Consider the following 51,642-nt stretch of genomic DNA (forward strand, 5'->3'; position numbering starts at 1 on the left):
CGGTGCGCGGGTGGCCGAAAGCCGCGGTGCCGCCCACCTGATCCCCTTTGCGCATCCCGTACTGATCCGAATGCTCGCGCAGGCGACGCGGATCGGCGCGTGACGCGCCGTCGCGCGGCGATGAATACTGTCGACGAAACGCCGGGCGGAGTGCGCGTGCCGCGGGCGCACACGCGAACCGCTTGTCGGCGCCGCGGTTAAGGCGTATTTCGTCGACCCTTCATGCTCGCGCGCGTCCCGCTTCCCGCCCCTCTCGGCCTCGCTCCTCATGCGCCGCCGGTTTGTCCTCCTCCTGAAGGTTCTCGCCGGTATTGCCATCCTCGCGTTCGGCGCACTGGTGATCGCGATCTACATCGCCCGCGCGCAGCTGCCGAGCTTCGAAAGCCTCAAATCCTCGCCCAATGGCCAGATGATCCGGGTGCATGCCGCCGATGGCAGCGTGATCGTGTCGATGGGGCCGAGTTTCGGCGAATGGCTTTCCTATGGCCAGATCCCCGCGGTGATGCGCGACGCGACGGTCGCGGTCGAGGATCGGCGCTTTCGCTCACATCTCGGCGTCGATCCGGTCGGGATCGCACGCTCGGTCAAGGTCCGGTTCGATCGCGGGCGCTGGACGCAGGGCGGGTCGACGATCACGCAGCAGCTCGCACGCAACGTCTTCCTCAACAACCAGAAGAAGTTCGGGCGCAAGTTCCGCGAATGGATCCTGGCGTTCGCGCTCGAGCGCAAGTTCAGCAAGGACCAGATTCTCGAACTCTACCTCAACAAGGTCTATTATGGCGGCGGCGCTACGGGATCGACGCCGCGTCGCGCAAGTTCTTCGGGCACGGGGCGGACCGCCTGTCGCTGGCCGAAGCGGCGGTGATCGCAGGGCTCGTCAAGGCACCGTCCAACTATTCGCCGACCGCCGATGCCGAGGCGGCGATGGGCCGCGCGGGCGTCGTGCTGAAGACGATGGCGGAAACCGGCGTCATCAGCGCGAGCGAGGCGGCCGATGCGGATGTGCAGGGGCTCAAACTGGCACCCGAGCCGAAGCAGAACAGCGTCCGCTACTTCACCGACTGGGCCTTGCCGCAGCTCGACACGCTGATCGACGAGACCGAGGCGCCGCTCGAGGTGTGGACGACGCTCGACCTGTCGATGCAGCGCGATGCCGATGCCGCGATCCGGGCGAATGCCCCCCCGGGTGCGCAAGGTGCACTGGTATCGCTCGACCGCGATGGCGCGGTCAAGGCGATGGTCGGCGGCAAGGACTATGTGTCGTCGATCTACAACCGCGCGACGCAGGCGGTCCGCCAGCCGGGTTCGGCGTTCAAGCTGTTCGTGTATCTCGCCGCGCTCGAGGCCGGGCACAAGCCCGAGGATTCGATCGTCGACGAACCCGTGACGATCGATGGATGGAGCCCGCGCAACGATTCGCGGCGCAATTCCGGCGCCGTCAGCCTGCGTACGGCCTTTGCCTATTCGCTGAACACCGTCGCGGCCAAGCTGGGGCAGGAGGTCGGTTTCACGACGGTCGCGGACATGGCGCGGCGGTTCGGGATCACGACGACGGTCAACACGCATCCCTCGATGGTGCTGGGCACGTCGGAGGTCCGCGTGATCGACATAACGCGCGCCTTTGCCAGCGTCGCGAGCAAGGGCGTCGCGGTGACCCCCTATGGCATCACTCGCGTGACCGCGAACGGCCAGACGATCTACACGCATGAGGTCGATCGCAGCCACGTCCTCGTCGCCCCCTATGTCGCCGCCGAGATGACCGACCTGTTGCAGACCGCGGTCAACACCGGTACCGGGCGCGCCGCGCAGATCGGCCGCCCGGTGGCGGGCAAGACGGGAACGACCAGTTCGTCGAAGGATGGCTGGTTCCTCGGCTTCTCGAGCGGCATCACCACCGGCGTGTGGATGGGTCGCGACGATGCCAAGCCGATCTCCGGACTGCACGGCGGTACGGCACCGGCGCGCGCCTGGGCGGCGTTCATGAAGCCCGCCACGGCCAATCGCCCGATCGAGCAGTTCGAGACGCAGGTGACCCTGCCCGAATGGCAGCTCGAACCCGATGAGGAGAGCTATTTCGGCCAGCCGGACAACGGCCAGATGATGGTCGACGAGAATGGCAATCCGATCGAGCCTGGCGGTGTTCCGGATATGCCGAGCGATGCCCCGGCGGGTGAGCCGATACCGCGCCCCGATGCGGACCCGTCCGACCAGGCCCCGCCGGTGCCGCAGCAGCAGTTGAACCAGGACTGGATCGACAGGGTAACGGGCCGGGACGCACCACGGCGCGATCCCGCCGCGCCGCAGCCGCGCGCGCCCCAGCGGGACTGGTCACGCGAGAGTTCGCGCGACCGCTTTCAGGACGATCGACCGACCCAGTGAAGCGCCGCGCCATGCGTGCGTAGCCAGACGCGCGCAGGGGTGGGGTCCTCACCATAGAGATCGGCGACGAGCGCGTGGAAGGCGGGCGCGTGGTTCATGTGGACGCGGTGGGCGACCTCGTGCGCCACCGTTGCCCGCCGTACGAAGCCGGGGGCGAGGATCAGCCGCCAGCTGTAGCGGATCACCCCGCTCGACGCGCAGCTGCCCCAGCGGCCCCTGGCATCACCGATCGCGACCTGCGTGACGCTCACCCCCGCCTTGGCGGCATATTCGGCGGTTTCCTGGTCCAGCAGGCCCAGCGCGGTATGCTTGAGCCATGCCTCCACACGGCGGGGAATCGTCTCGACGGGACCGGACAGCGACAGGATCGCCCCCTCACGGACCACTGTGCGCCGGCTGCCGGGGGTCCAGTAGATCGTCACCGGCTCATCGGCGACCATCACGACCGCGCCGGGAACGAAAGGCTGCGGCTGCGGTAGACGCGCGCGCTGCTCGGCGATCCAGTCCGCCTTCTCCTCCGCCCAGGCCAGTGCCTGCTTCAAGGCCGCCCGCTTGGGCAGGACGAGCCGGGCGCGGCCGCTGGCGGGATCGATCGACAACCGTGCCCGGCGCGCGCGCGGATGCCGGATGATCTCGAGGCCGTCGATCACCGGGTCAGAGTTCGCGGTCGATCACGTGATATTCGAGTTCGCCGGCCTCGTCCTCGCTGATCGTCCAGCCGCGGACCGACTGTTTGGCGCGGTGGACCGCCTCGCGATCGCCGCAGACGAGATAATGCCACTCGGGAAGCTGCTCGCCCGCCGCTCGTAGGCGGTAGGCGCAGGTCGAGGGCAGCCAGTCGATATCGCGGACATTCGACGTCGTCAGCCGCACGCATTCGGCGACATAGGCGTGGCGGTGCCGATAGTCCGAACACTGGCCGCTGCGCCGGTCGAGCAGCCGGCACGACACATTGGTCGCGACGAGCTCGCCGGTATCCTCGTCCTCGAGCTTGTGGATGCAGCATTTGCCGCAACCGTCGCACAGGGCTTCCCACTGGCCGCGGTCGAGCTTCTCGATCGGCGTGTCTTCCCAGAATCTGGCGCTCATCGGGCCCAGCGCTTGATGTCGTCGGCCAAGGCCTGTGGTCCCTTATCCTGTGGCAGCAGCGCGAGAGGCTTGCCGTCCGGATCCATCAGATAGGCCTGACGCGAGTGGTTTACGAGGTAACCGCCACCGGACGCGGCATCCCCCTTGGCCGAGAAGATCGCGAATTCCTTTTTCACCGTCTCGATCGCAGCGGGACTGCCGGTGAGCCCGACGATGCGCGGATGAAAGGCGGTGACGAACTGCTTGACGACCGCAGGGGTGTCACGCGTCGGATCGACGGTCACGAAGATCGGCACGATCCGCGCCGCGAGCGCCGGGTCGCTGGCCTCGAGCAATTTCATCGCGCCGCCGATCGTCTGCATGTCGGTCGGACAGACGTCGGGACAGAAGGTGTAGCCGAAATACATGATCCGGTATTTGCCCGCGAACCGGCGGTCGCTGACCTGTTGCCCGTCCTGATCGACGAGCGTGAACGGCCCGCCGATCCGCGCGCCGGCAAGCGGCGGCGTCGCGGGCGCCGCGCTCGTATCGGGCGCAGAGGGGCTGCACGCCGCAAGCGCGAGGGCGGCGAGAAGGGCGGGGCGTCGATTGGTCATGATACAGCCAGCCTTGATCTGTTAGCCCGTGCGGCGCAAGCGTCGCACATCACCCGCGTCCCGAGGATCTATCGATGTCGTATATCCGCCAGTGCCCCGCCCTGACGACGGGCGCCAAGACCATGGGCGCCTGTTGATGGGAGCCGTGATAGCGCTTCCCGTTGCCACCGTGATCGCCCCGCGTGTCGCACACGCGCAGAACCAGTCGGAAGGCTATAAATTCCTGAACGCGGTGCGCGAGTCGAAGAACAACGAGGTCCTCGAAATGCTCGGACGTCCGGGCAGCAGCATCGTCAATGCGCGCGACGTCTCGACAGGCGAGGGCGCGCTGCACATCGTCATCAAACGCGCCGATGAGACCTATCTTCGGTTCCTGCTGCAAAAGGGCGCCGACGCCAATCTGCGCGACGGCAAGGGCAACACGCCGCTGCTGCTCGCGGTGACGCTCGGCCAGACCGACATGATCCCGATCCTGGCCGCCGCCGGCGCCAATCCGAATCTTGCCAATTCGGCAGGGGAAACGCCGTTGATCCGCGCCGTTCAGCGCCGCGACATTGCCATGATCCGCGTGCTGCTCACCGAAAACGCCGATCCGGATCAGGCGGATATCATCGCCGGCATGTCGGCGCGCGATTATGCCAAGCAGGATGGTCGCAACGTCGTGGTGACCAAGCTGCTGGCCGATGCGCCAAAGAAGACCCGCAAGGCGGTCGCGGGGCCGAAATTCTGACGATCACGTCGCCGGGCGGCTGATCCTGCCGCCAATCGGGAGGGTCAGCCGCCAGCCGGATCAGAAGGCGAGACCGGCGGCGTCGGGATCGACCTGTGCGATCAGGCGGCGTGCGGCGCGTCTGGCGAAGGCCAGCGTGCAGCGCTTGCGGACATGCGCGGGCAGGGGGGTCGTATGCGCCTCGCGGACGATCGCGGCGTCATAGCGGTCAGCGACGATGATCCCGGTACGTTCGGGCAGAAACGCCGCCCCCTGCAGCGGCCGCATGTCGAACCCGGCCGCACCGCCCAGAAATAGCGATCGCAATGCCCGAGATATTCGGGCCATTTGCCATCCCCGACCAGATCCGCGCGCGACACCTTGATCTCGACGACGACGATCTGCCCGCGGGCATCGATCGCCATCAGATCGGCGCGACGCCCCCCGTCGAGGGGAACCTCCGCCATCGCGGTCAGGTCGTGGCGCAACAACATCCGGATCACGCCGCGTGCCACGTCGGCGGCACATAGGGGCGATCCGGGTTCGTCGATGCAGGAGTCCGGGGGGTTGTCGAGCATGCGCCAGAAATAGAACAATCCGCGAACGACGCAAGCGCGTTCACGGACTGTTTATAGCGTTGGCGATGCAGGTGGGATGCTGATCATGAACCGGACCTTGTCCGGATCGGCTGTCGATCAGCGATAGAAGACGTGGTTGCCGATCGAAGCGACCTTGATAACGCGGCCTGCTGGGCGGCGATCGGCGGTGTTGAAATACAGCGCCTTCTCGGCCGGGCTGTTCCACGCATCGGCCAGTGCGACCTTCGCGACGGCGATGGCGGTGCGGTACGACGTGCCCTTGTTGATCGCGGGGATCTGGCCGCCGCGAACAAAGCTGAACTGGCCGCGCTGCTTGACGACGTCGCAGACGTCGGCGGGGGAAACGACCCGACTTGGCGCGGTTGATGATGACTTCGGCGACGGCGAGCTGGCCGGTGAGGGGCTCGCCCTTGGATTCAAAATAGATGGCGCCGGCAAGGCACTGGAGCGCTTCGTCGGCGGCGGCGCTATCCTGCGCGGCAACGGCCTGGGCGAGCGTTTCGAATTCTTCGTCTTCGATCTCGGCCGACGTCTGGACGGCGGTCGGTGCAGCGGGCTCGACGGCGGTGACGGGCGTCACGGCGGGAACGGTCTGCGGAACATTCTGAGAGGAGAGGGCGTTTATATTTGCGAGTGCGGTAAGGCTGGCGGTCGAGCGATCGACGCCGGTCGCCTGGCTGGGCGCGCTGTTGCCGAACAGGCCGGCGAGAGAGAAGGTCATGACCGCAATCGTTGCGGCCCGCTGCAAAATCGTCATTCAAACTTATTCAGATGCGGTTGGACCACGGAACCAATCGTACGAGCCGATCGTCCAGGCATCCCCCCGACTGCGTAACTGATCCGGATCGCACCCGTCCCAGCACAACGCCAATCAATGTTGAATATCCCCTCTATCGGGGGGACTTTGGAGTCAATCGGCCAGGATCGTTTCAGCGGCGAACCGTTCCGCCGCTGCGACATCCACCTCGATCACCCAGAGATCCGGGTCGCGCGACCGCCGTCGACGCCAATAGCCGTCGAGGTCTTCGGACGGAGTCGAGTCGATCAGCGCCGTTCGCCCGTCCGCGCCGATCCCGCGCTCGAGCAGGCGGGGCAGGGCGCCCCGATCGATGGCGACCACTAGGATTGCGCCGCTTTGCGCGTCCCCTTTGGCGAGCACCGCGCCAAAACCGCCCGCGTCGTTGACCCGTCGCAGCAGCGCACTGACGAGGACGCCGCTGGGAAGACGGCCGCTCATCGCAGGACGATCACGGCAGCGGGCGCGGCGAGACGCGGTATCCGGGAAGCCCGGCCAGGGCGATCCGCGAGCGCATGAATGTACCCGTACCTCGCGCCGCCTCCTCCCCCTCGGCGTCGATCAGCCGGGCATCGGCGACGAACACGCGGCGCTTCCCGCTGATCCAGCGGCCTTCGGCGATGACCGGCCCCGCCTTTAACGGGCGGGTCAGCAGCAGGTTGAACGCGGTCGTCAGGAGAAAGCGATCGGTGACGAGACTGTTGGCGGCATAGAAGGCGGCATCGTCGAGCATCTTGAAATAGCTCGTCCCGTGCGCGGCACCGCCGGCGTGATAATGACGTTCGTCGATCGTGAACCGGATCCGCGCAACGCCGGCCTCCGGTATCTCGAGCGTCGATTCGAAGAAGCGGTTGATCGGCGCACAGGCGTAGAGCGATTCCAGCGCACGAAAATGTGCCTCGGCGCCGGCGGAGGCCAGTTCAGGCGGCATCGCGGACCGCATCGGCGGTGAACAGCGCATAGAGCGCATCGGTCGAACCCGCACCGCGCAGCTTGTCCAGGAACAGCTTGTCGCGCAGCCGGCGCGATATCCGCGCCAGTGCCTTCAGATGAACCGCGCCGGCATCGGTCGGCGACAACAGCATGAAGACGAGATCGACGGGCAGATCGTCGACGGCCTGAAAATCGATCGGTTGCGCCAGTCGCGCGAACACAGCCGTAACCTGCGTCAGTCCGTCGAGTTTGGCATGGGGAATCGCGACACCACCGCCAAATCCCGTCGAACCCAGCTTTTCGCGGGCAATCAGACGGTCCGCGATAGTTTTTGCGTCGCCTTCGACAATTTCGGCAGCAAGCGTGGCGACATGGTGAAGCACGGCCTTTTTGTTTGCCGCGACCATGCCGGTCAGGACCGCGTCCGGACGCAGCATATCACTGAAGTCATTCATGCTGTTCATGTCTCAAAGCGCCCCCGCACGCCCCGCCTTAACGGTTTGCACGGGGGCGTAAAGCGCAGCGTCACAACAGCTGTTGCGGCTCGCGCGCTCTATTATGGTGCGGCGGATGCGGAGCGTTGCGGTTCGACCCAGCCGATCGTGCCGTCACCGCGGCGATAAACCATGTTATGCGCGCCAGTACCCGCATTCATGAACAATAGTGCGGCTGTATTGCGAAGATCCAGCATCATCACCGCGTCGGATACGCTGGCCTCGGGGATGTCGACGCGCGTCTCGGCAATGATCAGGGGCGCATCGGGGGCATCGTCCTCGGTGACCTGCTCCTGAAACAGCGTATAGCTTGCATTGTCATAGCCGTTGCTTTCCGCGATCGCCACGGCTTCACCGGCATGGCGATCCTTCAGGCGGCGCATATAGCGGCGAAGCTGGGTTTCGATCTTGGCCGCGGCGCTGTCGAACGCGGCACGGGCGCATAGGCATCGGCATGGCCCTTGAGCACCAGCCCCTTCATGACATGCGCGACGATATCGCATTTGAAGCCGGCATCATGCGGCCCCTTGCCGAACGTGACCTCGGCGGAAATGGCGCGCGAGAAATACTTGTCGGCGATACCCTGGAGTCGGTCTTCCACATGGCTGTTGAGCGCATCGCCAGTGGCGACCTGATGACCAGAAATCCGGATATCCATTATCGTCTCCTTCTCATCGGACGGTCCTATTGGCTCCGTCCGCCCGGCGTCATCCGGACGCCACGGCCCCCCAAATCGGATCCTTGATCCCCTTCATAAACGCGGCATGGGCCGCAAGGTCTCCCTCGCTGACCGTGAAAACACGCGGTTGCCGAACGACACGAGGCGCCGGTGCGACGACCGGAGTCGCGGCGGTGACGGTTCGCTCGCTGAGCAGGCCGAGACCGATCTGGCGACCACCCAACAGCTCGACATAGACCTGCGCCAGAAGCTGCGCGTCGAGCAGCGCGCCGTGGAGAACGCGGTGACTCCGATCGATCCCGAACCGCGAACACAGCGCATCAAGCGAATGCTTCGCGCCCGGATGACGGCTGCGGGCGATCTGCAGCGTATCGATCATCCGGTTCAGGTGAATGATCGGCCGTCCGCATTTGACGAGTTCGCCGTTGAGAAACGAGAAATCGAAGCTCGCATTATGGGCGATCATCGGCGCATCGCCGACGAAATCGAGCAGGTCCGCCACGCCGTCGCCGAACCGCGGCTTGTCGGCGAGAAACGCCTGGCTCAGCCCGTGGACGTTGAACGCCTCGACCGGCATGTCCCGTTCGGGATGGTAATAGGCGTGGAAAGTGCGCCCGGTCTCGACCCGGTTGACCATCTCGACACAGCCGATCTCGACCATGCGATCGCCACCGGAAAAGCTGAGGCCGGTGGTTTCGGTATCGAAGACGATCTCACGCATCCGGCTGTTATCGGCGCTCACGTCCCGTCACGCAAGCGATCACCGCACGAACCTGCGCGCGGGTTTCGTCGAAGCTCGTGTCGGTGCGAATGACATGATCGGCACGCGCGCGTTTCTCGGAATCGGGTGTCTGGCGGGCGAGGATCGCGGCGAAACGCTCGACGGTCATGCCGGGGCGGGCGAGCACGCGGGCCCGCTGGACCTCGGCGGCGGCGGTCACGACGACGATACAGTCGACTCGCGCGTCACCACCGGTTTCGAACAACAGCGGCACGTCGAACACGACGAGTGCGCCGGCATGAGAATCGAGAAACGCCTGACGCTCCTCACCGACCGCGGGATGCACGATCGCCTCGAGACGGCGGATCGCATCGTCGTCGCCGAACACCGCCGCCCCCAGGCGTGTACGGTCGACCGCGCCGTCCTGGACGGTGCCGGGAAACGCGGCGCCGATCGGTGCGACGAGTCGGCCGCCGACACTCTGCAGCTGGTGGACCGTCGCATCGGCGTCGAAGACGGGGACGCCTTCCTCCGCGAACATCGCGGCGACGGCGGATTTGCCCATGCCGATCGACCCGGTAAGCCCGATGATCATGCGGTGAGCAGCGCGCGCAAGGCCTCGTCGCGGTCCCGCGGGGGTTCCACGTGGAACAAAATCTCAAACGCGACCGCCGCCTGACCTATCAGCATCTCGAGCCCGTCGACGGTTTCGAGATCGCGCGCGCGGGCGGCCTTGAGCAGTCCGGTCTCGAGCGGCGCGTAGACGATGTCATACACGAGCGAGTCGGGATCGAGCGCGCCGAGATCGAGGTCGAGGGGCGGCTGGCCGGCCATGCCGAGGATGCTCGCATTGACCAGCAGCCGCGACGGCGGGACCGCCGGACCGATCGGCAGCGCCTGTCCCTTGAGCCCGAATGTCGACAGCAACGCCGCCGCCTTCAAAGGATTGCGGTTGAGGATCGTCACCGGACCGACGCCCATGCGCGACAGGGCGAAGAGGATCGCCCGCGCCGCGCCGCCTGCACCGATCACCGTGACGGGCTGGCCGGCGATATCGAGATCATCGATCGGCGCCCAGAACCCCGCGGCATCGGTATTTGTACCGATGCAGTCGCCGGCGGAGTTGCGGAAGACGGTATTGACCGCGCCGATCGACCCCCGGACGTCGCCGGGGTCGCACACGTGGTCGAGCGCCGCCAGCTTGTGCGGCATCGTGATATTGCAGCCCCGCCATGCGGGATCGCTCTTCCGCTCGGCGAAATAGGCCGGAAGCTCTTCCGCGGTGACGTGCTGGTGCCGGTACTCGGCGTCGATCCCGAGCGCGTCGAGCCAGAAGCCGTGGATCAACGGCGATTTCGATTGAGCGATCGGATCGCCGATCACTTCGGCATAGGGGCGAGGGGTCATTCAGAGCTCCATAAGATCCCGGGCTGGCTGGCCGGCGTTCGACGCCGCCCACCGCGCATCGATCGCGTGTAATCGATACCGCCGGGATTGCCAGACGAACGCCGATGCCCGTCAGCGGCCCACGCGCTAGGCGGGGAGTGCACCGCGGGTCCGGAGAAAATCGAGCACGTTAAGCAGCGGCATGCCGAGAACGGTGAACTGGCTGCCGTCGATCTTCGTGAAGAGCTGCGCGCCCGGACCCTCGATCCGGTAACAGCCGACACACCCCGCGATCGCAGGCCACTCGGCATCGAGATAGGTTTCGATAAACGCGTCGGACAGCGGCCGGACATGCATCCGCGCGCGTTCGACATGGCGCCACACCGGTCGGCCATTCTCCGCGATGACCGCCGCGCTCCACAGGTCATGATGCGTGCCCGACATCCGTCGCAGATGCGCGGCCGCGTCATCGCGATCGACCGGTTTGTCGAGGATCGTGCCATCCTCCAGCGCGACGAGCGAGTCGCTGCCAAGGACGAAATGCCCCGGCATCCGCGTCGAGACCTTCGTTGCCTTGAGCTCGGCAAGCGCGTCGGCCAGATCGCGCGGCGAGAGCGTGACCAGGGCCGCCTTCGCCGCATCCTCGTCGACACCCGCAAAGGTCGCATCGAACGCGACGCCCGCCGCGGTGAGCATCGCGCGACGCGACGCACTCTGCGACGCGAGAATCAGGAAGCTCATGCCTCGGGCCGGCGCTGGTTGCACAGCGCGATGATCGCCGCCGCGGTTTCCTCGATCGACCGCCGTGTCACGTCGATCACCGGCCAGCCATTGTCCGCGAACATCCGCCGCGCAAAGGCGAGTTCGCGCATCACGGCCTCTTCCTCGACATAGGAGGTGTCCGGTGCCTGATGCAGCGACAGCAGCCGGTTGCGGCGCACCTGGATCAGCCGGTCGGCGCTGGTCGTCAGCCCGACGATCAGCGGCTTTCGCAAGGCGTAGAGGATCTTCGGCGGCGGGCTTTCGACGACGATCGGGATGTTCGCGGTCTTGTAGCCGCGGTTGGCAAGATAGATCGAGGTCGGCGTCTTCGACGAGCGCGAGACGCCGGCGAGGACGATATCGGCCTCCTCCCATTCTTCCCACGCGATCCCGTCGTCATGTGCGATCGTCCACTGGATCGCGTCGACACGCGCGAAATAGGCGGCGTCGAGGACGTGTTGACGACCCGGCCGCGCCTTGGCCTGCTGACCCAGCAGTCCCGACAGTGCATCGTTGACCGGATCGAGCGGCGCGACCGCGGGCAGCCCGAGTGCGAGGCAGCGTTGTTCGAGGATCCGCCGCGTCGCGGGGTTCACCAGGGTGAAGATCACGAGCCCGGGATTCTGTGCGACCTCCTGAAGGATGCGCTCGAGATGCGCCTCGGTACGGACCATCGGCCAGAAATGGCGGACGGTCTCGACATCGTCATATTGCGCGAGCGCCGCCTTGGCGATGTTCTCCAGCGTCTCGCCCGTCGAGTCCGACAGCAGGTGAAGATGGAGCCGTATCATAGGTCGCGTAGCCCTGCCGCGGGGGGGCATCGGGATGAATCTGTGGATAACATGCGAATAAGGGCTAGCGTAACTCATGCCTCCCGCCAAGCGGGCCGGTTCCTGTGGATAAGTCACCTTTTATCCACAGGGCCGCGCACAGGCCGAAAAGTTATCCACAGGGTGTGGGTTGCGGGAACGGTTGAATCGAATCAGCGCGTTTGTACGGGTGTGCAGAGGTCAAGCTGTTGGCATTTCCGGGATCACCGCATAAGTCCCGTGATCAACCGCCCAACCACTGCAACAACCTCTTTCTTGAATCTTCTTATAGTAGAAGAAGGGTGCTCCGCTGACCGATCCGACCCCCAATGTGCCGACCTTCAAGCCGCTTCTGGCGACGTTGCACGGCGACCGTCAGGCGACCCCGCCGCTGTGGCTGATGCGCCAGGCCGGGCGCTATCTTCCCGAATATCGCGCGCTCAGAGCGGAAAAGGGCGGGTTCCTCGCGCTCGCGACCGATCCCGAGGCCGCCGCCGAGGTGACGCTGCAGCCGATCCGCCGGTTCGGCTTCGACGGCTCGATCCTGTTCTCGGACATCCTGATGATTCCCTGGGCGCTGGGGCAGGATCTGAGCTTCGGGGTGGGCGAGGGGCCGCGGCTCGAACCCGCGCTGGTCGATCATGCGCTCGATCGCCTGCAGTCGGTGCCGGAGCGGCTGGAGCCGGTCTACGAGACCGTCGCACGGGTCGCCGAGGCCTTGCCGCCCGAGACGACGTTCCTGGGCTTTGCGGGGTCTCCCTGGACGGTTGCGACCTATATGGTGGCAGGCAAGGGCAGCAAGGATCAGGGCGAGACGCGGCGTTTCGCCTATCGCGATCCGGCAGCCTTCGGCGCGATCATCGATGCGATCGCCGACAACACCGTCGAGTATCTCGTCCGCCAGATCGAGGCGGGGGTGGATGCGGTTCAGCTGTTCGACAGCTGGTCGGGATCGCTATCGCCCGCGCAGTTCGAACGCTGGGTGATCGCGCCAACCGCGCGGATCATCGACGAACTCCATGCGCGCTGCCCCGGCGTGCCGGTGATCGGCTTTCCGAAGGGGGCAGGGGGCAAGCTTCCCGCCTATGCGCGCGAGACGGGTGCCGATGCGATCGGGCTTGACGAGACGGTCGATCCGGTCTGGGCGCACGCGTCGCTGCCCGCCGACCTGCCGGTGCAGGGCAATCTCGATCCGCTCGCGCTGATCGCGGGCGGTGCGGACCTCGATGCGGCGATCGACCGGATTCTCGGGGCGTTCGGTGATCGTCCGCACGTCTTCAATCTGGGGCATGGTATCCTGCCCGACACGCCGATCGCGCATGTCGAGCAACTGATCGCCCGCGTCAGGAGCACGACATGAGCGGTTTTCTCGGGGCGGCCTATGACTGGGTGAAGGCCGCGCACCTGATCTTCGTGATCTTCTGGATGGCGGGGCTGTTCATGCTACCGCGCTATCTCGTCTATCATCAGGAGGCGCTGGCCGCGGGCAATGCAGCCGAGGCGGCGAGTTGGATCGAGCGCGAGGGCAAGATCCGGAAGATCATCCTGACGCCGGCGATGATCGTCGTCTGGGTGCTGGGGCTCGCGCTTGCGCTGAATCTGGGACTGGCGGATGGCGCGCCGGGGCTGGGGTGGCTGCATCTCAAGCTGCTGCTGGTGTTCCTGCTGACGGGCTATCATGGCTGGACGGTCGGCTATGCGAAGAAGCTCGCGGCGGGGAAGCCGACGTTGACGGGGAAGCAGTTGCGGATGCTCAACGAGATTCCCGCGCTGGCGGTGACGCTCATCGTCGTGCTGGTGATCGTCAAGCCGTTCTGATTCCCCACGGCATCCTGGACTTGATCCAGGATCCGGAGCGGCGGAAGACACCGTTTGTGGCTCTGGATCCTGGGTCGAGCCCAGGATGACGGTGAGGGCGGTCGCCCCGTCTCTGCTTGACTAACCGTCCCCTCAATTCTACCCCGATTACCAGCACGGCCTCCTGGCGTCCTGCCCGGTCGTGTGGTCCTGCCTGTTCGGCTCGCCCAGTTCCGCTTTCCAGCGCACCCGCAGACCGAACCTGTTCCCGTTGATCGCTATCCGGAAATCCCCATGCATCTCAAAGACCTGAAGAAGAAGAAGCCCGCCGAGCTGGTCCAGCTGGCCGAGGAACTGGGGGTCGAGAGCGCCTCGACGCTGCGCAAGCAGGACCTGTTGTTCGCGATCCTGAAGGTGCAGGCGGACAATGGCGACCAGATCATGGGGCTCGGCACGATCGAAGTGCTGCCTGACGGCTTCGGCTTCCTGCGCTCACCCGAATCCAACTATCTCGCCGGGCCCGACGACATCTACATCTCGCCCAACCAGGTGCGGAAGTTCGGCCTGCGTACCGGTGACACGGTCGAGGGCGAAATCCGCGGGCCGAAGGATGGCGAACGCTATTTCTCGCTGGTGAAGCTCACGGCTGTCAATTTCGACGATCCCGACGTCGTCCGCCATCGCGTCAATTTCGACAATCTCACGCCGCTCTACCCCGAGAGCAAGCTGACGCTCGATCCCGCCGACCCGACCGTCAAGGACAAGTCGGCGCGGGTGATCGACATCGTGTCGCCGCAGGGCAAGGGCCAGCGCACGCTGATCGTTGCCCCGCCGCGTGTCGGCAAGACGGTCATGTTGCAGAACATGGCCAAGGCGATCACCGACAATCACCCCGAGGTGTTCCTGATCGTCCTGCTGATCGACGAGCGCCCCGAGGAAGTCACCGACATGCAGCGCAGCGTGAAGGGCGAGGTCGTCAGCTCGACGTTCGACGAACCCGCGCAGCGCCACGTGCAGGTCGCGGAGATGGTCATCGAAAAGGCCAAGCGCCTGGTCGAGCACAAGAAGGACGTGGTGATCCTGCTCGACTCGATCACGCGTTTGGGTCGTGCCTACAACACCGTCGTGCCGTCGTCGGGCAAGGTCCTGACCGGTGGTGTCGATGCGAACGCGCTGCAGCGTCCGAAGCGCTTCTTCGGTGCCGCGCGCAACATCGAGGAGGGCGGCTCGCTCTCGATCATCGCGACCGCGCTGATCGACACGGGCAGCCGCATGGACGAGGTGATCTTCGAGGAGTTCAAGGGCACCGGCAACTCGGAAATCGTGCTCGATCGCAAGGTCGCGGACAAGCGCATCTTCCCGGCGCTCGACGTCGGCAAGTCGGGTACCCGCAAGGAAGAGCTGCTGGTCGACAAGGCCAAGCTCTCCAAGATGTGGGTCCTGCGTCGCATCCTCATGCAGATGGGCACGATCGACGCGATGGAGTTCCTGCTCGACAAGATGAAGGATTCGAAGACCAACGAGAATTTCTTCGACAGCATGAATCAATAACCGAGGGCGGCCTGCGACAAGCTGGCGCAGGACTCGCTCCGGTTCGGCCGGCGGGGCAGCGCCCCGACCGACGACATGGGCTTCGCCCATGTCCGGCCAAGAAGACCGACCCAAAATGCGGCACGCGAGAGCAATGGCTTTCGTGTGCCGCTTTGCTATGAAACCCATTGAAATCCGCCATCTCCGCACGTCGGTGGTGGCCCGTCACCGGGAGCTGACATCTTGAGTATCATCGCCATGCTGGCCACCGCCGCATCGGGAGTAACCGGACCCGGTTCACCGCTGGAAATCTGGCAGCACATCGTCGCCGACTTCTCCAATCTCGGCGACCCGAAGGCGCTGGCCGCGTTCGGATCGGTCCTGATGATCGACCTCGTCCTCGCGGGTGACAATGCGATCGTCGTCGGCGCGCTCGCCGCGGGGCTTCCTGCTGACCAGCGGAAGAAGGTCATCCTGATCGGCATCGGCGCCGCGCTCGTTCTGCGCATCTTCTTCGCCCTGATCGTGACGTGGCTGATGGGGATCGTCGGGCTGATCTTTGCGGGCGGCCTGCTGCTGCTGTGGGTCAGCTGGAAGTTCTGGCGTGAAATCCGCGAGGGTGCGGAAAACGCCGGCTCCGAGGAAATCGAGGGTGACGAACGCTCGGGGATCAAGTCGTCCAAGGGCTTTGCCAGCGCCGCCTGGGCGGTCGCGGTCGCCGACGTGTCGATGAGCCTCGACAATGTGCTCGCGGTCGCGGGCGCAGCGCGCGAGCATCCGGGGATCCTCGTGATCGGCCTGTTGCTGTCGGTCGCGATGATGGGCCTGGCAGCGAACTTCATCGCGCGGATCATCAACCGCTATCGCTGGATCGCCTATATCGGCCTGGCGGTGATCCTCGTGGTTGCGGTGAAGATGATCTACGAGGGCTGGACCGGTACCGGCGAAACGCTCGGGATCGTCTCGCTGCTCGGCTGATCGGGGCAGCGTCCGGATAAGAAAAGGGCCTCGCCGGGATCGTCCGGCGAGGCCTTTTTTTTTTGGCGAGGGGGGCGCGTTCGGAGGGATCAGCGGCGGATGATCTTGCCGTTGAACATCCCGGGAATGTCGACCTCGGCACCCTTGGCAAGATAGATCTTCCCGGTCACCATTCCTTAGACGCGCAGCCGGCAATTCAGACCCACGCGGACCTTTCCAGTGACCATCCCGCTAATGTCGGTATCCTCGATGATGTCGAGCGGGCCGGTCATCATGCCCGAAATCGTCTTCACCCCAGATGCTCGGCAAAAAATGCCGCGGTGCGTTCGTCCGCCAGCTTGGCCGACGCATCCGACCGGCGCTCGCCGAACTCGGTCGCGAAGCGTGATCCTCGCCCGCATAATCGTAGATCGTGACCTTGGGATGATCGTCGAGCCCGGCGTGCATCGCCGCCTGCGCGTCCTTGTCGACGAAATGATCCTCCTCGGGAACGTGGAGCAGCACGGGGTTTGCGATCGCGTGCTTCTCGCCGAGCAGGCCATCGATCCCGACACCGTAATAGCCGACGCTCGCATCGATGTCGGTGCGCGCGGCGGTCATGAAGGCGAGGCGGCCACCGAGGCAATAGCCGACCGCGCCGACCTTTGCGCCGTCACCGAGTTCGCTGCGCGCGGCGCGGATCGTTGCCTCGATATCGGCGATACCCTTGTCCTGGTCGAACTGGCCCATGAGTTCGAGTGCACGCTCGAATTCGGGCTTCACGTCCGGGTCGAGCTCAATCCCCGGCTCCAGCCGCCAGAACAGGTCCGGGGCGATTGCGAGATAGCCGGCCTCGGCGAGCGTGTCGCACTTGCGGCGGATGCCGGCATTCACCCCGAAGATTTCCTGAATCACGACGATTGCGGCCTTGGGCGTGCCGGCGGGGACCGCGCGATAGGCGGTGAAGCTGCCGTCGCCCGCGAGCGTCGGTATGGTGGTGGTGTTGGTCATAGCAATCCTCCTTGCGGCCGTTCGAGATCGAGCAGCCGGGATTTTGTGATCGGGCCTTGGCCTGCGGAATACGCACCAAGCCCGCCCCCGGCTCCGAGAATTCGGTGGCAGGGGACGACGATCGGAAACGGATTGCGCGCACAGGCTTGGCCGATCGCACGCGGGCTCGACCCGATCGCCTGCGCGAGATCGCCATAGCTGGCGGTCCGGCCATAAGGGACCGCAACGATCGCCTGGCGCAGCGCGTCGCCGCGGCGCGTCAGCGATGGCGCGAGCGGAAGGTCGAAGACGGTGAGACGGCGGGCAAAATACGCGTCGAACTGGCGAAGCGCTTCGCGGATCACCGGGTTCATGGTCGCCTCGACGATGCCGTCCCGGTCGATCGCGATCGCGTCGATCCGGTCGGTGCTGCCGGTCACGCGGATCAGCCCGATAGGCGTTGCGATCGAGGCGGCATCCCGCGCATACATTGCCACGCTATGCCGTGCCCCGCCGTGCGGCTCAAGCGCCACCGAAAGGGCCGTCCATGAAGATGAACATCGAAATCGAATGCACGCCCGAAGAGGCCCGCCGCGCGGTCGGGCTGCCCGACCTGACGCCGATCCATGACCGCTATGTCGCGATGATGATCGAGGCGATGCCCGGGCTCGGCGACGGGGCGATGCAGCCTGAGATGATCGAGACGATGATGCGCGGGTGGCAGCCGATGGGCGAGGCGGGGATGGCGTTCTGGAAACGGATGTTCGACGGCGCGACGCAGACCGGCAAGACTGGCGGTTGAGTAACAGAATGACGACGATCTTTGCAGTGTCGAGCGGGCGCCCGCCCGCGGCGATCGCAGTGGTGCGGATATCGGGGCCCCAGGCGTTTGCGGCGGCGGTCGCGCTCGCCGGGCCGCTCCCTGCCGCGCGGCATGCCAGTTTGCGTGGTCTGCGCGATGCGAGCGGGACGATGCTCGATCGCGCATTGGTGATCGTCTTTCCGGGCCCGACCACTGCGACGGGCGAGGATCTGGTCGAGCTCCACTGCCACGGGGGGCGGGCGGTCATCGCTGCAGTCGAACGCACGCTGGCGGCGATGACCGGGTTACGACTGGCCGAGCCGGGCGAATTTACCCGCCGTGCGCTTGGCAACGGATGCATCGACCTGACCCAGGCCGAAGGGCTAGCCGATCTGCTCGAGGCCGAAACCGAGGCGCAGCGTGTTGCTGCGATCACCGCGACCGAGGGGCGGGTGAGCCAGGCGGTACGCGGCTGGATGGACGCGGTCGCGATGCTGTCCGCATGGATCGAGGCGATGCTAGACTTTGCCGACGAGGACGACGTGACCAGCGATGCGGCGGCCTTCGACGCGGTGCTCGCCGATCTCTCAGCGCTGGCGGCTGAGATCGAGACGGTGGTGGCGAGCCCCCCGGTCGAGCGGCTGAAAGACGGCCTTCGCGTCGTGATCGGCGGCCCGCCCAACAGCGGGAAATCGACGTTGCTCAATCTGATGGGGGAGCGCGATGCCGCGATCGTCTCGCCGATCTCTGGGACGACGCGTGATCGCATCGATGTCCCGGTCCTGCGGAACGGGGTCGCCTATGTCCTGACTGATACCGCTGGTCTGATCGATACGCTCGATCCGATCGAGGCGATCGGCGTCGCCCGGGCGGAGACCGCGATGGAGACGGCGGACCTGCTGCTGTGGCTGGCCGACACGGCGCCGCCACGCGAGGATGCGATCTGGGTTCACGCCCGAGCCGATCTGCCGGGGCGGGACGGGGGCGTTCCGCCCGGTCGGGTAATTGCCTTCTCACAAAGCGATCAGGCATCGCTCGACCGGCTCTGGGCCGTGGTCCATGATCGCGCAGCCGCGCTGCTTCCCCGCAATGACGATCTGGCGCTCAAGGCGGATCAGCGCCTACGCTGCGAGCGGGCTGCGGCGACACTGCGTGCGGCGGGCACGGACCCGTTGATCGTTGCGGAGCATCTCCGCGAAGCTCGGACCGGGCTCGCCGCAGTGCTCGGTCTCGATGCGACCGGCGAGATGCTCGATGCACTGTTCGGCCGGTTCTGCATCGGCAAGTGATGTTCCACGTGGAACAACTTTGACGCGATCGTCGCGTCGCTCTACGGCGATGGCATGTTCGATGTAGTGGTGGTTGGCGGTGGCCATGCCGGGACCGAGGCCGCAGCCGCGGCAGCGCGGAGGGGCGCGCGTACTGCGCTGGTGTCGTTCGACGCGCGGCAGATTGGTGCGATGTCATGCAACCCGGCGATAGGCGGGCTTGGCAAAGGCCATATGGTGCGCGAGGTCGATGCCTTTGACGGGCTGATCGGTCGTGCTGCCGATGCCGCAGCGATCCATCACCGGATGCTCAATCGCAGCAAAGGATCCGCGGTCCAGGGGCCGAGGATCCAGGCCGACCGCAGGCTCTATGCAGCGGCGATCCAGGCACAGCTGGCGGCGACGCCGAACCTGTCGATCATCGCCGGCGAGGTCAGCGCGCTGCATCTGGAGGGTGGTCGCGTCGCAGGTGTCGTGCTTGCCGACGGCGCCGTGGTCGCAGCGCGCGCGGTGGTGCTCGCGACTGGGACGTTCCTGGGCGGGCGGATCTTCCGTGGCGATGACCGCGAGGAAGGGGGCCGGATCGGCGAGCGCGCGGCGAAGCCACTGGCGGACCAGCTCCGCGCGCGCGCGCTGCCCATGGCGCGGTTGAAGACTGGGACCCCGCCACGGCTCGACGGGCGGACGATCAACTGGGGCGCGCTTGCCGAGCAGCCCTCCGATCCCGAGCCATGGACGATGTCGCCGATGACCACCGGCCGCATCCTGCCGCAGGTTGCCTGTGCGATCACGCGGACGACGGACGAGACGCATGCGATCATCCGCGCCGCGTTCCACCGGTCGCCGCTGTTCACCGGCGCGATCGAGGCGGCAGGGCCGCGTTATTGTCCATCGATCGAGGACAAGGTCTCGCGCTTCGGTGACCGCGACGGCCATCAGCTGTTTCTCGAACCCGAGGGCCTCGACGACCCGACGATCTATCCGAATGGTCTGTCGACGTCCTTGCCAGTCGAGGTGCAGGCAGCGATGCTCGTGAGCATTCCCGGGCTTGAGCGTGTCGTGATGACGATGCCGGGCTATGCCGTCGAATATGATTATATCGATCCGCGCGCGCTCGATACGCGATTGGCGCTTCCCGCGATCGACGGCGTGTTCTGCGCCGGCCAGCTCAACGGGACCACGGGCTATGAAGAGGCAGCGGGGCAGGGGCTGGTCGCCGGGCTCAATGCGGCGGCGCATGCCTGTGATCTCGCACCGGTGATCCTCGACCGCGCGTCGAGCTATCTCGGCGTGATGATCGACGACCTTGTCCTGCAGGGCGTCACCGAGCCATACCGGATGCTGACCGCGCGTGCCGAGTTCCGGCTGTCGCTTCGCGCGGACAATGCCGAGACACGGCTTGGTGGGATCGCGGAGGCGGCGGGATGCCTCGGCACCGCGCGGCTTGCCCATCAGCGCCGCGCGTGGCGAAGACCGGGCCCGGTTCCGATCCGCGCTGCACGGCGAACGCACCGCGACCGAGATCGCGGATCAGGGCGTTGCGGTGGGGCGTGATGGCGCGCGGCGGACGGCGTTCGACTGGTTGCGCTTCGAGGGCGTGAAGCTTGCGCATGTCGCGCCTGATGCAGCGATCGGAATCCCGGCGGCGGTGGTCGACGAGGTCGTCGAGGATGCGCGCTACGCTCCCTATATCGAACGACAGGCGCAGGAGGTCGCGCGGTTGCGGGCGGACGAGGCGATCCTGTTACCCCAGGATCTTGCCTATGATCGGGTCCCGGGTCTGTCGAACGAGATGATCGACCGATTGAGTGCGGCACGACCGCTGTCCTTGGCCGCTGCGGCACGGATCCGGGGCATCACGCCCGCGGCGCTGTCTGCGGTGCTTCTCCATACGAAACGAGTGCCGGCATGACCGAAGACGAAGCACGGACCTGGGTCCTCGAGCGGTTTGGCCCCGTCGCGACCGAGCGGGTTGCGGCGTTCGTCGCGATGGTCGTCGAGGAAGCCGCGCATCAGAATTTGATCGCACCGTCGACGATCCCGACGATCTGGGACCGGCATGTCGTCGACTCGCTTCAACTGGTTGCACTCGCGAGCCCGGAGACAGATGTGATGCGCTGGCTCGACATCGGGACCGGAGGCGGATTTCCCGGCATGGTCGTCGCGCTGGTGCGCGACGGGCCGGTCGATCTTGTCGAACCACGTCGGCGTCGCGCGGACTTTCTCCAGCTCTGCGTCGCCCGGCTGGGGCTTGGCGAGCAGGTCCGGGTGCATCCGACCAAGGTCGAGTCCGTCACTTCAACGGCCCGGATCATTTCGGCGCGCGCGGTCGCCTCGCTCGAAAACCTTTTGCGTGGCGCGGCGCACTGCGCCACAACAGAGACGCGGTGGCTATTGCCTCGGGGGCGTCTCGACGAGGCAGAGATCACCGCGCTTCAGAAGCCTTGGCACTTTATGTTCCACGTGGAACAAAGCGTCACGAACCCGGAGTCGTCTATCGTGGTTCTGGATCGAGTCCGCGCGCGATGATCACCATCGCGGTCGCCAATCAGAAGGGTGGGGTGGGCAAGACCACCAGTGCCATCAATCTCGCGACCGCATTGGCGGCGACGGGAATGCGGGTGCTGCTGGTCGATATCGACCCGCAGGGCAACGCCTCGACCGGCCTTGGCATCGGCCATGCGCAACGCGTCAAATCAAGCTATGACGTCCTCATCGGCGAAGCGACGATCGACCAGGCCGTGGTGCACAGCCGCGTACCCCGGCTCGACGTGATCCCCGCGACGGTCGATCTGTCGGGAGCAGAGATCGAGCTCGTCGAATTCGATGCGCGGACGCATCGGCTCGATCGTGCGATGCAGGACTCGACCGGGCATTGGGATATCGCGCTGATCGATTGTCCGCCTTCGCTCGGGCTGCTGACGATTAATGCGATGGTTGCAGCGGATGCGCTGCTCGTGCCGCTCCAGTGCGAATTCTTCGCGCTCGAGGGCCTGTCGCAGTTGCTCAGCACGGTCGAACGTATCCGTCAGCGGTTCAACCCCGGCCTGTCGATCCTCGGCGTTGCGCTGACAATGTATGATCGCCGCAACCGGCTGACCGATCAGGTCTCGGCGGATGTCCGCGCGGTGCTGGGCAAGGTCGTGTTCGAAACGGTCATCCCGCGCAACGTACGGCTGTCGGAAGCGCCCAGTCACGGACTTCCGGCGCTGATCTACGACCATCGCTGCAGCGGATCGCAGGCGTATATCGCGCTTGCCCGCGAGATGATCGGCCGGCTTCCGGTATCTGCACGAGCAGCCGCGTGAGGGTATTGGCATGAGTGAAGGTACCAAGCGCGGCCGGCCGGGGCTCGGCCGCGGGCTGAACGCGCTGCTGGGCGAGATGGCCCGCGAGGCGCCGGTCAGCGCGAGCGGTGATGCGCCGACCAATAGCGGCGTGCGCATGCTGCCGGTCAGTTCGCTGTCGCCGCATCCGGACCAGCCCCGCCGACATTTCGACGAAGCGATGCTGAGTGAACTTGCCGCCTCGATCGCCGCACGCGGCTTGATCCAGCCGATCATCGTCCGGCCGCACGGCCATGATTATCAGATCGTCGCGGGCGAGCGCCGTTGGCGCGCGGCGCAACGGGCGCGTTTGCACGAGGTCCCGGTGGTTGTCCGCGACTTCGACGACGCCGAAACGCTCGAAATTGCGCTGATCGAGAATATCCAGCGTGAGGATCTCAACGCGATCGAGGAGGCGCAGGCCTATCAGCGGCTGGCGGGCGAATATGGCCATACGCAGGAGGTGCTGGCCAAGATCGTCCATAAGTCGCGCAGCCATGTCGCCAATTTGTTGCGGCTGCTCGAACTGCCTGCGCAGGTTCAGTCGCAGGTGGTCGAAGGATCGCTGTCGATGGGCCATGCGCGCGCGCTGCTCGGTTCGCCCGATGTCGAGACACTGGCGGACCAGGTGATCGCCCGCGGCCTATCGGTGCGCGAGACCGAAAAGCTGGCGCGTGATGCCAAGCCGGGCCGGACCCGGTCGGGCGGGGGTGCGGCGACTGCAGCGAACGAGGCGCGGATCCCCGATGCGGATATCGCGGCGCTTGAGCGGCAACTGGCCGATCTGCTGGGGCTTCAGGTGCGGGTTGCACATAGTGAGACCGGCGGCACGCTGACGCTGAGTTATTCGACGCTCGATCAGCTCGACATGGTGTGCCAGCGGCTGACGGGCGGGGCGATCTGAACGTCCGGGGGGAAGCGGTTCCTTCCCTCCGGTACGTCCGCCTGACGGGGGGAATTCAGCGGGCTTTAGTTTCTGCGTGCGATCGCTTGGGCAAGGGCGACGATGGCGGCATCCGCGACGACCCCGCCGGGATTGCATGGGGCCATGATCGCACGTTCGGCGGTGCGGACTCGGGCGATGGCCGTAGCGAGCATCACCGGCGACCAGCGGCGGAGCGACTTGGCGGTCTGTGCCTCGTCGCGGAAGAAGACGCGGTGGCGCTTCATGACGACATCGACCGCTTCGCCGCGATCGATTTCGCCGCGCATCTCGGCGAGCGCGATCAGCCTGCGGACGAGCTGCCGCAGCCACGGGATCGGCGAGGTACCGGCTTCTTCCAGCCGCGCGAGTTCGGTCCCGAGATCGGCGACACGCCCCTCGATCGCCGCGTCGATCGCCTGACCCATCTCCGCCTCGCCGAGGTCTGCGCCGATCGCATCGAGCGCAGCGTGGTCGAGATCATGCGGTCGTTCGGGGCTCGCGTCGAGATACAGCGCGAGCTTGTCGATCTCGCGCGCGATGACCGCACGGTCGCCACCGGTGGTTTCGACGAGGCGGCGCGCGACGCCGGGGGCAGGGCGCAGGCCCTGCTCGCCCGCCATCGTGCTGGCGAGCCGCTCTGCATCGGCGGCCGTAGGCGCGTAGCAGGCGAACGCCATCGCACGCGGCGATTCGAGCGCGAGCTTGACGATCTTCGCACTTGTCTTGACGCTGAGCGCGATCGCAACGACCGGGTTGCCCGCGCGATCGGCGTTCAACAGCGTGGTGAACGCATCGAGGCTCTCCTCGCCCGCCGACGCGACGCGGACGTGACGCGCGGTGGCGAAGAGCGACAGGGCGGCCGCCTCGTCGGCAAGCCGCGAGGGATCGGATCTGAGCTGTGCGCCATCCAGATCGACGCGCTCGGCGTCCGGCCCCATCGCTTTGGCGAGTGTGCGGGCGAGGTCGCTTGCGCCGGCCTCGTCAGGGCCGTGGAGGAGATAGAGACGGATATCGGGGCCGGGCCGGGCCAACGCGGCGCGGATCTGGTTGGCGCTGGCCTTCACGGGGCCGGCGTGGGGGCCGGCGGGGTCCGCTGCGCATAGAGCGCGATCCGCGCGACGATCTGATCCGCGACGATGCCCGACAGACGTTCGAGCGCGGTATTCTCGGCTGCGATCGTCGCATATTCGGACCGGACGACATCGATGCCGGCGTCGGATCCCGCCGTCGCGTCGAGCAGGACGGTACCGTCGCCGATCCGGACGAGCTGATAGCGCGCGCGCAGGATTCGGCGTTCGCGCGAGACGCTGTCGTCGCGCCGCACGCCGAGGCCGTTGATCTGGTCCTCGAGCCGGATGTCGATCCGATACAGCGGTGCCGCGCCGTTCGACGGCAACCGGTCGCGCAGCGCTGTCGCCATCAGCCACCCGGACTTGCCCTCGATCGGCGTGATCTCGACCTCGCCGAGCGTGCCGGCAACCGCGCCGCTGCTGCCGCCCGAGTAGAGCGGATGCAGCCCGCAACCCGCCAGGCTGGTCGAGAGCAGCAGGGCTCCGGCAAGAAGCGCGTACCGCGTCATGCGACGATGTTCACGAGGCGGTCGGGCACGACGATCACTTTCCGGGGCGGCTTGCCCTCGAGCAGGCGGACGATCTTGTCGGAGGCCAGCGCGGCCGCCTCGACCTCGTCCTTCGGCGCGCCCTTGGGGAAGACGAGCGTATCACGCAGCTTGCCGTTGACCTGCACCGCGATGGTGACCTCGTCATCGACCAGCAGCGCCGGATCGACCGCAGGCCACACAGCGTCGGCGATCAGGCCATCGTTACCGGCGGTCGCCCAGGCTTCCTCGGCAACGTGCGGCACCATCGGGCTGACGAGCAGCAGCAACGTACGGATCGCCTGTTCGCGGTCGGCGGACTGCGGTGCCTTCTCGATTGCGCTGCACAGGCTGTAGAGCCGTGCGACCGCCTTGTTGAACTGCAAGCCATTGATATCGCTCTCGATACCCACTGTCGTCCGGTGGCAGAGCTTGCGCAACGCGATGTCGTCACCCTCGGCCTTGGCGGCACCATCGGCCTCGATCAGGCGCCAGAGACGCTGGACGAACCGCCACGCGCCTTCGATACCCGATTCACTCCAGGGAAGGTCGCGCTCGGGCGGCGAGTCGGAGAGCACGAACCAGCGCACCGCGTCGGCGCCATACTGGTCGACGATCGGCTCGGGATCGACGGTGTTCTTCTTCGACTTCGACATCTTCTCGACACGACCGACGGTGATCGCGTCACCCGTCGCGATTTCGATGCCGTCGCGCACGTCGTCGGGGCCGAGCCAACGGCCGTCCGCGGACTTGTACGTTTCGTGCGTGACCATGCCCTGCGTGAACAGCCCGGCAAACGGCTCGGCGATGTCGAGCATGCCGATATGCTTCAGCGCGCGCGTCCAGAAGCGGGCGTAGAGCAGATGCAGGATCGCATGCTCGACGCCGCCAATATACTGGTTGACCGGCAGCCACTTCTCCGCGCCCGTCCGGTCGAACGGCTTGGCGTCCGGCCGGCTGGCGAAGCGGATGAAATACCACGATGAATCGACAAACGTGTCGAGCGTGTCGGTCTCGCGTCGCGCATTCCCGCCGCAGCTAGGGCAGGGGACATGCTTCCAGGTTGGATGACGATCGAGCGGGTTGCCGGGAATATCGAAGCTGACGTCCTCGGGCAGCACGATAGGCAACTGGTCCTTGGGTACCGGCACCGCACCGCACGCATCGCAGTGGATGATCGGGATCGGCGTGCCCCAGTAACGCTGGCGGCTGACGCCCCAGTCGCGCAGGCGGAACACGGTCGTGCCCTTGCCCCAGCCTTCGCCCTCGGCGCGCTCGATCACGGTCCGCTTGGCGTCCTCTATGTCCATCCCGTCGAGGAAGTGCGAGTTCACGAGATTGCCGGCGCCCGTCCAGGCGGTGTCGCCGACGAACACGGGGGCCTCGTCATCGCCTTCGGAGACGACGCGCTTGACGGGCAGATCGTATTTGCGCGCGAAATCTAGGTCGCGCTGGTCGTGCGCGGGCACGCCGAACACCGCGCCCGTACCATATTCCATCAGCACGAAGTTCGCGATGTAGACGGGTAGTTCCCACGTCTTATCGAGCGGATGCGTCGCGCGGATCCCGGTGTCGAAGCCCAGCTTCTCCTGCGTGTCGAGTTCGGCCGCGGTGGTGCCGCCACGCTTGCAGAGTTCGATGAACGCAGCCGCATCGGGGTCTGTCTCGGCGATCGCGCGCGCGATCGGATGATCCGCAGCGACCGCGACGAAGCTCGACCCGAACATCGTGTCGGGACGAGTCGTGAACACCTCGACGGAGTCGATGCCGGTCGCATTGCCCGCCAGCGCGAACTTGAACTGCAGGCCCTGGCTGCGGCCGATCCAGTTCTCCTGCATCAGCTTGACCTTGTCAGGCCAATGTTCGAGCGCGCCGAGGCCGTCGACCAGCTCGTCGGCGAAGTCGGTAATCTTCAGGAACCACTGCGACAGCTTGCGCCGCTCGACCAGCGCGCCCGAGCGCCAGCCGCGCCCGTCGATCACCTGCTCGTTGGCGAGCACGGTCATGTCGACCGGATCCCAGTTGACCGCGGATTCCTTGCGGTAGACCAGCCCTGCCGCGAACAGGTCGAGGAACAGCGCCTGCTCGTGCCCGTAATAGTCAGGCTCGCACGTCGCCAGCTCGCGCGTCCAATCGAGCGCGAAGCCGAGGCGCTTCAGCTGCGCCTTCATCGTCGCGATGTTGGCGCGCGTCCAGTTGCCCGGATGCACGCCCTTTTCCATCGCCGCGTTCTCGGCGGGCATGCCGAACGCGTCCCAGCCCATCGGATGTAGCACTTCCATGCCCTTCATCCGACGGAAGCGCGCGAGCACGTCCCCCATCGTATAGTTGCGGACATGCCCCATGTGGATGCGCCCCGACGGATAGGGGAACATCTCGAGCACGTACGAGCGCGGCTTGGTCGAAGAGTCGTCGGCGGCGAACGTGTTGCGTTCGTCCCAGACCTTCTGCCACGCCGCGTCCGCCTTCAACGCATTGAAACGCGACGCCATGATGTCGTCCTCAGCCCGCGATCGAGGCGCGACGCAGGTCGCGGGCCTTGGTCAGGATGATATCCTCGAGCTTCTGCGTGGTCGCGGCCTGGACGGGTGCGGACACCCACTGGCCGTTGCGGTTGATCTCGCGCAGCGCCGCGACGCGGACGGCATCGGCACGCAGATCCTGGTCGAGGATCGATACCGTTACCTTCATCCGCTCGGCCGGGGTCTGCGGGTTGACGTACCAGTCGGTGACGATGACGCCGCCATTGGAGTCGGTCTGAAGCAGCGGCATGAAGCTCAGCGTGTCGAGCGTCGCGCGCCAGAGATAGCTGTTGACGCCGATCGTGGTGATCTTCGACGCGGCCAGATCGGCCTTGGGACGGGCGCTGCCGCCGCCGCACGCAACCAGCGGCAGAGCGGCGAGAACCACGAGGGCGGTACGCGGGCGGAACATCGGCATCATCCTGGCAATAGATCGTCGTCAGCCTCTACAGGGCGGGCCTGCTACCCGCAAGGATGGGGTGGGCGTCTGCAATTCGTCCGGCAACCGAGACGTTCGACCTGTTCTGTGTGTCTGATGCAACACCTTTGGATAATCATTAGGTGCGGATAGCTGACGGGGATCGATCTGTGTTAGCTGCCGTTCAGCGAAGGAATCGTAACAAGATTCGTCTATAAAAGATTCGCAGGGAGTTGTTGTTTTGGTCGCCAAGCGCGTGATGGTCGGGATGTTCGCCGGAGTGGCTGCTGCCGCTGCGGTCTTCGTCGCGCCCGCGTTCGGCGCCTCCGAACAGCAGGTCCGCATCGCCAAGCGCCCGGCGCTGTCGGTGCGGGGCACGGGCGGCTTCACCCCATCGGCGGCGGATCCCCGGCTTGCGGCGCTGTTCGCGCGCGGCGGCTTCGATGCCGGCAGCTTCCGCTTCACCCCGGCCGAAACGCGTCGCGACAATCGTGCCGTCACCGTCGCTGTCCGCGCGCAGACCAACCGTGGTATCGATACCACGCGTCTCGCGACCAGCACCGCGCCGACCGTCGGATTGGCGCCGATCGCGTATAATCTGGGCATGTCGGTCGGCTGGAAGCGGTTTGCGGTGTCGGGCGATCTGGCACGCGTCGATCTGGCCGGGATGCCGGGCAGTCGCAGCTCCGCCGATGTCGCGGTCAGCTATGCGGGCAAGCGGTTCACGGGCAGCGTCAAGGCTGCGGCGGATCGTCCGCTCGCCAATACGCCGCGTCTCGTCGAGGATGCGCCGAGCTATTCTGTCGATCTCGGCGGATCCTATTCGCTTACGCGCAACATCGATGTGACCGCGGGCGTCCGCTATCGGTCGGACCGTGAGCGGTTCGTTCGGCTCGAGGACGATCGTCGCGACAGCCAAGCTGTCTATCTCGGGACTGCCTTCCGCTTCTGATCCGGGCGCAGCATGACCGGCGGTGAGCCGCGAATTGCCCCCATCACGTCCACGCATCGATCGCGGCCCAGCCGTGAAAGCCCAGCATCCTGAGTCGCCGCCACCGTGCGGCGGTCATGCCGCCCAGCGCGATGATCGGCAGGCCGAGCCCGCGCGCAACCCGCATAGCAGCCGCGGGACCGATCGCTGGCGCCCCCGGATGCGACCGCGTCGGATAGATCGGCGACACGAACAGCGCGTCGGCACCGGCCCGCGCGCGAGCATCGCCTCGCGCCGATCATGCGCGGGCCAGGTCCGCAAGCTCCCACCGCGGCCGGCGCCATGCACGCCGTCGATCCCGGCAAATCCGGGCCGCGCGACCACCACCAGCCGTCGTGCCTGCGCGATGCGGCGGATGCGCAGCGCCAGCGCCCGACGCTGCGCCGGGGGCGTCTGATAATGGCGGATCACGACCCCCGATCCGGGCGGAATACGCTGCAGCGCATGCCATAGTGCATCGCCCATCCGCTCGTCGGTCATCAGCCAGAGGCGCGGGACGGGGTTTCGGTGCGGCATCTTGCTGCCTATAGCGCCCCGCATGACAGACACGAACGGCATGACCGACGAAACCGACCGCGCGCAGCGCCTGGCCGAGATCCGCGCGCGGATTGCCAAGGCTGCCGAGATTGCCGGTCGCAAGCCCGAGGACGTCGCCTTGATCGCGGTGTCGAAGACGCATCCGGCGGCGGCGATCGAACCCCTGCTCGAACAGGGTCAGCGGATATTCGGCGAGAATCGCGTCCAGGAAGCGGCGGACAAATGGCCATCGCTCAAGGCGCGATACCCCGACGTCGTCCTGCACCTGATCGGGCAGTTGCAGTCGAACAAGGCGGCGGATGCCGTCGCGTTGTTCGACTGCATCCATGTCGTCGATCGTCCGTCGCTGGTCACGGCGCTCGGCAAGGCGATGCGCGAGAGCGGGCGGCGCCCCGACTGCTATCTCCAGGTGAATATCGGTGATGAGCCGCAAAAGGGCGGCTGTGCGATCGCCGACCTGCCCGCGCTGCTCGACGCGGCCCGCGCGGCCGACCTCCCGGTTGCGGGGCTGATGTGCCTGCCTCCCGCCGACGTCGAGCCTGCGCCCTATTTCGCGCTGCTGGCAAAGCTTGCGCGCGATTGCGGGCTGTCGGGGCTGAGCATGGGCATGTCCGACGACTTCGAGACCGCGGTGACGATCGGCGCGACGCATGTCCGGATCGGCAGCGCGCTGTTCGGCGCGCGGGGGCATCGCGCATGACCGGCGCGGTCCGGTTCGACGCGCTGCTGTTCGATTTCGACGGGGTGCTGATCGACAGCGAGGCGCTCGGCAACCGCCATATCGCCGAATGGCTGACCGCGGCAGGGCATCCGATCACCGCGGAGGAGTCGATGGCGAACTTCATGGGGCTTGCCGGGCCGCAGTTCGTCGACGCGATCGAGCGCTGGATCGACCGGCCGCTGCCCGAGGCGTTCTACGCGGCGCGCAAGGCGGAGGACGACCGCGTGATGGCCGCCGGTATCGATGCGATCGCGGGTGCGGTCGCCTTCGTGCGCGCCTTGCCGGCCGATCTGCCCAAGGCGATCGTCTCGTCGAGCCCGACCCGCTGGATCGCGCGGCACCTCGACCATATCGGCCTGCGCGACGCGTTCGGCGATCATCTCTACAGCGGCCGCGAGCATGTCACGAACGGCAAACCTGCGCCTGATCTCTATCTGTATGGTGCCGAACGGCTGGGCGTCGATATCGGCCGGACCGCGATCCTCGAGGATTCGCCGGTCGGCGCGACCGGCGCGGTGGCCTCGGGCGGCTATGTCATCGGACTGTCCGCGGGGTCGCATTGCGGGCCGGACCACGGCGCGCGGCTGAAGGCGATCGGCGTCGATGCGCTGGCCGACGATTTCGAGGCGGTGGCGCGCGTCCTGCGAGAGGGGGCCTAGGCCCGCCGCCTGCGCAGGATCGCGCCGACGCCCGCCACCAGGTCATAGGGGATCGCCGCAGCCTCGCGTGCGCGCATCTTGATCTGGTAGCGGCGGCTGCCGCCATGCGGGACGTGGATCGCGCTGGCGGGCATCCCCAGCATCGCGAACAACATGCGGATGCGCGGCTGGTGATAGCCGTCGGTGCAGATCATGCACTGGGCATACTGCCCCGCGCGGGCGAACCGGGTCGCTGCGACCACGCTCTGCAGTGTATCGAGACTGGCTTCGTCGAGGTGGATCCGCGACCGATCGACCGTTTCGGCCAGCCGGTCGGCCATCACCGACGCCTCCGACGGACCATGACGGCCGATCGCGCCCGAACAGAACAGGTCCGCCTCGGTATAGCGCGCTGCCGCCGCTGCCGCGAACGCGATCCGTCGCTCGAGCGTCGGGCTCGGGCTGCCATCCGCACGCACCGCGGCGCCGAACACGACGATCAGCCGCCGCGAGGGAGGTATATCGATCAAAGCTGATGTCCGGTGCGGTCGCGCTTGGTCGCGAGATAGCGGGCATTGTGCGGATTGGCGGGCAGCGCATGGGGGACGCGCTCCGCCACCGTCACACCAGTCGCCTCGAGCCCGGCGACCTTGGCCGGATTGTTGGTGAGCAGCCGGACCCGGTTCTGGCCGAGCAGGCTCAGCATCCGCGCGGCAACGCCGAAATCGCGTGCATCGATCGCGAAGCCCAGCCGGGTATTGGCGTCGACCGTGTCGAACCCCTGATCCTGCAGCGCATAGGCGCGCAGCTTGTTGACCAGGCCGATGCCGCGCCCCTCCTGACGCAGATAGAGCAATATGCCCCAGCCGCTGTGCCGGATCGCGTGGATCGCGGCGTGGAGCTGCGGCCCGCAGTCGCATTTGAGGCTGCCGAGCACGTCACCGGTCAGGCACTCGCTGTGCAGCCGGACGAGCGGGGCATCGCCGTTCGGCTGCCCGATCAGGAGGGCGATGTGTTCATCGGCGCTTTCCGGCGAGCGGAAGGCGACGATCTCGGCATCCTCCGCGCCCTCGACCGGCAAGCGTGCGCGGGTCGCGATGACGAGCCGGGTCGCATCCTCATGCGCATCGATATCGGCGGCGGTCGCGATCGCCTCGGGCGCGCCGCTGCCCAGGAAGAAGGCGGGCAACAGCCCGGCGATCCGTGCGAGCCGCAACGCCGCCGCGGCTGCGTCGGGATGCGGGACGGGCAGGGTGCGGAACGGACCCTTGAGCGGCGTCGCGAGGTCGAACTGCGGGTCGGCAAGCGCGGTCGCGGCAGGAAAATCGATCCAGGGCGCGCGATCGACCAGGACGGGGGCGGTCGGGTCGGCCGCCTCGAGCTGATTGGCGAGCTTCAGCGTCACCGCCCGTCCAGACGAGATCAGCACGCCGCCGGTCGCCGGTGGATCGAATGCCGCGAGCCGGTCCGCGTCCGCCGTCTCGACCGCGAGCAACGTCAGTCCGTCGATCGCGATCGGCCAGCCGCGGCGCAGGGCATCGACCGCGCGGGCCGCGGCGCGCGGATTGGGGCGATCGCTCAAAAGGCGAACTCGGTCAGGATCGGGATATGGTCGGAGGGCTTGAGCCAGCTGCGGCACGGCTCGAAGACGTGATGCGCGATCGCGGCCTCCGCGGCCGCGCCCGTCGCCCACATGTGATCGAGCCGCCGCCCGCGATCGGACGTCGCCCAGTCCTTCGCGCGGTAGCTCCACCAGGTGAACAGCCGCGCAGGGGCGGGATGGAAGCGGCGGCCGAGATCGACCCAGTTTCCCGCTGCCTGGAGCCGGGCCAGCGCCTCGACCTCGACCGGCGTATGGCTGACGACGTCGAGCAGCTGCTTGTGGCTCCAGACGTCCGCCTCAAGCGGCGCGATGTTGAAATCGCCGACCAGGATCGTCGGGCCGCTTAGCGTTTCCGACCAGCGCGTCATCCGCTCCAGAAAGTCGAGCTTCTGGCCGAATTTCGGATTGGCGTCGCGGTCGGGCACGTCGCCGCCAGCGGGAATATAGACATTCTCCAGCCGCACGCCGTTTTCCAGGCGCACGCCGACGTGGCGGGCTTCGCTGTTCGCCTGCCAGTCAAACCGGTCGTCGGCGACGATCGGCACCTTGCTCAGGATCGCGACGCCGTGATGCATGCGCTGGCCGTGAAGCACGATATGCTCATAGCCGAGCGCGCGGAACGTATCGAAGGGGAAGTCGTCGTCGACGACCTTGGTTTCCTGGAGGCACAGGATGTCGGGCGCGGCTTCCTTCAGAAACTGCTCGACGATGGCGATCCGGAAGCGGACCGAGTTGATGTTCCAGGAGACGATTTTCACGCGTGCGATGTAGCGCCGCGTGGGGGTGGCGACAAGGATCGCGCGGCGGCGTGCCGATCAACGAAAAGACCCCCGCTCCGGGGGCGTGGAGCGAGGGCCGACTCAGCGTTCGTCACGCAGGCAGACAATGGGGACACCATCCGGGCAACAGGGGGAAAAATCCCGAATGCCCCACATCCGCGACTCAGCCCCTAGCGCCAGGAACCTGTCGCCGGGATGAATGAAACGACAATGCCGTTCATTTTCAGGAGGTGACCAGACTTACCGGGTCCGGCGCGGGTCGTTCCACCGGAAGGTGTTGTCGCTGACCGGTCCGCCGAACTTCTGCTTGGACAGGCGGATGGTGGTCCGGTTGTTCTGGCTGTCGAGTGCGACCCAGCCCTGCAGCATCAGCCCGCCGGGGGCGGCGGCATCGCGTGCGAACACCAAAGTGATGCGGCCATATTCAGGATGCTTGGGGTCGTTCGCCTCGACCGAGACGACGCGGTTGTCATAGCCGGGGACCAGCTTGGCATAGCGCGTGATGTCGCGACTGGGGTCGAGCAGCACGCCGAGCGGCGAATTCTTGATCGGCCAGCGCTGCACCTGCTTCACCGAATAGTCGATGAAGGTCAGTGCGCCGCCCTCGGCGACGATCAGGATCGGCACGCCCTTCTCATATTGAAACCGCAGCTTGCCCGGCTTCTTGAGCGTCAGCACGCCGGTCAGCACCTTGCCGTTGCGATCCGCCTGCGAAAAGTCGGCGGTCATCGTCGTGACCGATTGCAGGTGCTTCTGGACGGCGGCGAGGTCGCCGGTCGCCTGTGCGGCGATCGGCGACGGCACGGCGGCGACCGAGAGGGCGGCGATCGTCGCGATCACCGCGGGGCGGGTGTTGAACATCGAAATCTCCTTGGACGCCGGGCAATGCCGGGCCCGGTTGAACGGGTTGTGAACTGGGATGCGTGAGGATCGGGTCATCGCCGCCAGAGCCTCCGTCATCCTGGGCCTGACCCGGGATCCAGCGCCGCATAGGCCGGGTCTTGGGGCTCTGGATCGCAGCCTTCGCTGGGATGACGGGCAGGGGTGTGCTGGACGCCCCCCCTCAACCCTTCAGATCGCATGCCCTTCGGTATCGCGCAGGACCTCGCGGCGTCCGACATGATCGGGCCGGCCGACGATGCCGTCCTTTTCCATCCGCTCGATCAACCGGGCGGCCGAGTTGTAGCCGATCCGCAACTGCCGCTGCAGCCACGAGGTCGACGCCTTTTGCGATTCGCAGACCAGCTGGATGGCGTTGCGATATTGCTGGTCCTCCGCCGAATCCTCGCCGGTCGGGGAGCCTTCGAGCGTGAAGCCGTCCTCGGGCTCCTCGGTTACCGACGAGATGTAATCGGGCAGGCCCTGCGACCGCCAGTGATCCGCCACCAGCCGGACCTCGTCATCGCTGACGAACGGCCCGTGGACGCGGACGATGCCCTTGCCGCCGGGCATGTAGAGCATGTCGCCCTTGCCCAGCAGCTGTTCGGCGCCCTGTTCGCCGAGAATGGTGCGCGAATCGATCTTCGACGTGACATGGAAGCTGATGCGCGTCGGCAGGTTTGCCTTGATGACGCCGGTGATCACGTCGACCGACGGCCGCTGCGTCGCCATGATCAGGTGGATGCCCGCCGCGCGCGCCTTCTGCGCCAATCGCTGGATGAGGAATTCGACCTCCTTGCCCGCGGTCATCATCAGATCGGCCAGCTCGTCGACGATCACCACGATCTGCGGCAACACGTCATATTCGAGCTTCTCCTCCTCGTACATCGGCGCGCCGGTGTCGGGGTGATAGCCGGTCTGCACCTTCCGACCCAGGGGTTGCCCCTTGGCCTTGGCACCGCGCACCTTGTCGTTGAAGCCCGCGAGGCTGCGCACGCCGACGGAGGACATCTGGCGATAGCGATCCTCCATCGTCTCAACCGCCCATTTCAGCGCGCGCACCGCCTTGGCGGGATCGGTCACGACCGGCGACAGCAGATGCGGGATGTCGTCATACATGCTCAGTTCGAGCATCTTCGGATCGATCATGATCATCCGGCACTGGTTCGGCGTCAGCTTGTACAGCAGCGACAGGATCATGCTGTTGAGCCCGACCGACTTGCCCGAGCCTGTCGTCCCGGCGACCAGCAGATGCGGCATCGGCGCGAGATCGGCGATCACCGAATCGCCCGCGATGTTCTTGCCCAGGATGATCGGCAGCTGCGCGGCCTGATCCTCGAACGTCTGGCTGCCGACGAGCTCGTGGAGCGAGACCGCCTCGCGCCGCGCATTGGGCAGTTCGATGCCGATCACATTGCGTCCCGGGATCACCGCGACGCGTGCGGAGATCGCCGACATGTTGCGCGCGATGTCGTCGGCCAGCGCGATCACGCGGCTCGCCTTGATGCCGGGCGCGGGTTCGAGCTCGTACATCGTCACGACCGGCCCCGGCCGCACCTCGATGATCGATCCCTTGACGTGGAAATCGTCGAGCACGTTCTCCAGCAGCCGCGCGTTGCGTTCGAGCCCGGCCTTGTCGACGACATTGCCCTGGCTCGGCGGCGACGGCGTCAGCAGGTCGACGCTCGGCAGCGTGTAATTGTCGCGCAGGTCGAGCTGGCGTTCCTTGGGTTTCGCCTGCGACGGCGCGTTCTGGCGGTCGGCGATGACGGGCGCGGGGCGTGGATCGGGTTCGGCGATCGCGCGCGGCTCGACGGGCTTGCGCGTCAGCGTCAGCGGCTCGTCCTCGTCGTCAGGCCCACCGACATAGCCGTCGGCCCCGTCATCATAGCCGAGCGCCGGGATCCGGTTGCGCCGGAAGCGCCACTTGCGCTCGCCCAGATCGATCTCGATGCTCTTGCCCCAGACGATCGCCCCCGCGATCGCGGCGACGAGCCCGACGGCGCGCGCGACCAGAGTTCGGCGACCGGCTGGCCCAGGAAACCAAGACCCCAATGCACCGCATTGGCGACCGACAGGCCGATGATGCCACCCCAGCCTGCGGGAAGTGCGAGCACCGACGCGTCGGACACGAAGGCGAGCGCGCTGGCCATCAGCGCAACGCCGAGAGTCGCACCGCGCAGCATCCGCGCCCAGCGTCCGACCGGCAGGTCGCGCCACAGCCGCATCGCAAGGATCGGCCCGACCGGCAGCAGCAGCGCGACGGCGGGGCCGAACAGCGACAGCGCGATATCGGCGAACCACGCGCCCGGCGGGCCGATCAGGTTGGCCGGATAGCCGCCCGACGCGGTGTTCAGCGCCGGATCGCTGGCATGATAGCTGGCCAGCGCCAGCGCCATCAGCAACGTCGCGACGAACAGCGCGATCGCGGCGATCAGCGCGCCGCTGCGCACCGCCCCCGCCTTTACCGTCTCACGCCATAAGGCTGGCTGCGCGCGGCTGGCCATGACCTCAAATCCTTCAATGTGCGAAAATCCGACTTTTCATCGCGCCGGGCGGGTCCGACGCAAGGCGAGCACGCGACAACACGGGTTAAAGCGACCCCGGATCGACGTTGGCAGCGGCGGGCGGGCGGGATAGAGCGGCATCATGGACACAGATGTACTCATCCTCGGTGGCGGGCTGGTCGGTGCGACGCTCGCCGTGGCGCTCGACGTGCACGGCATCTCGACGATCGTGATCGATCCGGCGGACCCCGCGGTCACGCTGGCGCCGGGCTTCGATGGCCGGGCTTCGGCCGTCGCGAGCGCGAGCCACCGGATGCTCGATGCGATCGGCGTCGGCGCGACGCTGGCGGGGCAGGGCTGCGCGATCCGCCAGATTCGCGTCAGCGACGGGCTGGAACCGGGCAAGCTCGATTTCGTCCCCGCCGCGGACGACGGCGCGCTGGGCACGATGTACGAGAACAAGCTGCTCCGTCACACGCTGTTCGATGCCGCGAGCGCGGCGGCGCATGTCGACCTGCGGATGATGACGCGCGCGACCGATCTCGACCGCAGCGCCGCGGGGGTGACCGCGACGCTCGATTCGGGCGCGGTGGTCCGCGCGCCGCTGGTCGTTGTCGCCGAGGGGCGCAAGTCGCCGACGCGCGAGGCGGCCGGGATCACGATGGCGCACTGGTCCTATGATCACACCGCGATCATCGCCGCCTTTCATCACGAACGCTCGCATGAGGATGTCGCCTACGAGATCTTCTACGCCAGCGGCCCGTTTGCGCTGCTGCCGCTGCCCGACGATGCGGAGGGGCATCGCTCCGCTATCGTGTGGACGGTCGACACGAAAAAACGCCGCAGGGATGCTCAAGATGGGTGACCGCGCGTTCCTCGCCGAGGCGAGCAAGCGCATGGGCGGCTTTCTCGGCGAGCTGTCGAAGCTGACGCCGCGCTCCTCCTATCCGCTCGGCTTTCAGCACGCGGCGCGCATTACCGACACGCGGCTCGCGCTGGTCGGCGATGCGGCGCACGGCATCCACCCGATCGCTGGACAAGGGCTCAATCTCGGCTTTCGCGACGTGGCGACGCTGGCCGAAGTCCTGGTCGAGGGCAAACGCCTCGGCCTCGACCTCGGCGATGCGGCGCTGCTCGCGCGCTATCAGCGCTGGCGCGGGCTCGACACGTTCATGACCGCGGCCGCGACCGACACGCTGACCCGGCTGTTCGGCATGCCCGGCAAGACCGCGAGTGCGGTGCGCCGCTTCGGCATCAGCGCGGTCAACGCGCTACCGCCGCTCAAGGATCGCTTCATGGCAGAGGCGCGGGGTGAGAGCGGCGACCTGCCCAAGCTGCTTCAGGGTCTGACGATCTGACCATCGCCCGTCCGCGCGATCTGGCGATCGTGCGGGCGGGACAGCAGCATGACGGCGAGCGCGGCGCCGACCAGGCACATCAGCATGTCCCACTGCGTATCCCAGGGGTCGCCCTGCGTCCCGAGAAACGCGTCTGCGCCCTCGCCGAGCGAAACCGCCGCACCGAATTCGATCAGTTCGTACAGCGCGCTGATGGCGAGGCAATAGGCGAGGACGGTGATGGTCAGCAGCCGTGGCGAGGCGATATGCCGACCCCGGATCAACAGTTCGCGCAGCACGATCGCGGGGACGAATCCCTGGATCAGGTGACCGAACCGGTCATAGGGATTGCGCGCGAGATGCAGCCAGTCCTGCACCATGAAACCGGCCGGGACGCGGGCATAGCTATAGGCGCCACCCAGCATCAGCACGAAGCCATGAAACGCGATCAGGGACAGCGCCAGAGGGGTGAAGGCGAACCGGTGACGCAGCGCCACCAGGATCGGAAAGGCGATCAGGACGGGCGCCACCTCCATCCACCAGGTGGCGCGATCAAAGGGCGACCATCCCGATGCCGCGAGCCCGACGCTCCAGGCCGCCCCCAGGATGACGAGGCGGCGGTCTGGTTTCGCCATCAGGCGGTTGCAGCACCATCGATTGGCCGCGCCTCTTCGACCAGCATCACCGGCACGCCGTCGCGGACCGGATAGGCGAGCCCGGCGGCATCGGAGATCAGCTCCTGCGCGGCTTCGTCGTAGCGCAGGGGCGTGCGCGACACCGGACAGACGAGGCGTTCGAGCAGCCAGGGATCGAGCCCGCTCATTGCAGCGTCACCTGTTCGTCGCCGTCGTGTCGCCCGAAAAACTGCATCAGCTGGATGATCAGCTCGGCGCGCGTTTCGATGTCGGGGGCCTCGAGCAGCGCCTGCTTGGCGGCGGAATCGAACGGGGCGATCTGCGCGATGCCGTTGACCAGACTCTCGTCGTCGAGCCGCGCGACCGCGTCCCAGTCGACCGCATAGCCCTGCACGTCGGCAAAGCGACGCGATTCGAGTTCGAGCGACGAGCGCCGGCCGAGCGACAGCGTGTCGTCCTCGATCACCGGCAGCAGTTCGGCCTCGACCTGGCGGAAGGGTGTGGTGACATCAAGTTCGCGGACGATGCGGAACATCGCGACGCCCTCGAGGACGACATTGTACCGTCCGTCCTCGAGCGCCTCGACCTCGGCGATCTTGCCGACGCAGCCCAGTGCGTAGAGCTCTCCATCATCACCGCGCGGCTGGATCATGCCGATCCGCCGGTCGCGCGCCATCGCGTCGCTGATCATTGCCCGATAGCGCGGCTCGAACAGGTGCAGCGGCAACTGCATGCCCGGGAACAGCAGCGCGCCGGGCAGGGGGAAGATGGAGAGCCGGGTCGTCATCCGAACAGGATCGCAGACAGGCGCCGCCGCTGTCCAGAGACCCAGGGATCCTCGAGGCCCACCACCTCGAACAATTTCAGCAGCTGCGTCCGCGCGGCGCTCTCGTTCCAGTCGCGATCCGCGGCGATGATGGCGAGGAAGCTGTCTGCCGCGGCATCGCGGTCGTTCGCCGCCATCTGGCCGTTGGCGAGCGCGAAGCGTGCGGCCAAGTCGTCTGGTGCTGCCTCGACCGCGGCGATCAGTGGCGACAGGTCGGCGACCGGCGGCGCGGACTGGGCCAGCGCCAGCGCGGCCTGCGCGCGGTGGATCGCCGGATCCTTGGCGATCGCAGGGTCCAGGTTCGCAAGCCAGTCCGACGCCTCGTCAAGCTGCCCGGTCAGGACGAGCGCGCGGACGAAGCCGGCATGGACCGCGGGGTGCTCGGGCGCCATGTCGGCGATCTGGCGGAAGATGCCAAGCGCGCGTTCCCCGTCTCCCTCGGCAAGGACCTCCTCACCCATCGCGATCAGTGGTTCGATGTCGGGGGCGGCGGTATTGGCCTCCGCTTCGATCGGCAGCTGCTTGAGCAACTGATCGAGGATCACGCGCAGCTGTGAATCGGTGCGTGCGCTGGTCATGTCGGCGACCAGCTGTCCCTGGTACATCGCATAGACGGTCGGGATCGACTTGATCTGGAATTGCGCGGCAATGAACTGGTTCTTGTCGGTATCGACCTTCGCCAGCACGACGCCCTTGTCCGCATAATCGGCGGCGACCTTTTCGAGCGTCGGCCCGAGCGCCTTGCACGGCCCGCACCATTCCGCCCAGAAGTCGATGATCACGAGTTTCGTCATCGACGGTTCGACGACATCGCGACGGAACGCCTCGACGGCGTCCTTCTCGGCAGGCGACATTCCAAGCGTGGCCAACATACACTCCCGTATTGAACTGTGCGCTATCTGGGGCGGCGGCGCGGTGATTGCCACCATCTTACCGACACTCTCAATGGAAGTCGCGCGACTTGGGCAGGACACGCACGTCGCGGGGATGCTGCGCGCGCGAGGGTTGCGACAGCGACGTCCGTGGATCCGGACTGCGCGTCGGGACGGAGCGGACCACTTCATCCGCGCGGCACAATGGCGCATCGAGTGCGTGGTCCTCGGACAGGAACCGGAGCATCGCGCTACGATCCTGGACGCGCGATGCGATCAGATGCGTGACACCCTCCTCGCTGCGCTGGATCACCCCTTCGAGAACCATCAGCCGCGAGGCCATCACCGCGCGGCGGTTCGCCTCGAAATCGCGCGCCCAGATCAGCCCGTTGGTGACGCCGGTCTCGTCCTCGATCGTCACGAAGATCGCATTGCCCTTACCCGGGCGCTGGCGGACGAGGACGATGCCCGCGACCCTGGCGCGCCGGCTGTCCCTGGTGGCACAGGCCTGCGCGCTCGACAGGATCCCCTCGGCGGCGAAGCGATCGCGCAGGAACGCCATCGGATGCGCCTTCAGCGACAGGCCGGTCGTCTGGTAATCGGCGGCGACCTGTTCGGACAAGGGCATCGCGGGAAGCTGCGCATCGGGTTCGACGCCCAGCTCGGGCACATCGGCGGCGGCGAACAGCGCGAGCTGCCTGGGCGGGGTGCGGCGGACGTCCCACAGCGCCTCGCGGCGGTCCTTGGCGAGCGAGCGGAACGCATCCGCATCAGCGAGCAGGTTCATCGCGCGCTGCGGCAGGTCGGCGCGGCGGGCAAGGTCCTCGATCCCGGTGAACCGCGCGAGCGTGCGCGCCGCGACGAGATTGTGCGCCCATTCCGCGCGGAACCCGTCGACCTGCCGAAAGCCGAGGCGCAACGCCTCCTGCCCGGCCGTGGTACCGGCTTCGAGGCCATTGTCCCACAGGCTCGCATTCACGTCGACGGGCAGCACGGTCACCCCGTGTTCGACCGCGTCGCGCACCAGCTGTGCCGGGGCGTAGAACCCCATGGGCTGCGAATTGAGCAGCGCGCAGGTGAACACGGCGGGGTGGAAGCATTTGATCCAAGACGAAACATAGACCAGCCGCGCGAACGACAGCGCATGGCTTTCGGGAAAGCCGTAGGATCCGAACCCCTCGATCTGTTTGAAACAGCGTTCGGCGAACTCCGCCTCATAGCCACGGCGAACCATGCCGCCGATCAGCTTGGCCTGGAAGTTATCCATGCCGCCGACCTTTCGGAACGTCGCCATCGACTTGCGCAACTGGTTCGCCTCGCCCGGCGTGAACCCGGCCGCGACGATCGCCAGCTTCATCGCCTGTTCCTGGAACAGCGGCACGCCATAGGTGAAGCGGAGCAGCTGCTGGAGTTCGTCGGGCGGGCCGAAACGCGGGTGGGGCGAGGGGAAGTCGACCTTCTCCTTGCCGCTGCGGCGGCGGAGATAGGGATGGACCATGTCGCCCTCGATCGGTCCGGGGCGGACGATCGCGACCTGTACGACCAGATCATAGAGTTTGCGCGGACGCAGGCGCGGCAGCATGTTGATCTGCGCGCGGCTTTCGACCTGGAACACGCCGATGCTGTCGCCCCTGCACAGCATGTCATAGACACGATCGTCCTCGGCGACGGCGATCGTGTCGAGCAGGTGATCGCCGTGGCCATGCTCGCGCATCAGGTCGAAGCTCTTGCGGATGCAGGTCAGCATGCCGAGCGCAAGGATATCGACCTTCATCAGCCCCAGCGCGTCGATATCGTCCTTGTCCCATTCGATAAAGGTGCGGTCGGCCATCGCGCCGTTGTGGATCGGCACCATTTCGTCGAGCCGTCCCTGCGTCAGCACGAACCCGCCGACATGCTGTGACAGATGCCGCGGGAATTCGAGCAGCCGGTCGACCATCTCGCGAAGCCGCGCGATCTCCGGATTGTCGGGATCGAACCCGGTTTCGGTGAAGCGGCGTTCGTCGAACCGGCTCGAAAAACTGCCCCAGACCGTGCTCGTCAGTTTCTGTGTCACGTCTTCGGTCAGGCCCAGCGCCTTGCCGACCTCGCGCACCGTGCTCTTGGGGCGATAATGGATGACCGTCGCGGCGATCGCCGCGCGGTCGCGACCATAGCGGCGATAGATATACTGCATCACCTCCTCGCGCCGTTCGTGCTCGAAATCGACGTCGATATCGGGGGGGCTCGTCGCGTTCGCTGGACACGAAGCGCGAGAAGAGCAGGTCGTATTTCATCGGATCGACCGAGGTGACGCCGAGCAGATAGCAGACCACGGAATTGGCCGCCGAACCGCGGCCCTGACACAGGATTGGCGGGTCGCAGCTGCGCGCAAACCGGACGATGTCGGAGACGGTCAGGAAGTAATAGGCATAGTTCTTCTCGCGGATCAGCGTGAACTCCTCATGGAGCAGCGCCAGCATCCTGTCGGGTACGCGGTCGTCATAGCGCTCGAGCGCGGTCTGCCAGACGAGATGTTCGAGCCAGTCCTGCGCCTCCCATCCCGGCGGGACAGGCTCATGCGGATATTCGTAGCGCAGGTCGTCGAGCGAGAACGCGATCCGCGCCATCAGGCGGGTGCTTTGCCCCACCGCATCGGGACGATCGCGGAACAGCCGCGCCATCTCGTCTGTGTCCTTCAGATGGCGTTCGCCATTGGCGGCGAGCAGGCGACCGGCCTTGTGGATGCTGGTCCCTTCGCGGATGCAGGTGACGATGTCGTGCAGGTCGCGGTCGTCGGGATAGGCATAAAGCGCGTCGGTGGTCGCGAGCACGGGTATGCCCGCGGCGTCGGCGAGCCGCGCCAGCCGTGCCAGCCGCCGCCGATCGCGTCCGCCGCGCGGCATCGTCACGCCGAGCCAGACACAGTCCGCCCCCAGCCGCTTCACCGCGTGGAGGACGCTCGACAGGTCGCGGTCGCGGCGTCGGGCAGCGTGTCACCGTCGGGCAGCGGCGAGACGGCCGTTGCGCCACGCGAGCTGCTCTCGGGCATCACCACGAGCATCATGTCGGCATGATGCGCGATCAGGTCGCCGAGCCCGAGGATGCAGCCGCCTTTTTCGGCACGTCGGTTGCCGACGGTGAGCAAGCGGGTCAGTCGCCCCCAGCCACGCCGGGTCGAGGGATAGGCGACGATGTCGGGGGTCCCGTCCTCGAACACCAGCCGCGCCCCGACGATCAGCCGGAAGTCGATCGGCGGCAGCATCATCCCCAGCAGTCCGTCTTTGGCCTTCTTCAGCGCCTGGTGCGCGCGGACCACGCCGGCGACGGTATTGCGATCGGCGATGCCGATGCCGCCAAGGCCCAGCTCGACCGCGCGACCGACCATGGTTCCGGCATCGCTCGCGCCGTCGAGGAACGAGAAATTGGTCGCCGCAACGAGTTCGGCAAAGGCGGGATCGGCAAAGGCGGTCACGGCGCGGTCATGCGAAGACGCCGTGGAGATACCAGCGCGGTGTCTCGACCTCCGAATACAGGCCGTGCCGGAAGATCCAGAAGCGCCTGCCGCGGCGATCCTCGACCCGGTAGTAATCGCGCGTCGGAATGTCCTGACGCCGCCACCACTCGCCCGCGATCCGTTCGGGCCCCTCGCTATGCGCGACGTCGTGGACGGTGCGGCGCCAGCGGAACCGGTGCGGCGGACCGTCCGGAACCTCGGCCATCATCGATTCGATCGGGTGCGGCGGATCGAACAGATAGATCGGGCGCAGCGGCGGTTCGCCCGATTCGGGGGCGGCCCACGGTGCCGGGCGCGCACTGACCGCGGCGGCGTCCGCCGCCGGCAGCATCAGTTCGGCCTGTTCGGGGATATGGCTGTCGCGCGCCGCGAACCGCCTTACCCGTGCCCGACCGAGCCGCGTGCCGAGCTGGTCGACGAGTTGCGCCACGTTCCGGTTCTGGCCGTCCCGGTCCTGACCGTCTCCCTTCTGCCCGCCCTCCAGCTTCAGCTGAGTCGCATCCAGCCGTTCAGCGAGCGCGATGTCGAGGCGGATCAGATCATAGCCGAAGCCGGGGTCGAGCGGATCAGCGAGACTGTCGATCCGCTCGCGGAACAGCCGCATCAGCACGGCGACGTCGCGGGTCGGCTGACCCGTCTCGATCCGCAACCGCTGGACTAGCCCATCGGCGCGAAACAGCCGCGCCTCCCAGCGCCTGCCACCCTCATGGCGTTCGGCGAGCTGGATCCCGGCCTCGGTCGCAAGCTCGGACAGGATCTCGAGCGCATAGTCGGTGCGCGCGATCGGCTCGGCAAAGCGGCGTTCGACGCCGATCCGTGCGATCGTCTGCCGCGGCACGATCGGCCCTTTCACTGTTCCGTCGAGCCTGCGGATCATCATCGCGGCGTCTTCGCCGAATCGCGCCGCGATCACGCTGAGCGGGCGTGCCATCACGTCGCCCACCGTCTTCAACCCGGCGCGCGACAAGGCGGTCGTCGCATCGTCGTCGAGGCCGAGTGCTGCGACCGGCAGGCGCTTCACCGCGCGGCGTTCGTCGGGGGCAGGCGCCCCTGCGAACCGCGCGAGCGCCCGCGCGGTATCCGGCGTGTCGCCAAAGGCATGTCGCACCAGCAGGCCGCGGCGGGCCAGCCGTTCCTCAAGATCGGCGGCAAGCCGGCGCTCACCCTCGAATTCATGGACGCAGCCGGCGATGTCGAGGATCAACCCGTCCGGGGCATCGAGCGCGACCGACGGGGTATAGCGCTGACATCCGTCCGCCAGCCGCTCGAGCCATTCGTGATCGGCATGCGGATCATGCTGATAGGTTTCGAGTCCGGGTACGCGTGCCCGCGCATCGGCAAGCGTCAGCCCGGGTTCGAGCCCGGCGCGAAGCGCTTCGCGGTCGAGCGACTTGAGCCGTACCCCGCCCGCAACCGACTCGACGAACGCGATCGGTGCCTCAGCCCGTCCGACGAACAGATGGGGGCGCATCGTCCGCAGCCGCTCGATCGGCAACCATGGGAATACCAGCGCCAGATAGCGGCGCGGTATCGATGCTGGTTTCAATGTCGGGTTGGGGGAGGGCTTGTTCGAAGTCATACGCGTCACGATTCCACTCCACGCGCCAGCGCAGGCCGGCCTGGCCTCCGCGTCGACGCAGCAATTCGATATCGAAGGCCGGCTTGCCCGGGGCGTCCGCGTCCAGCGGTTGCGACCGGCACGATGTCACCTGCCAGCGCGTCGCAGCGGCGCTGGGCACGGGGGCCGCATCGATCCTGAGGCTGAGTATGGTCACGCCCGAGGTTTCGGCGGCCAGCATCAGCCGACGCGTCGCCGTCAGATCGATTCTCGCCGCCCGACCCCAGGATTCGATGACCAGCGTTCCCAGCCCCTGGCATCGTGCGGCATCCGCGGCGGTGCGCAACAGGCTGGCCTCGTCATCGACCAGCGCGAGGACCAGCGACGAGACGTCGAGACCCATTTCCACCAGACCGTTTGCGTGGAGTCGCCCGCCCTGGCGTTCGCTCGCCTCGGTGCGCAGCCACAATAACGGCACCGCTCGCGCGGCCAGAGTTGTCGCGACCGCGAAACCCGCGGCGCTTGCCGAATCGTCGACTGACGCGAAGATCTCGTGCAGCTGCGCCTTGGCCATGCCCTCGGTCATCCAGGCCTCGACCGCCCGGCCATCGCGCTGCGATGGCAGGCCGGTCGTCGCGATCCGCTTGAGGCGGGCGATCAGGGCGGTCGAGTCGTTCACAATTGTTCTTGTAATGTTCTATTGGGGGAGTCGCCAAGGACATTCTTCGCGATGGTCGCTGCAAATTTTGCAAAGAAGGCGCTTGCCGGATCCGAAACCCCGGGCTAATAGCGCGCCTTACCCCCGCCACCGTGTCGTTACAGACCGGCGGCACAGGCGCCAGAGCGGGCGTAGCTCAGGGGTAGAGCACAACCTTGCCAAGGTTGGGGTCGAGGGTTCGAATCCCTTCGCCCGCTCCAGTCGCTGCCTTGAACGGCAGCGGCTTTCGCCGATCGGGTGATTCCAAACCTCCACGGTAAACTCCCAGATGGCATCACGCCATACGTACGGCATGCTTGATCTATGTATGCTCGACGATGACGATTTGTTGAGGCGGACCTGACCGATAGCGGCGCCGCGTTGCTATAAATTGGTCATCTACCGCTATATTCGGAGCCGTCCGTGTCCGTTGACCAAGTTTCGTCGCGTCTCGCATTCATGGAAATGGGAGCCGATCAGCAGGCGACCGTCGCCGCCGTCCGGCCCTTGATCGAATCCCTGATCGGCGGCGCGCTCGACAAATTCTACGACCGGGTCCGCAATCAGCCCGAAACCTCGCCCTTCTTTCGCGATGCCGGCCACATGACTTCGGCCAAGTCGGCTCAGGCCAAGCACTGGATGAACATCGCACGAGGCCAGTTCGACGCGAGCTTCTATGACAGCGTACGGCGGATCGGGACCGTTCACGCGCGGATCGGGCTCGAGCCGCGATGGTATGTCGGCGCCTATGCGCTCGTTCTCGAAAATCTGCTTGCGGGGATCGGCCGCCACTACAGCCCTTGGCGGCGGCTGGTGAAGGGGCTCCGCACGCCGAGCGCGACCGATGCCGGCATCGCGATCGTCAAGGCGGCGCTGCTTGACATGGAATTGTCGCTGTCGATGTATTTCGAGGAAGCCCAGGTCGAACGCAACGCTGCGATCACGACCATGGGCAAGGCGCTGAACGCGCTTGCCGCCGGGGATCTGTCGACGACGCTGACGGGGCTCCCGGCCAGCTTCGCGCCGCTCGAGGACAGCTATAACGACGCGCTCAACCAGTTGCGCACGCTGATCGGCGCGGTGTCCGAAAGCGCCACCGCGATCCGCACCGGATCCAATGAGATCGCGCAGGCATCGGAGGATCTTGCCCGCCGGACCGAGAGCAATGCCGCGTCGCTTGAGGAGACTGCCGCGTCCGTGACCCAGATGGATGGCCGGCTTCGCGCCTCCGTGACCGCGGCCGGCCAGACGGTCGAACGCGCCGATCAGGCGATCGCGACGGTCGGGGGCGGTCGCACGGTGGCGGATCTGGCGGTACAGGCGATGGGCCGCGTATCGGACAGCGCCAAGGGCATCGACAGCGTGATCGAGGGGCTGGACAAGATCGCCTTCCAAACACGCGTCCTGGCGATGAACGCCGCGGTCGAGGCGGGAAGGGCCGGCGACGCGGGTCGCGGATTCGCGGTCGTGGCCGATCTGGTATCCGCGCTCGCGATGCGTGCGGAGGAAGAGGCCAAGCGCGCGCGCGACCAGCTGACGGTGACGCAGACCGACATCGTCACCGCGGTCGATGCGGTGACGAAGGTCGATGGTGCGCTCGCGGCGATATCGGACGACGTGGCACAGGTTCACGCCCTGCTCGCCACCATGGCGCGGGACAATCAGGCCCAGTCGGTCGCGATCACCGAGATTTCCGCGACGATCGGGACGATGGACCAGACGACGCAGCAAAATGCCGCGATGGTGGAGGAAACGTCGGCGGCAGCGCGCAACCTAGCCGCCGAGGTGGGCACGCTGGCCGACCAGGCCCGACGGTTCCGCACCGGCGACTCCCGCGCTGGCAGACCGCCGGTCGCACCTGCGAAACAGGATTATGGCCAGCCCGAAAGCTATACGTCGCCGGTCAAGCCGCTGCCGCCAGCCGCAATCCCGGCGATGGTTCGCCACGAGGACGACTGGAACTCCTTCTGACGCCCTGACAAGTCCTAGGCGACAGGCCTCGGCCGGTCGCCCGGGCGGGGCGTCAGGGGGCGGGTACGGCGACCGGCGCCTCGCTCTGCGTCGATGTCGCGACCGGTGGCAGCACCGGGGTGGTGACCACGATCGGGGTGGGCTGGGGCTGGCCCGCCTGGCCCATCAGCGCGGTGTTCTCGAGGATATCCAGCGCCTTGCGCGCGACGATGTAGCGGCGGGCAGCGTCCATCCAGTTGCTCGCCTGCGTCGCGCCGGGCAGGCGCTCGACCTCGGCGCGGGCCGCCTCGACCTGGCCGGCCTCGAGCAGTCGACGCGCCCGTGCAAGACGGTCGGCGGGCATGGGCGAGGCCATGCTCTCTTCGCGCAGCACGATCAGGTTGCTGAATTCGCGCCGCACGGTCTGCAGCCAGCTGTCATTGGTCGTCCCGTTGGTGCTCGTGATCTGCGGCGCGATCGTATCGAGCCCCTGGCGCAGATCCTCGATCGTGACCGGCTGGTGCGCGGCCTGGATCACCGCGGCCGTGGCGCGCGGCTGGGCGCGCCCGAAGCGCAGCCGCAGCTGCTCCTCGATATAGCCCAGCCCGACACCGCGCTCGATCGCCCGACGCGCGGCGAACGCGACCATAAGGCCTTCCGCGCGGGTCGCCTGACCACCGGCTGCCATCGCGTCGCTCGACACGGCTGCGGTCCGGGCCTCGAGCGCGGTGAGCTGGCCCGCCAGCGTCGCCTCGCGCGTTGCCAGCATTGCGGTGTCGACCCGCGGCTGTTCGCCATTGGCGTTGAGCGGTTGCGCGGGGGTGAAATCGGGGTTGCCCGATGCCGCAGCGGCCGTGGTCGATCCAGCGGCCGTCAGACCGGTGCGCTGACCAAACCATGGCATCGTTTTCAGCGCATAGCCCATCGCCACCGATCCGGCGATAAAAGCCAGTCCGATCACTATGATGATAACACCCAGGCGGGGGCCGCGTGCCCGGGGACGCTCGATCGGCACGTGGTCGCTCATGACGCGCTTATCCCCGCGACGCGCGTCAGGGTCAATCGCGCGCTTTGCGGCGATCGTGACAAGCGCATCGTCGGTGGGAGTCTCCGCCACGACCAGCGCGGCCCAGCCGCTGCCCGCCGCGTCTGCCGCGGCTTGGCTGATCACCGCGATCGTGATGCGCGACCGGTCGACGCCGGCCTGTGCGACATGCTCAGCGAACGCATGCGCGGCGCGGGGCGAATGGATCAGCACGAGCAGGTCTTCGTGCCGAGGCAACACGCTATCGCCGATCCGCAGCGCGTCACTCGCATAGACGGTGCACGCGACGACGCCCGGGCCGGTCGGTCTGCGATCGCGGCCCGCCGGGTGGAACAGGCGGTCGAACCCGGACGCCCGCGCTGTGTCGATCGCGGCATCGACGTTGCTGGTGCCGGTCACCGCGACACTGAAGCCGGCGCGTCGGGCGGCGGCGGCCGTGGCGTCGCCGACCGCAATCACAGGCAGCGCCTTGAGTGTGTCGGGCAGGGCGCCATGGCGAATCGCGTTCGCGCTGGTCAGCAGAACGGCATCGAACCCGCCGAGGTCGGGCGGCGTCCAGGCGACGGGCACGACCGTGAACACCGGCATCGCCAGGGGCTCGAGCCCCAGTCCGCGAAGCTTGGCGCATGTGTCGGCATTGCCCGGTTCCGGGCGCAGCACGACGATGCGGGTCATGCGGCGAACAGGCGCCGGACGCTGGCGGGGGCGCGGGTCAGCAGATCGAGCGCGAGCGCGGTACCGAGATCTTCGTCGATCCCGCCTTCGATCGCGCCGGCGACGTCGCACGACCCATCCTCGGCGATCAGTTCGCCGCGCAGCGTCAGCGTCTCGCCGGCGAGCGAGGCGAGCGCCGCGACCGGCGAATGGCAATCCGCCCCCAACCGCGCGAGCAGCGCGCGTTCGGTCCGGACGCACAGACTGGTATCGGCGTGATCGATCGCCGCGACGATCGCATGGGCCGGCTTGCCGACCAAGGTCTCGATCCCGACCGCGCCCTGCGCCGGCGCGGGCAGCATGATGTCGGTCGGGATGGCATGACCGATCGCCGTCCGCCCGAGACGATCGAGCCCGGCGGCGGCAAGCAGCGTCGCGTCCATGTCGCCGGCCGCGACCCGCGCGAGCCGCGTATCGACGTTCCCGCGGATTAGGACGATGTCGAGATCGGGGCGCGATCGCAGCATCTGCGCGCGTCGCCGCGGCGAGCTGGTGCCGACGACAGCACCCTGGCGCAAATCGGCAAGCGTTTCCGCGCCGATCAGCCGGTCGCGCACGTCCGCGCGTGGCAGCATCGCGGCGATCTGCAGGGTCTGCGGGCGGATCGTCTCGACATCCTTCATCGAATGCACGGCGCAATCGATCTCACCGTCGTGCAGCGCACGATCGAGTTCTTTCGTCCACAGCGCCTTGCCGCCGATCTCGGCGAGCGCGCGATCCTGCACACGGTCGCCCGTGGTACGGATCACGACCGTCTCGATCCGATCCCGGGGACCAGCCATGCGCGGCGCACAAGGCGTCGCGCACCATGCCTGCCTGCGCGAGGGCGAGGGGCGAGCCGCGTGTGCCGAGCCGAAAACTAGTCATGACGCCTGCATGCAGAAACGCGGCGCGTTCGACAAGCGTGAGGACAAGCCTTGTCCGGCGCGATAGGGATATGGGATGATCATTCTGGGTATCGAATCTTCCTGCGACGAAACCGCCGCCGCGCTCGTCACCGCCGATCGACAGGTGCTGGCGCACCGGTTGCTCGGGCAGGAGGCGGCGCATGCGCCGTTCGGCGGGGTCGTGCCGGAGATCGCGGCACGCGCGCATGTCGAGGCGCTCGAGCCGCTGATCGTCGCGGCGCTGGCCGATGCGGGGCTCAAGCTGGCCGATGTCGATGCGATCGCCGCGACCGCGGGCCCAGGGCTGATCGGCGGGGTCATGGTCGGGCTCGTCACCGGCAAGGCGCTCGCGCACGCCGCGGGCAAGCCGTTGATCGCGGTCAACCATCTGGAAGGCCATGCGCTGTCGCCGCGGCTGTCCGATCCCGATCTCGCCTTCCCCTATCTCCTGCTGCTCGTGTCGGGCGGCATTGCCAGTTGTTGCTGGTCGAAGGGGTCGGCGCCTATCGCCGACTCGCGACGACGATCGACGATGCGGCCGGTGAGGCGTTCGACAAGACTGCGAAGATCCTCGGCCTCGGCTTCCCGGGAGGCCCCGCGGTCGAGCGGGCCGCCGCGCTGGGTAATCCAAAGGCCGTGCCGCTGCCGCGCCCGCTCAAGGTTCGGCCGAACCGCATTTCTCCTTTGCCGGTCTCAAGAGCGCGGTCGCGCGGGTCGTCGGGGACTATCCGCCGGAGGATATCGCCGCGTCGTTCCAGGCCGCGGTGGTCGATTGCCTGATCGACCGCACGACCAGGGCGCTGAACGGTCTGACGGTCACACCCACCGCGCTCGTCGTCGCGGGCGGGGTCGCCGCGAACGGCGCGGTCCGCGGCGCGCTGCCTGC

The 51,642-nt window shown here is 66.9% G+C and carries 43 protein-coding genes, 1 tRNA gene and 10 pseudogenes; 19 read left to right on the forward strand and 35 right to left on the reverse strand.

Going from position 1 to position 51,642, the window contains the following annotated elements:
- The first annotated feature begins 268 nt into the window (after nucleotides 1–268).
- Nucleotides 269–2,379 (forward strand): annotated as a pseudogene (locus NI18_RS05065) (PBP1A family penicillin-binding protein).
- On the opposite strand, the gene NI18_RS05070 reads toward NI18_RS05065, so the two are convergent.
- From NI18_RS05070 to NI18_RS05080, 3 genes are read right to left on the reverse strand one after another with little or no spacing between them, the layout of a single operon-like run.
- Complete coding sequence (locus NI18_RS05070; protein ID WP_037528568.1) at nucleotides 2,355–3,029, reverse strand: SprT family zinc-dependent metalloprotease; 675 nt, start codon at nucleotides 3,027–3,029, stop codon at nucleotides 2,355–2,357. The pseudogene NI18_RS05065 and the gene NI18_RS05070 overlap by 25 nt on opposite strands.
- A gap of 4 nt (nucleotides 3,030–3,033) precedes the next feature.
- Complete coding sequence (locus NI18_RS05075) at nucleotides 3,034–3,468, reverse strand: YcgN family cysteine cluster protein (protein WP_031395091.1); 435 nt, start codon at nucleotides 3,466–3,468, stop codon at nucleotides 3,034–3,036.
- On the reverse strand, nucleotides 3,465–4,064 hold the full coding sequence (locus NI18_RS05080) for an SCO family protein (protein WP_037528571.1): 600 nt from the start codon (nucleotides 4,062–4,064) through the stop codon (nucleotides 3,465–3,467). The genes NI18_RS05075 and NI18_RS05080 overlap by 4 nt, the downstream gene beginning before the upstream one ends.
- A gap of 136 nt (nucleotides 4,065–4,200) precedes the next feature.
- Here NI18_RS05080 and NI18_RS05085 point away from each other — a divergent pair, with 136 nt between their 5' ends.
- Entirely contained in the window at nucleotides 4,201–4,794 is a 594-nt protein-coding gene (locus tag NI18_RS05085; RefSeq protein ID WP_037528573.1) for an ankyrin repeat domain-containing protein, read from the forward strand.
- Between the two features lie 60 nt (nucleotides 4,795–4,854).
- On the opposite strand, the pseudogene NI18_RS05090 reads toward NI18_RS05085, so the two are convergent.
- From NI18_RS05090 to NI18_RS05140, 11 genes and pseudogenes are all read right to left on the reverse strand, one after another.
- A pseudogene (locus NI18_RS05090) lies at nucleotides 4,855–5,351 on the reverse strand (MmcB family DNA repair protein).
- A gap of 117 nt (nucleotides 5,352–5,468) precedes the next feature.
- Nucleotides 5,469–5,855 (reverse strand): cell wall hydrolase, encoded by a 387-nt coding sequence (locus NI18_RS26515; protein WP_347574802.1) that lies wholly within the window; start codon nucleotides 5,853–5,855, stop codon nucleotides 5,469–5,471.
- Between the two features lie 427 nt (nucleotides 5,856–6,282).
- Nucleotides 6,283–6,609 carry a DUF1491 family protein gene (locus tag NI18_RS05100; RefSeq protein ID WP_031440911.1) on the reverse strand — a complete coding sequence of 109 codons (327 nt, stop codon included), beginning with the start codon at nucleotides 6,607–6,609 and terminating at the stop codon, nucleotides 6,283–6,285.
- Between the two features lie 10 nt (nucleotides 6,610–6,619).
- Complete coding sequence (locus NI18_RS05105; protein WP_031395097.1) at nucleotides 6,620–7,099, reverse strand: PaaI family thioesterase; 480 nt, start codon at nucleotides 7,097–7,099, stop codon at nucleotides 6,620–6,622.
- Nucleotides 7,089–7,556, reverse strand: a complete 468-nt coding sequence (locus NI18_RS05110; protein WP_031395098.1) for a PTS sugar transporter subunit IIA — start codon at nucleotides 7,554–7,556, stop codon at nucleotides 7,089–7,091. Before NI18_RS05110 ends, NI18_RS05105 begins: the two co-directional genes overlap by 11 nt.
- A 101-nt stretch (nucleotides 7,557–7,657) precedes the next feature.
- Nucleotides 7,658–8,253: pseudogene (gene raiA / locus NI18_RS05115) on the reverse strand (ribosome-associated translation inhibitor RaiA).
- A 49-nt stretch (nucleotides 8,254–8,302) separates the two neighbouring features.
- Complete coding sequence (gene dnaQ, locus NI18_RS05120; protein ID WP_031395100.1) at nucleotides 8,303–8,995, reverse strand: DNA polymerase III subunit epsilon; 693 nt, start codon at nucleotides 8,993–8,995, stop codon at nucleotides 8,303–8,305.
- Nucleotides 8,996–9,002: 7 nt separating this feature from the next.
- Nucleotides 9,003–9,590, reverse strand: coding sequence for a dephospho-CoA kinase (gene coaE, locus NI18_RS05125; RefSeq protein ID WP_031440909.1), 588 nt, complete (start codon nucleotides 9,588–9,590; stop codon nucleotides 9,003–9,005).
- Nucleotides 9,587–10,402: a shikimate dehydrogenase gene (locus NI18_RS05130; protein ID WP_031440908.1), complete on the reverse strand. Its 816-nt coding sequence runs from the start codon at nucleotides 10,400–10,402 to the stop codon at nucleotides 9,587–9,589. The genes coaE and NI18_RS05130 overlap by 4 nt, the downstream gene beginning before the upstream one ends.
- Nucleotides 10,403–10,528: 126 nt before the next feature.
- Entirely contained in the window at nucleotides 10,529–11,122 is a 594-nt protein-coding gene (locus NI18_RS05135) for a nucleoside triphosphate pyrophosphatase (RefSeq protein ID WP_031440907.1), read from the reverse strand.
- Complete coding sequence (locus tag NI18_RS05140; RefSeq protein WP_031440906.1) at nucleotides 11,119–11,934, reverse strand: pyruvate, water dikinase regulatory protein; 816 nt, start codon at nucleotides 11,932–11,934, stop codon at nucleotides 11,119–11,121. The genes NI18_RS05135 and NI18_RS05140 overlap by 4 nt, the downstream gene beginning before the upstream one ends.
- Before the next feature lie 349 nt (nucleotides 11,935–12,283).
- Here NI18_RS05140 and hemE point away from each other — a divergent pair, with 349 nt between their 5' ends.
- From hemE to NI18_RS05160, 4 genes are all read left to right on the forward strand, one after another.
- The gene (gene hemE / locus NI18_RS05145) at nucleotides 12,284–13,312 is read left to right on the forward strand and encodes a uroporphyrinogen decarboxylase (RefSeq protein ID WP_051916478.1); all 1,029 of its coding nucleotides are present in this window, start codon (nucleotides 12,284–12,286) and stop codon (nucleotides 13,310–13,312) included.
- The gene (locus tag NI18_RS05150) at nucleotides 13,309–13,770 is read left to right on the forward strand and encodes a CopD family protein (RefSeq protein WP_031440904.1); all 462 of its coding nucleotides are present in this window, start codon (nucleotides 13,309–13,311) and stop codon (nucleotides 13,768–13,770) included. Before hemE ends, NI18_RS05150 begins: the two co-directional genes overlap by 4 nt.
- Nucleotides 13,771–14,043: 273 nt before the next feature.
- On the forward strand, nucleotides 14,044–15,300 hold the full coding sequence (gene rho, locus NI18_RS05155) for a transcription termination factor Rho (RefSeq protein WP_031395107.1): 1,257 nt from the start codon (nucleotides 14,044–14,046) through the stop codon (nucleotides 15,298–15,300).
- 237 nt (nucleotides 15,301–15,537) lie between these two features.
- Nucleotides 15,538–16,257, forward strand: a complete 720-nt coding sequence (locus tag NI18_RS05160) for a TerC family protein (protein WP_037528574.1) — start codon at nucleotides 15,538–15,540, stop codon at nucleotides 16,255–16,257.
- A 289-nt stretch (nucleotides 16,258–16,546) separates the two neighbouring features.
- Here the strand turns inward: NI18_RS05160 and NI18_RS05165 are convergent.
- Both NI18_RS05165 and NI18_RS05170 read right to left on the reverse strand, forming a co-directional pair.
- Nucleotides 16,547–17,247: pseudogene (locus NI18_RS05165) on the reverse strand (dienelactone hydrolase family protein).
- Nucleotides 17,244–17,717 carry a methylated-DNA--[protein]-cysteine S-methyltransferase gene (locus NI18_RS05170; protein ID WP_037528575.1) on the reverse strand — a complete coding sequence of 158 codons (474 nt, stop codon included), beginning with the start codon at nucleotides 17,715–17,717 and terminating at the stop codon, nucleotides 17,244–17,246. Before NI18_RS05170 ends, NI18_RS05165 begins: the two are co-directional and overlap by 4 nt.
- A 56-nt stretch (nucleotides 17,718–17,773) precedes the next feature.
- On the opposite strand from NI18_RS05170, the gene NI18_RS05175 reads away from it, so the two are divergent.
- From NI18_RS05175 to NI18_RS05200, 6 genes and pseudogenes are all read left to right on the forward strand, one after another.
- Nucleotides 17,774–18,028 (forward strand): DUF6489 family protein, encoded by a 255-nt coding sequence (locus NI18_RS05175; RefSeq protein WP_031440901.1) that lies wholly within the window; start codon nucleotides 17,774–17,776, stop codon nucleotides 18,026–18,028.
- An 8-nt stretch (nucleotides 18,029–18,036) separates the two neighbouring features.
- Nucleotides 18,037–19,317 carry a tRNA uridine-5-carboxymethylaminomethyl(34) synthesis GTPase MnmE gene (gene mnmE, locus NI18_RS05180; RefSeq protein WP_037528576.1) on the forward strand — a complete coding sequence of 427 codons (1,281 nt, stop codon included), beginning with the start codon at nucleotides 18,037–18,039 and terminating at the stop codon, nucleotides 19,315–19,317.
- Between the two features lie 54 nt (nucleotides 19,318–19,371).
- Nucleotides 19,372–21,208 (forward strand): annotated as a pseudogene (gene mnmG, locus NI18_RS05185) (tRNA uridine-5-carboxymethylaminomethyl(34) synthesis enzyme MnmG).
- Nucleotides 21,205–21,825: a 16S rRNA (guanine(527)-N(7))-methyltransferase RsmG gene (gene rsmG, locus NI18_RS05190; RefSeq protein WP_037528578.1), complete on the forward strand. Its 621-nt coding sequence runs from the start codon at nucleotides 21,205–21,207 to the stop codon at nucleotides 21,823–21,825. Before mnmG ends, rsmG begins: the two are co-directional and overlap by 4 nt.
- On the forward strand, nucleotides 21,822–22,604 hold the full coding sequence (locus NI18_RS05195) for an AAA family ATPase (RefSeq protein WP_031396158.1): 783 nt from the start codon (nucleotides 21,822–21,824) through the stop codon (nucleotides 22,602–22,604). Before rsmG ends, NI18_RS05195 begins: the two co-directional genes overlap by 4 nt.
- Before the next feature lie 10 nt (nucleotides 22,605–22,614).
- A complete protein-coding gene (locus tag NI18_RS05200; RefSeq protein WP_037528581.1) occupies nucleotides 22,615–23,526 on the forward strand; it encodes a ParB/RepB/Spo0J family partition protein in 912 nt (303 codons plus the stop codon).
- Between the two features lie 65 nt (nucleotides 23,527–23,591).
- Here the strand turns inward: NI18_RS05200 and holA are convergent, their stop codons facing one another.
- Genes holA through NI18_RS05220 form a run of 4 tightly spaced genes read right to left on the reverse strand, consistent with a single transcriptional unit; the run spans nucleotide 23,592 to nucleotide 28,078 of the window.
- Nucleotides 23,592–24,611 (reverse strand): DNA polymerase III subunit delta, encoded by a 1,020-nt coding sequence (gene holA, locus NI18_RS05205; protein WP_037528583.1) that lies wholly within the window; start codon nucleotides 24,609–24,611, stop codon nucleotides 23,592–23,594.
- Entirely contained in the window at nucleotides 24,608–25,126 is a 519-nt protein-coding gene (gene lptE / locus NI18_RS05210) for an LPS assembly lipoprotein LptE (RefSeq protein ID WP_037528585.1), read from the reverse strand. The genes holA and lptE overlap by 4 nt, the downstream gene beginning before the upstream one ends.
- Nucleotides 25,123–27,636, reverse strand: a complete 2,514-nt coding sequence (gene leuS, locus NI18_RS05215) for a leucine--tRNA ligase (RefSeq protein WP_037528587.1) — start codon at nucleotides 27,634–27,636, stop codon at nucleotides 25,123–25,125. The genes lptE and leuS overlap by 4 nt, the downstream gene beginning before the upstream one ends.
- A gap of 10 nt (nucleotides 27,637–27,646) precedes the next feature.
- The gene (locus tag NI18_RS05220) at nucleotides 27,647–28,078 is read right to left on the reverse strand and encodes a DUF3576 domain-containing protein (protein ID WP_031396163.1); all 432 of its coding nucleotides are present in this window, start codon (nucleotides 28,076–28,078) and stop codon (nucleotides 27,647–27,649) included.
- A 247-nt stretch (nucleotides 28,079–28,325) separates the two neighbouring features.
- Here NI18_RS05220 and NI18_RS05225 point away from each other — a divergent pair, with 247 nt between their 5' ends.
- Nucleotides 28,326–29,036, forward strand: a complete 711-nt coding sequence (locus NI18_RS05225) for a hypothetical protein (RefSeq protein ID WP_234387526.1) — start codon at nucleotides 28,326–28,328, stop codon at nucleotides 29,034–29,036.
- A 43-nt stretch (nucleotides 29,037–29,079) separates the two neighbouring features.
- On the opposite strand, the gene NI18_RS27825 is transcribed toward NI18_RS05225, so the two are convergent.
- A complete protein-coding gene (locus NI18_RS27825; RefSeq protein ID WP_347574803.1) occupies nucleotides 29,080–29,265 on the reverse strand; it encodes a thiamine phosphate synthase in 186 nt (61 codons plus the stop codon).
- Nucleotides 29,266–29,613: 348 nt separating this feature from the next.
- Here NI18_RS27825 and NI18_RS05235 point away from each other — a divergent pair, with 348 nt between their 5' ends.
- Both NI18_RS05235 and NI18_RS05240 read left to right on the forward strand, forming a co-directional pair.
- On the forward strand, nucleotides 29,614–30,312 hold the full coding sequence (locus NI18_RS05235; protein ID WP_235188386.1) for a YggS family pyridoxal phosphate-dependent enzyme: 699 nt from the start codon (nucleotides 29,614–29,616) through the stop codon (nucleotides 30,310–30,312).
- A complete protein-coding gene (locus NI18_RS05240) occupies nucleotides 30,309–30,992 on the forward strand; it encodes an HAD family phosphatase (RefSeq protein ID WP_031440893.1) in 684 nt (227 codons plus the stop codon). Before NI18_RS05235 ends, NI18_RS05240 begins: the two co-directional genes overlap by 4 nt.
- Here the strand turns inward: NI18_RS05240 and NI18_RS05245 are convergent.
- From NI18_RS05245 to NI18_RS22065, 5 genes and pseudogenes are all read right to left on the reverse strand, one after another.
- A complete protein-coding gene (locus NI18_RS05245; RefSeq protein ID WP_051916637.1) occupies nucleotides 30,989–31,501 on the reverse strand; it encodes a YdcF family protein in 513 nt (170 codons plus the stop codon). The genes NI18_RS05240 and NI18_RS05245 overlap by 4 nt on opposite strands.
- Nucleotides 31,498–32,553 (reverse strand): GTP cyclohydrolase II, encoded by a 1,056-nt coding sequence (gene ribA, locus NI18_RS05250; RefSeq protein WP_031440892.1) that lies wholly within the window; start codon nucleotides 32,551–32,553, stop codon nucleotides 31,498–31,500. The genes NI18_RS05245 and ribA overlap by 4 nt, the downstream gene beginning before the upstream one ends.
- On the reverse strand, nucleotides 32,550–33,332 hold the full coding sequence (locus tag NI18_RS05255) for an exodeoxyribonuclease III (RefSeq protein ID WP_037528589.1): 783 nt from the start codon (nucleotides 33,330–33,332) through the stop codon (nucleotides 32,550–32,552). The genes ribA and NI18_RS05255 overlap by 4 nt, the downstream gene beginning before the upstream one ends.
- Nucleotides 33,333–33,593: 261 nt before the next feature.
- On the reverse strand, nucleotides 33,594–34,214 hold the full coding sequence (locus NI18_RS05260) for an outer membrane lipoprotein carrier protein LolA (protein WP_031395416.1): 621 nt from the start codon (nucleotides 34,212–34,214) through the stop codon (nucleotides 33,594–33,596).
- 210 nt (nucleotides 34,215–34,424) lie between these two features.
- A pseudogene (locus NI18_RS22065) lies at nucleotides 34,425–36,739 on the reverse strand (DNA translocase FtsK 4TM domain-containing protein).
- Nucleotides 36,740–36,881: 142 nt separating this feature from the next.
- Between NI18_RS22065 and NI18_RS05275 the strand changes: the two are divergent.
- Nucleotides 36,882–38,097, forward strand: a pseudogene (locus tag NI18_RS05275) (UbiH/UbiF/VisC/COQ6 family ubiquinone biosynthesis hydroxylase).
- Here NI18_RS05275 and NI18_RS05280 read toward each other — a convergent pair.
- From NI18_RS05280 to NI18_RS26525, 7 genes and pseudogenes are all read right to left on the reverse strand, one after another.
- On the reverse strand, nucleotides 38,079–38,711 hold the full coding sequence (locus NI18_RS05280) for a DUF2238 domain-containing protein (protein WP_037528593.1): 633 nt from the start codon (nucleotides 38,709–38,711) through the stop codon (nucleotides 38,079–38,081). The pseudogene NI18_RS05275 and the gene NI18_RS05280 sit on opposite strands and share 19 nt — an antisense overlap.
- Nucleotides 38,711–38,899: a Trm112 family protein gene (locus NI18_RS05285; RefSeq protein WP_031440886.1), complete on the reverse strand. Its 189-nt coding sequence runs from the start codon at nucleotides 38,897–38,899 to the stop codon at nucleotides 38,711–38,713. The genes NI18_RS05280 and NI18_RS05285 overlap by 1 nt, the downstream gene beginning before the upstream one ends.
- On the reverse strand, nucleotides 38,896–39,498 hold the full coding sequence (locus NI18_RS05290; protein WP_031395355.1) for an LON peptidase substrate-binding domain-containing protein: 603 nt from the start codon (nucleotides 39,496–39,498) through the stop codon (nucleotides 38,896–38,898). Before NI18_RS05290 ends, NI18_RS05285 begins: the two co-directional genes overlap by 4 nt.
- Nucleotides 39,495–40,391 carry a tetratricopeptide repeat protein gene (locus NI18_RS05295; protein ID WP_037528595.1) on the reverse strand — a complete coding sequence of 299 codons (897 nt, stop codon included), beginning with the start codon at nucleotides 40,389–40,391 and terminating at the stop codon, nucleotides 39,495–39,497. Before NI18_RS05295 ends, NI18_RS05290 begins: the two co-directional genes overlap by 4 nt.
- Nucleotides 40,392–40,479: 88 nt before the next feature.
- Nucleotides 40,480–43,776, reverse strand: a pseudogene (locus NI18_RS05300) (error-prone DNA polymerase).
- A 94-nt stretch (nucleotides 43,777–43,870) separates the two neighbouring features.
- Nucleotides 43,871–45,376, reverse strand: coding sequence for a DNA polymerase Y family protein (locus NI18_RS05305; protein WP_249403256.1), 1,506 nt, complete (start codon nucleotides 45,374–45,376; stop codon nucleotides 43,871–43,873).
- The gene (locus tag NI18_RS26525; RefSeq protein WP_037528597.1) at nucleotides 45,345–46,142 is read right to left on the reverse strand and encodes a hypothetical protein; all 798 of its coding nucleotides are present in this window, start codon (nucleotides 46,140–46,142) and stop codon (nucleotides 45,345–45,347) included. The genes NI18_RS05305 and NI18_RS26525 overlap by 32 nt, the downstream gene beginning before the upstream one ends.
- A 164-nt stretch (nucleotides 46,143–46,306) precedes the next feature.
- On the opposite strand from NI18_RS26525, the gene NI18_RS05315 reads away from it, so the two are divergent.
- Nucleotides 46,307–46,381: transfer RNA gene (locus tag NI18_RS05315), tRNA-Gly, on the forward strand.
- Between the two features lie 202 nt (nucleotides 46,382–46,583).
- Nucleotides 46,584–48,131 (forward strand): globin-coupled sensor protein, encoded by a 1,548-nt coding sequence (locus NI18_RS05320; RefSeq protein ID WP_031440881.1) that lies wholly within the window; start codon nucleotides 46,584–46,586, stop codon nucleotides 48,129–48,131.
- Between the two features lie 52 nt (nucleotides 48,132–48,183).
- Here NI18_RS05320 and NI18_RS22070 read toward each other — a convergent pair whose 3' ends face one another.
- Together NI18_RS22070 and hemC are read right to left on the reverse strand one after the other, a co-directional pair.
- Nucleotides 48,184–49,830, reverse strand: a complete 1,647-nt coding sequence (locus tag NI18_RS22070; protein WP_052148996.1) for a uroporphyrinogen-III synthase — start codon at nucleotides 49,828–49,830, stop codon at nucleotides 48,184–48,186.
- A pseudogene (hemC, locus tag NI18_RS05330) lies at nucleotides 49,827–50,736 on the reverse strand (hydroxymethylbilane synthase). The gene NI18_RS22070 and the pseudogene hemC overlap by 4 nt, the downstream one beginning before the upstream one ends.
- Before the next feature lie 75 nt (nucleotides 50,737–50,811).
- On the opposite strand from hemC, the pseudogene tsaD reads away from it, so the two are divergent.
- Nucleotides 50,812–51,642, forward strand: a pseudogene (gene tsaD, locus NI18_RS05335) (tRNA (adenosine(37)-N6)-threonylcarbamoyltransferase complex transferase subunit TsaD); the annotation flags it as partial.

Origin of the sequence: Sphingomonas sp. Ant20, from assembly GCF_000783375.1 — a bacterium.
GTDB lineage: Bacteria > Pseudomonadota > Alphaproteobacteria > Sphingomonadales > Sphingomonadaceae > Sphingomonas > Sphingomonas aerolata.

Excerpts from the sequence above, each read along its gene's own strand:
- NI18_RS05200 (WP_037528581.1), top strand. The coding sequence starts at position 22,615 with ATGAGTGAAGGTACCAAGCGCGGCCGGCCGGGGCTCGGCCGCGGGCTG.
- NI18_RS05110 (WP_031395098.1), bottom strand. The coding sequence starts at position 7,556 with ATGAATGACTTCAGTGATATGCTGCGTCCGGACGCGGTCCTGACCGGC.
- NI18_RS05160 (WP_037528574.1), top strand. The coding sequence starts at position 15,538 with ATGCTGGCCACCGCCGCATCGGGAGTAACCGGACCCGGTTCACCGCTG.
- NI18_RS05235 (WP_235188386.1), top strand. The coding sequence starts at position 29,614 with ATGACAGACACGAACGGCATGACCGACGAAACCGACCGCGCGCAGCGC.
- NI18_RS05260 (WP_031395416.1), bottom strand. The coding sequence starts at position 34,214 with ATGTTCAACACCCGCCCCGCGGTGATCGCGACGATCGCCGCCCTCTCG.
- NI18_RS05105 (WP_031395097.1), bottom strand. The coding sequence starts at position 7,099 with ATGCCGCCTGAACTGGCCTCCGCCGGCGCCGAGGCACATTTTCGTGCG.
- NI18_RS05220 (WP_031396163.1), bottom strand. The coding sequence starts at position 28,078 with ATGTTCCGCCCGCGTACCGCCCTCGTGGTTCTCGCCGCTCTGCCGCTG.
- dnaQ (WP_031395100.1), bottom strand. The coding sequence starts at position 8,995 with ATGCGTGAGATCGTCTTCGATACCGAAACCACCGGCCTCAGCTTTTCC.
- NI18_RS05290 (WP_031395355.1), bottom strand. The coding sequence starts at position 39,498 with ATGACGACCCGGCTCTCCATCTTCCCCCTGCCCGGCGCGCTGCTGTTC.
- NI18_RS05130 (WP_031440908.1), bottom strand. The coding sequence starts at position 10,402 with ATGACCCCTCGCCCCTATGCCGAAGTGATCGGCGATCCGATCGCTCAA.
- lptE (WP_037528585.1), bottom strand. The coding sequence starts at position 25,126 with ATGACGCGGTACGCGCTTCTTGCCGGAGCCCTGCTGCTCTCGACCAGC.
- NI18_RS05175 (WP_031440901.1), top strand. The coding sequence starts at position 17,774 with ATGAAGATGAACATCGAAATCGAATGCACGCCCGAAGAGGCCCGCCGC.
- NI18_RS05280 (WP_037528593.1), bottom strand. The coding sequence starts at position 38,711 with ATGGCGAAACCAGACCGCCGCCTCGTCATCCTGGGGGCGGCCTGGAGC.
- coaE (WP_031440909.1), bottom strand. The coding sequence starts at position 9,590 with ATGATCATCGGGCTTACCGGGTCGATCGGCATGGGCAAATCCGCCGTC.
- NI18_RS05170 (WP_037528575.1), bottom strand. The coding sequence starts at position 17,717 with ATGTATGCGCGGGATGCCGCCTCGATCGCAACGCCTATCGGGCTGATC.
- NI18_RS05240 (WP_031440893.1), top strand. The coding sequence starts at position 30,309 with ATGACCGGCGCGGTCCGGTTCGACGCGCTGCTGTTCGATTTCGACGGG.
- NI18_RS05285 (WP_031440886.1), bottom strand. The coding sequence starts at position 38,899 with ATGAGCGGGCTCGATCCCTGGCTGCTCGAACGCCTCGTCTGTCCGGTG.
- NI18_RS05075 (WP_031395091.1), bottom strand. The coding sequence starts at position 3,468 with ATGAGCGCCAGATTCTGGGAAGACACGCCGATCGAGAAGCTCGACCGC.
- NI18_RS05295 (WP_037528595.1), bottom strand. The coding sequence starts at position 40,391 with ATGTCGCCTGCCGAGAAGGACGCCGTCGAGGCGTTCCGTCGCGATGTC.
- NI18_RS05140 (WP_031440906.1), bottom strand. The coding sequence starts at position 11,934 with ATGATACGGCTCCATCTTCACCTGCTGTCGGACTCGACGGGCGAGACG.
- NI18_RS05135 (WP_031440907.1), bottom strand. The coding sequence starts at position 11,122 with ATGAGCTTCCTGATTCTCGCGTCGCAGAGTGCGTCGCGTCGCGCGATG.
- NI18_RS05305 (WP_249403256.1), bottom strand. The coding sequence starts at position 45,376 with ATGCGCCCCCATCTGTTCGTCGGACGGGCTGAGGCACCGATCGCGTTC.
- rsmG (WP_037528578.1), top strand. The coding sequence starts at position 21,205 with ATGACCGAAGACGAAGCACGGACCTGGGTCCTCGAGCGGTTTGGCCCC.
- rho (WP_031395107.1), top strand. The coding sequence starts at position 14,044 with ATGCATCTCAAAGACCTGAAGAAGAAGAAGCCCGCCGAGCTGGTCCAG.
- NI18_RS22070 (WP_052148996.1), bottom strand. The coding sequence starts at position 49,830 with ATGACCCGCATCGTCGTGCTGCGCCCGGAACCGGGCAATGCCGACACA.
- NI18_RS05080 (WP_037528571.1), bottom strand. The coding sequence starts at position 4,064 with ATGACCAATCGACGCCCCGCCCTTCTCGCCGCCCTCGCGCTTGCGGCG.
- NI18_RS05195 (WP_031396158.1), top strand. The coding sequence starts at position 21,822 with ATGATCACCATCGCGGTCGCCAATCAGAAGGGTGGGGTGGGCAAGACC.
- NI18_RS05150 (WP_031440904.1), top strand. The coding sequence starts at position 13,309 with ATGAGCGGTTTTCTCGGGGCGGCCTATGACTGGGTGAAGGCCGCGCAC.
- leuS (WP_037528587.1), bottom strand. The coding sequence starts at position 27,636 with ATGGCGTCGCGTTTCAATGCGTTGAAGGCGGACGCGGCGTGGCAGAAG.
- mnmE (WP_037528576.1), top strand. The coding sequence starts at position 18,037 with ATGACGACGATCTTTGCAGTGTCGAGCGGGCGCCCGCCCGCGGCGATC.
- NI18_RS05100 (WP_031440911.1), bottom strand. The coding sequence starts at position 6,609 with ATGAGCGGCCGTCTTCCCAGCGGCGTCCTCGTCAGTGCGCTGCTGCGA.
- NI18_RS05085 (WP_037528573.1), top strand. The coding sequence starts at position 4,201 with ATGGGAGCCGTGATAGCGCTTCCCGTTGCCACCGTGATCGCCCCGCGT.